This window comes from Superficieibacter sp. 1612_C1, assembly GCF_015234305.1.
Taxonomy (GTDB): Bacteria; Pseudomonadota; Gammaproteobacteria; order Enterobacterales; family Enterobacteriaceae; genus Superficieibacter.
Window position 1 is genome coordinate 402998 of record NZ_JADGMI010000004.1, and the last position, 57671, is coordinate 460668.

The window sequence follows — 57671 nt, forward strand, 5'->3', positions numbered from 1 at the left end:
TTTCGCACACCACGCGCGCGCCGCGTCCGGGTGAAGCGCACGGTGAACACTACTTCTTTGTGAATCATGATGAGTTCAGAACCATGATTAGCAATAATGCCTTTCTTGAGCATGCAGAGGTTTTTGGCAATTACTACGGCACGTCACGCGAAGCCATTGAGCAAGTGCTGGCGACGGGCGTAGATGTTTTTCTGGATATTGACTGGCAGGGCGCGCAGCAAATTCGAGAGAAAATGCCGCAGGCACGCAGTATATTTGTCCTGCCGCCGTCGAAGCTTGAGCTGGATCGCCGTTTGCGCGGTCGCGGTCAGGATAGCGAAGAGGTTATTGCAAAACGCATGGCCCAGGCAGTTGCAGAAATGAGCCATTACGCCGAATATGATTATCTTATTGTGAATGATGATTTCGACACCGCTATCGGCGATCTGAAGACCATCATTCGCGCTGAACGTCTGCGGATGAGCCGCCAGAAACAGCGACATGACGCTTTAATCACCAAACTGTTGGCAGACTGAACTCACTTTCAGTATCATGCCCAGTCCTTTCTTCATCTGTGGAGCATTTTAAGTATGGCACGCGTAACTGTTCAGGACGCTGTAGAGAAAATTGGTAACCGTTTTGACCTGGTACTGGTCGCCGCGCGTCGCGCTCGTCAGATGCAGGTAGGCGGAAAGGATCCGCTGGTACCGGAAGAAAACGATAAAACTACCGTTATCGCGCTGCGCGAAATCGAAGAAGGTCTGATCAACAACCAGATCCTCGACGTGCGCGAGCGCCAGGAACAGCAAGAGCAGGAAGCCGCTGAAATACAAGCCGTTACCGCTATTGCTGAAGGTCGTCGTTAATCACAAAGCGGGTCGCCCTTGTATCTGTTTGAAAGCCTGAATCAGCTGATTCAAAACTACCTGCCGGAAGACCAGATTAAGCGTCTTCGGCAGGCTTATCTCGTTGCACGTGACGCTCACGAGGGTCAGACACGTTCAAGCGGTGAACCCTATATCACGCACCCGGTAGCGGTGGCCTGCATTCTGGCCGAGATGAAACTCGACTATGAAACGCTGATGGCCGCGCTGCTGCATGATGTGATTGAAGATACCCCCGCCACCTATCAGGACATGGAACAGCTGTTTGGCAAAAGCGTTGCCGAACTGGTGGAAGGGGTCTCTAAGCTGGATAAGCTTAAATTTCGCGACAAGAAAGAGGCGCAGGCCGAAAACTTTCGCAAGATGATCATGGCGATGGTGCAGGATATCCGCGTCATTCTCATCAAACTCGCTGACCGCACTCACAATATGCGCACGCTGGGGGCTTTACGCCCGGACAAGCGTCGCCGCATCGCCCGTGAAACCCTCGAAATCTATAGTCCGCTGGCGCACCGTTTAGGTATCCATCACATCAAAACCGAGCTGGAAGAGCTGGGCTTTGAAGCGTTGCACCCGAACCGCTATCGCGTGATTAAAGAGGTGGTGAAAGCCGCGCGCGGCAATCGTAAAGAGATGATCCAGAAAATCCTCTCTGAAATCGAAGGGCGTTTGCAGGAAGCCGGTATCCCCTGTCGCGTCAGCGGTCGCGAGAAACATCTTTACTCGATTTACTGCAAAATGGTGCTCAAAGAGCAGCGTTTTCACTCGATCATGGACATTTACGCGTTCCGCGTCATTGTTCAGGATGCCGACACCTGTTACCGCGTGCTGGGCCAGATGCACAGCCTGTACAAACCGCGTCCGGGCCGCATGAAAGACTATATCGCCATTCCGAAAGCGAACGGCTATCAGTCCCTGCACACCTCCATGATCGGCCCGCACGGCGTACCGGTGGAAGTGCAGGTGCGCACCGAAGACATGGATCAGATGGCGGAAATGGGGGTCGCGGCGCACTGGGCTTATAAAGAGCATGGTGAAACCAGCACCACGGCGCAAATCCGCGCCCAGCGCTGGATGCAAAGCCTGCTTGAACTTCAGCAAAGCGCCGGTAGCTCCTTTGAATTTATCGAGAGCGTTAAATCCGATCTCTTCCCCGATGAGATTTACGTTTTCACGCCGGAAGGCCGTATTGTTGAACTTCCTGCTGGTGCGACGCCAGTCGACTTCGCCTACGCGGTACATACCGATATCGGTCACGCCTGCGTCGGTGCGCGCGTGGATCGCCAGCCGTATCCGCTGTCGCAGCCGCTCACCAGCGGTCAGACCATTGAGATTATTACCGCGCCGGGCGCACGTCCTAACGCGGCCTGGCTGAACTTTGTCGTCAGCTCGAAAGCACGCGCCAAAATTCGCCAGCTGCTGAAAAACCTCAAGCGCGACGACTCGGTGAGCCTTGGCCGACGTCTGCTCAATCACGCGCTGGGCGGTAGCCGCAAGCTGGCTGAGATCCCACAGGAAAGTATTCAGCGTGAGCTTGACCGCATGAAGCTTGCTTCGCTGGATGATTTACTGGCAGAAATTGGTCTGGGCAATGCAATGAGTGTGGTGGTGGCGAAAAATCTCCAGCAGGGTGATGCGACAACCCTTCAACCGAGCAGCGGGCATTTGCCGATCAAAGGCGCAGATGGCGTGCTGATCACGTTTGCCAAGTGCTGCCGTCCGATCCCCGGCGATCCGATCATCGCGCACGTCAGCCCCGGTAAAGGTCTGGTCATTCACCATGAATCCTGCCGAAATATTCGCGGCTACCAGAAAGAGCCGGAGAAGTTTATGGCGGTTGAGTGGGATAAAGAGACCGAGCAGGAGTTTATCACCGAGATCAAAGTGGATATGTTTAACCATCAGGGCGCGCTGGCGAACCTGACGGCGGCGATCAACACGGCGTCCTCAAATATCCAGAGCCTGAACACGGAAGAGAAAGATGGCCGCGTCTACAGCGCCTTTATTCGCCTGACCGCGCGCGACCGCGTGCAGCTGGCGAATATTATGCGCAAAATTCGCGTGATGCCGGACGTCATTAAAGTCACCCGTAACCGAAATTAGCGTATGAATCCACAACGTTATGCGCGTATACGCGAGATGCTCGCCAGACGTCAGCCCGATCTGACGGTGTGCATGGAGCAGGTGCATAAACCTCATAACGTCTCGGCGATTATCCGTACCGCTGACGCCATCGGCGTGCATGAAGTTCACGCCGTCTGGCCGGGCAACCGGATGCGCACGATGGCTTCCGCTGCGGCGGGAAGCAACAGCTGGGTTGAGGTCAAAACTCACCGCACCATCGGCGATGCCGTTACGCATCTGAAAGGCTGCGGTATGCAGATTTTAGCGACCAACCTTTCCGACAAGGCCGTCGATTTTCGCGAAATCGACTATACCCGGCCCACCTGCATCCTGATGGGGCAGGAAAAAACCGGTATTACTCAGGAAGCGTTAGCCCTCGCGGACCAGGATATCATCATTCCAATGGTCGGCATGGTGCAGTCGCTTAACGTCTCCGTCGCCTCCGCATTGATCCTCTATGAAGCGCAGCGCCAGCGGCAAAACGCGGGCATGTACCTGCGTGAAAACAGCACCCTGCCGGAAGAAGAACAGCAGCGCCTGCTGTTTGAAGGCGGCTATCCGGTACTGGCACGCGTCGCAAAGCGCAAGGGCCTGCACTATCCGCGCGTCAACGAGCAGGGCGAGCTTGATGCAGACGCCGCATGGTGGTCAACCATGCAGGCCGCAGGCTAAATCATGCAGGGCCGGTTGCTGGACGCCATCCCGCTTAGCTCCCTGACCGGCGTCGGCGCGGCGCAGAGCAGCAAGCTGGCAAAGATTGGCCTGCATACCGTGCAGGATCTGCTTTTACATCTCCCGCTGCGCTACGAAGACCGCACTCAGCTTTATCCCATCGGTGAGTTGCTGCCCGGTATTTACGCCACCGTGGAAGGCGAAGTGCTGAACAGCAATATCACCTTCGGCGGTCGCCGGATGATGACCTGTCAAATCAGCGACGGCTCCGGCATCCTGACCATGCGCTTCTTCAACTTCAACGCGGCGATGAAAAACAGCCTCGCCACCGGGCGACGCGTGCTGGCCTACGGGGAAGCAAAACGCGGGAAGTACGGCGCGGAGATGATCCATCCCGAGTATCGCGTACAGGGCGATCTCAGCACGCCGGAACTCCAGGAGACGCTGACGCCGGTCTATCCGACGACGGAAGGCGTGAAACAGGCGACGCTGCGTAAGCTGACCGATCAGGCGCTGGATCTGCTGGATACCTGTGCGATTACCGAGCTGTTACCACCGCAGCTGGCGCTGGGGATGATGACGCTGCCGGAAGCGCTGCGCACCCTGCACCGTCCACCGCCATCACTGCAACTGGCCGATCTGGAAACGGGCCAGCATCCCGCGCAACGGCGTCTTATTCTTGAAGAACTGCTGGCGCACAATCTCAGCATGCTTGCGCTACGTGCAGGTGCTCAGCGCTATCATGCGCAGCCGCTCAGCCCGCAGGATGAGTTAAAAAACCGTTTTCTCGCCTCCCTGCCCTTTAAACCGACCGGCGCACAGACGCGGGTAGTGGCGGAAATCGAACATGATATGGCGCTGGACTTTCCGATGATGCGCCTGGTGCAGGGCGATGTCGGCTCAGGCAAAACGCTGGTCGCCGCCCTCGCCGCGCTGCGCGCTATCGCGCACGGCAGGCAGGTGGCGCTGATGGCCCCGACTGAGCTGCTCGCCGAACAGCACGCCAACAACTTCCGTAGCTGGTTTGAACCGCTCGGTATTAACGTCGGCTGGCTGGCGGGCAAGCAAAAAGGCAAAGCGCGGCTTGCTCAGCAGGAGGCGATTGCCAGCGGACAGGTGCAGATGGTGGTGGGTACCCATGCCATCTTCCAGGAACAGGTGCAGTTTAACGGCCTGGCGCTGGTGATCATCGACGAACAGCACCGTTTCGGCGTCCATCAGCGGCTGGCGCTGTGGGAGAAAGGCCAGCAGCAGGGTTTTCATCCCCATCAGTTGATCATGACCGCCACGCCGATCCCGCGCACGCTGGCGATGACGGCTTACGCCGATCTGGATACTTCAGTCATTGACGAACTGCCGCCGGGCCGCACGCCCGTTACTACGGTTGCCATTCCGGACGCCCGGCGTAGCGATATCATTGACCGCGTGCGCAATGCCTGTACCACCGAAGGGCGGCAGGCGTACTGGGTTTGTACGCTCATTGAAGAGTCTGACCTGCTGGAAGCACAGGCCGCAGAAGCGACGTGGGAAGAGCTGAAGCTGGCGCTGCCGGAGCTTAATGTCGGCCTGGTGCACGGGCGGATGAAACCGGCTGAGAAACAAGCCGTCATGCAATCCTTTAAGCAGGGCGAACTGCACTTGCTGGTGGCGACGACGGTGATTGAAGTGGGCGTGGACGTGCCCAACGCCAGCCTGATGATTATCGAAAACCCGGAGCGTCTGGGACTGGCGCAGCTTCACCAGCTACGCGGACGCGTCGGGCGCGGCGCGGTGGCCTCCCACTGCGTGCTGCTTTACAAATCGCCGCTGTCCAAAACCGCGCAAAAACGGTTACAGGTCCTGCGCGACAGCACCGACGGTTTTATCATCGCGCAAAAAGACCTCGAAATTCGCGGACCGGGTGAACTGCTGGGTACGCGGCAGACCGGCAACGCCGAATTTAAAGTCGCCGACTTGCTGCGCGATCAGGCGATGATCCCCGAAGTTCAGCGCCTGGCACGCCATATTCACGAACGTTACCCGCAGCAGGCGGTCGCGCTGATTGAGCGCTGGATGCCGGAAACGGAACGCTATTCGAATGCCTGACGCTATGTGCCGCACGCCAGTTCCGTCAGCACATCCTCAATCTGAATCGTAATAATCTCGACCGCATTAAGCGCATCCTGGGCGATACGCGCCGCAATGTCCTCTTCCGGCTCGCCGCGCAATTTTTCTGCCGCCGCCTGCACACCCTCCAGTATTTTTCCTGGCGTTAATGCCCCGTACAGAAATACCCAGTTCTCTTGCGACCAGGCGTCGGAATAGCTTAAGGGATGGTACCAGCCAGCGCCGCCCCCGAGGATATTGTCATCGCAGGCATAGATGAGATGCGCGGCATATTGCAGGGCGCATACCGCTTTGCCGACGGAATCCAGCGACCACCAGCGGGACCAGATGATGCGCATCACCGGCGCGGTACCGCCAATATCATTGAATACAGACAGCCACGAGAGCGAAACGCCAAAACCACGCTCGTTATCCATTCGCGCCAGCATCGTGTCGATAATAAAAGCGCGCACCTGCCGACGCTGGCTGGCATCCATCATTTCCCGCCACAGATAAGGTCGCCGCAGCGCCTGGAGTAGTGATTCGTCAAAATGATCGCGGTCGGCATCTTCTAACAGCCTTTCACGCCATTTAGCCAGGCACAGAGGAAATAAATAGCGGAACAGTTCTGGCTGCATCGGTTCGTTGTAAACAAGGTTCAACACGTAATAGCAGCTCAACTGATGTTCGGTGATGTCTCGCCAGTCCGTCGCCGCCAGCGCCTGAAGTTCTTTGTCTGCATAGTCAAATTCAGGTTCCCATACGTACCGGACGGGCGGTTCATCGCCGAATATCGCCCGACAACGCTCCTCTACCGTTAACGCTACTTTCTTATTTTTTCGCGACATAGCGCCTCCCTGGCTGACTGTACGGAAGAGTACACCTTGTGCCGGTAGGGTTGTCTATCCTGCGTGTGCTAAACTGCGCGCAATTTTTCTGCTTAAACGAGTTGGTAATGAGACGGGAACTGGCAATCGAATTTTCGCGCGTCACCGAAGCGGCGGCGCTGGCAGGCTATAAATGGTTAGGACGCGGCGATAAAAACACCGCTGACGGCGCGGCGGTTAACGCCATGCGCATTATGCTTAATCAGGTCAATATTGACGGGACCATCGTGATTGGTGAAGGCGAAATCGACGAAGCACCGATGCTCTATATCGGCGAGCAGGTCGGTACCGGCCAGGGCGACGCGGTGGATATCGCGGTTGATCCCATTGAAGGCACCCGGATGACCGCTATGGGCCAGGCGAACGCGCTGGCGGTGCTGGCGGTCGGCGATAAAGGCAGCTTCCTGAACGCGCCGGACATGTATATGGAAAAGCTGATTGTCGGACCGGGCGCAAAAGGCGCTATCGACCTCAATTTGCCGCTGGCCGATAACCTGCGTAATATCGCCGCCGCGCTCCATAAACCGTTAAGCGAACTGACCGTCACTATTCTCGCCAAACCGCGCCATGACGAGACCATTGCCGAAATGCAGCAACTGGGCGTGCGCGTATTTGCCATTCCGGATGGTGACGTGGCGGCCTCTATACTGACCTGTATGCCGGACAGCGAAGTTGACGTGCTGTACGGCATCGGCGGCGCGCCGGAAGGTGTGGTCTCGGCGGCGGTGATCCGCGCGCTGGATGGCGATATGAACGGTCGCCTGCTGGCACGTCATCACGTTAAAGGCGACAGCGAAGAGAACCGTCGCATCGGCGAAAATGAGCTGGCGCGCTGTCAGGCGATGGGGATTGAGGCGGGCAACGTGCTGCGACTCGACGATATGGCGCGCAGCGACAACGTGATTTTCTCCGCCACCGGCATTACCAAAGGTGATTTGCTGGAAGGGATTGGCCGCAAGGGAAATATCGCCACCACCGAAACGCTGCTGATCCGCGGAAAATCCCGCACCATTCGCCGCATCAAATCGATTCACTATCTGGATCGCAAAGATCCTGATGTTCAGCGTCACATCCTCTGAAAATATTTGTCCTGGAGAGCTTTCCAGCCTTGCGGGGCTGGAAATGTTAACGCCGAGCGACGAAGATAAGGTAACGAAACCAAGAGGAGATCACCATGGCGGACTGGGTAACAGGCAAAGTAACCAAAGTAGAATACTGGACCGATGCGCTGTTTAGCCTCACCGTTCATGCTCCCGTTCAGCCTTTCACCGCCGGGCAGTTCACCAAGCTGGGACTGGAAATCGACGGCGAGCGCGTGCAGCGCGCTTATTCTTACGTCAACGCCCCGCATAATCCCGATCTTGAGTTTTATCTGGTCACCGTACCGGAAGGAAAGCTCAGCCCCCGACTGGCTGCGCTGAAGCCTGGCGATGAGGTTCAGCTTGTCAGCGAGGCGGCTGGTTTCTTCGTGCTGGAAGAAGTGCCTGATTGCCAGACGCTGTGGATGCTGGCGACGGGGACGGCGCTTGGTCCTTACCTTTCCATTTTGCAGGAGGGTAAAGATCTGGAGCGTTTCGAGAATCTGGTGCTGGTGCACGCCGTGCGCTACGCGGCGGATCTCAGCTATCTGCCGCTGATGCTGGAGTTACAGCGGCGTTATGAAGGTAAACTCCGTATTCAGACAGTGGTCAGTCGTGAAACCGTCGCTGGTTCGCTGACCGGGCGCGTTCCGGCGCTGATAGAAAGCGGCGCGCTGGAAGAGGCTACCGGATTACCGCTGACGCCTGAGACCAGCCACGTCATGCTGTGCGGCAACCCGCAGATGGTGCGCGATACCCAGCAAATGCTGAAAGATACCCGGCAGATGGCCAAACATTTGCGCCGTCGTCCGGGCCATATGACCGCTGAACATTACTGGTGATCAGCGGAATTTAACGTCCTGCGTATCCTTGCCATACTTATTCTCGCCCTGGGTGCCGATAAACGCGCCCAGTTCGATTAACATCATTACCATCACCAGCGTGGGAATAAAACGCCCCACCATCCACTGCCAGATGCCGGGTAATATTGCCCAGTTACCCGCTAACAGCATCCACGCCAGAATAAACAACAGCGCCCACAGACCCGATTTACCGCGGTCATGCAGACGTTTTACCACCACGGTCGCGGTAGGCCATTGCAGACAAACCAGCGCAAACGCGGCGATTTGCATATCGATCAGGTTGCTGCCCGCGAGGGTAAAAAGGCAAAACATCGCCACCAGCCAGATGACGATCCAAATCCAGAAATCACGGCGTCCAGTGCGCCCTTTAATCGAAAATAACCACTGCTGTAGGGTCATGCATTCTTCCTTATTATGTTATTGCGCATAGTTTACCCTGAAGTCGTCAGTTTTTGACAAGTACGACGGTTATCGTTTTAATCGAAGCAGATTGGTAAAAAGGCGATAGTAATGAAGAGATGGGGAACACTGTTTTTACTCTGGCTGGCGGGCTTCACCGTGAGCGCATTCGCGTTGGCTGAGGAGACCGCCAGCGTGACCGCGCCCTATTTGCTGGCCGGTTCCCCCACGTTCGAACAATCCATCAGCCAGTTTCGGGAAAAATTTAACGCAGACAACCCCGACCTGCCGCTCAATGAGTTTCGCGCGATTTCGGGCGTGAAGGATCGCGTCAATTTGACCCGCGCCGCCAGTAAGATCAACGAGAATCTTTACGCCTCTACCGCGCTCGAACGCGGCACGCTGAAGATCAAATCCATGCAGATCACCTGGCTTCCCATTCAGGGGCCGGAGCAAAAATCGGCCAGAGCCAAAGCTCACGAGTATATGAGCGCCATATTGCGCGTGTTTATCCCGACGATGACCAAAGCGCAAAGCCAGCAAAAGCTGCAAAAACTGCTTACTGCGGGAAAAGGTCAGCTTTACTACGCCGAAACCGATGGTGCCATTCGCTATGTTGTGGCAGATAACGGCGAAAAGGGGCTGACCTTCGCTGTTGAACCGATTAAGCTGACGTTATCGGATAGCAACGAAGGCGACAATAAATGACGAAAAGCAAAGCCTTTGGGGTGATCAATCTCTATACTGACTCACAGACCATGCTGCCCTGAGGGGCGGCAATATTCCCTAACTCGCTTACAGCGTGGAGAATTAAAATGCGACATCCTTTAGTGATGGGTAACTGGAAACTGAACGGCAACCGCCACATGGTAAACGAACTGGTAGCTAACCTGCGTAAAGAGCTGGCTGGCGTGACCGGTTGTGGCGTTGCGATTGCGCCGCCGGAAATGTACATCGACCTGGCAAAACAGGCCGCAGCGGGCAGCCACATTGTGCTGGGCGCGCAGAACGTCGACCTGAACCTGTCCGGCGCATTCACCGGTGAAACCTCTGCCGAAATGCTGAAAGATATCGGCGCAAAATACATCATCATCGGTCACTCAGAGCGTCGTACTTATCATAAAGAATCCGACGAGCTGATCGCGAAGAAATTCGCCGTGCTGAAAGAGCAGGGTCTGACTCCGGTTCTGTGCATCGGTGAAACCGAAGCGGAAAACGAAGCGGGCAAAACGGAAGAAGTTTGTGCTCGTCAAATCGACGCGGTCCTGAAAACCCAGGGCGCAGCGGCATTCGAAGGCGTGGTTATCGCTTACGAACCTGTATGGGCGATCGGTACCGGCAAATCTGCAACGCCTGCGCAGGCGCAGGCGGTTCACAAATTTATCCGTGACCACATCGCCAAAGCCGACGCGAAAGTGGCAGAGCAGGTTATTATTCAGTACGGCGGTTCCGTAAACGCCTCTAACGCTGCCGAACTGTTCACCCAGCCGGACATCGACGGCGCGCTGGTTGGCGGCGCTTCCCTGAAAGCTGACGCTTTTGCGGTGATTGTTAAAGCAGCCGAAGCCGCTAAACAGGCGTAACCGCGGTTGCCGTGAGTGCCGGGTGGCGGCTTTGCCTTACCCGGCCTACGGTCGGTGGTAGACCTGCCGGGTGGCGATGCTGGCGCATCTTACCTGGCCTACGGTGGGTGCGCGTAATCGTACCCCTGTAGGCCCGGTAAGCGCAGCGCCACCGGGCATCACATCTACAGTTTCCCCAGCAGGTTAAACCACACGTAATCCAGCGGCACCAGCAGCAGATACGTCACCACCGCCAGCGCCAGGCACAGCAGCATTCCTGCGCGAGCCGGGACCTTGCCGAGCGCCATCGCTACCACAATCGGCGACGCCTGGTACGGCAGCAGCGGCGTCGAATAGCCCGCCACCTGAATCATAATCACGCTGAGCAGCGGGAACCCCGTCGCATCAGAAAAGCTCTGCGCCAGCGTGGTATACAGCGCCGGCACGCCGTTGGCGGTCATAATAAAATTGAGCGCGGTGGTGATCCCGGTCAGGGCGAGGAAGCTGGTGAAAGGCCGCGCCGGATCCAGCGGCATCACGTGCAGTAACGCATCGCCCACCGCGCCGCCAATCCCCGTTTCCGTCACGGTCAGCGCCAGCCCCAGAATGCCGCCGACGTAAAAGCAGGTGCGCATATTGACGCCGGAGGCGAACTCTTCGCCGCTGATAAAGCCCACGCGCGGCAGCAGCGTTACGCAGGCCGCTGCCAGCCCAACCCAGGCGGGGCCGATACCGTGCCAGCTCTCAGTCACCCATAAAATCAGCACCACCGCCAGCAGCCAGGCGAGGCGTTTTTCCTCGCCGCTCATTGGCGCAGACGGCATCAGTTCACGCGGCGGCTGCGGCTTACCGGGGAACAGCCAGCAGATCAGGCCGATCAGGATAAGCCCCTTAAGAATTCCTAATACCGGCGTGTGCAGCAGCAGGTAGGGCACGTAGTTCAGATGGATACCGTACGCGCCTTCTGCCGCGCCGCTCATCACCAGATTCGGTACGTTGGCGGGCAGAATGGTCGCGGAAAGCTGGAAGGTGCCAAAGCCGACCGCCAGCGCCAGACCACACCACGCGCGGCTGCCGTCCTGAATGCCCGCGCGGGCCGCCATCGCCGCCACAATCGGCATCAGCAGCGCGATACGTCCCATATTGGACGGCATCACAAACGCCAGCGCATAGCTGAGCAGCACCACGCTCGCCACCATCAGTAGCCAGGAATCGGTCAGCTTCGCTGATAGCGCCCGTGCAGCCCTGTCCGCCAGCCCCGTTTTGCGGATCGCCACGCCCAGCACAAAACCGCTGAACACCAGCCAGAAGGCCGACGAGGCAAAGCCGCCGAAAATCACCTCCGGCGGGGCAATTTTGGCGATCATCGCGACGGCAAAAAACAGCAGCGCGGTGATGAACTCCGGCAGCAGCGACGTCGCCCAGAGTAAAATGGTAATGCCAACGACCACGGACGGAAGGAACAGCGGGTGGGTAAGCCAGAGCGACATGCCTGTCTCCTGATGTTTTTTTCAACAAGGATACGGGGACCGGCAGCGTGAGTAAACGCCAGAGTTGGTGGGGCTATCTACGTAACGGACGTTTATTACAGGGATTAATGATAGTGAATTTCGCCGAAGTACTCTGATAATACGTAGTATCGGCAGTACTCAAAAGGCCGGTCGGCCCCGGCCATAAAGGTCTGTCTGGCCACGGATAAGATCGGTTTATTGGCAGCTATCTGTAATTTCTCACACAGATCCGCAGACGGTAAAATGGCCTCGACTTTTTCAATCGCCGAGTCGCTGGTGACCTGCAACAGGGAATAGAGCGAAGTACGCTCCAGCGCATCGGCGGTTAAGGTGAGATCGGGGAAAAAGCTGAGATCGAGATAAATTTTTTCGTGGTTAAACGGACGATTGTTCAGATAACGAATGCGCGAGATATAAAAATAGTGATGATGCGCAGGGAGACTCAAACCATCCGCCTGGGCATCGCGCGCGCGGCGCGGGGCAATCTCCAGAATGCGGTTTTCGACAGCGACGCTGGCATCCTGCAAATCGCTGGTGATGCCGCGAAACGTATGGCCGTAGCTCACCCCTTCTGGCACGGCGCAGACTATTGAACCGCTGCCGCGCTGCGAGGTAATAATCCCCGCGTTAATCAGTTCACTCCAGGCCTGTTTAACGACAATCAACGAGACGTTGTAAGTTCTGGCAACCTCTTTTTGCGTCGGCAACTGGCTACCTAACGGCAACGCGCCGTTCTGGATCTGCTGGCAGATGATAAAAAACAACTGCTTGTAAAGCGGAGTGAAACTTGTCTTATCAACCTGCAAGCGGCCTACCTCACATTCTCAGCCGACAGGGGACGGCTTTCCGCCCCCGGCAGGATGAATACGCTACCCTGCGATTTGTCTGGCCAGTTCTGCCAAATCGAAATGATTCATACGATCTACGGTGGTTAAATAATCGGCAGGAAAGGCGTTCACACCGTGGAATGCGCCGGATAGCGCCCCGACCATGGTGGCGACAGTGTCAGTGTCATTGCCGATATTAACGCCGGAGATAATAGCATCAACGGCGGAATCCGGACAACATGCGAACAGGCCGAAGGCGGCTGGCACAGCCTCGCTGACGTGTAACCCGGAGCCGATAATATTGGCAACGTCCACAATCGCGGTTTCCCAGTGACGATGCCGCTTACCAATATCAACGGCCAGTTCAATACGTCGCGCGACCGAAGGTCCGGCAACCATCATCGCGCCCTGCTCCTGCGCAAGCAGGTATCCGCGTTGCGCACCATACACGCCCGCCGCAATGATGCTGTCGGCACTGGTCTGCGCTCTTAGCGCTTCGCTTGTCGCTGCCGCCATTGCCGCTGCACCTGACATTGCCAGTACGTTGTTGTGCGTAAAACGGCAAATCTGTAACGCGCACTGGATCGCCGCGTCAATATCACCGGGATGCAGCACCGCCGCAGGCCAGATTTTCATTGCCGCCCCGTTGGTTGCTTCGGCGTTGCCTTTATTAATAATTTGTACCGACTGCTTTTCCCCTTCCAGCTCGCCCTGCAACGACGCGCGATTGTCGTTAAAAATGGCCTTCATCGCCGCACGCGTCGTCGGGCCGGTAAAATTAGCGTAGTAGGGATAATCCAGCCATTGCTGGAAAGCCTCGCGCATGGCCTCGTCGCTGACCTCGCGCTGATGACGCAATAGCGCGTCCATGATGTACTTCGCCTGAATAAAGTCATCGGTACACATTCCCGCGTCGTTGCAACGTCCGAAGGTGTCCGCCGGGGGTTTCTGGAACGTCGTCACCCACCCGCCAAAATAGTCCTTAATCTGCTGCTGAGTTCTGACTTCCGTTGCGGCACCCATAGCGTCCGCCGCGGCGGCACCCACCAGACATCCCAGTATTTTATTGCGATCAACGTGCATGGTGACTCCTTATTTCATGGTATTAACTTGCGCCAGCGAACTGCTGGACAAAAAAGTGTTGAGCTGGTCAGGAAACGGCAGCGCGGTCATTGCCCCTTTTGCCGTTACCGCCATTGCGCCGCAGGCGTTGGCGGTGCCGATCGCCTCAGCCAGTAAGGCATGATCCCAGCGGTCAGCCTGAGAGAGGGTAAAAAGCAGGCCGCCGACAAACGCGTCGCCCGCCCCGGTGGTGTCCACCACCTCAACGTGCGGCGCGGGAAAGCGGTATTCCCCCTCAGGGCTGATTAACAATGCGCCGTCATCCCCCAAGGAGATGATGGTGGTCTCACACCCCAGTTCACGCAGAAAATAACGGGCATCCTGCCAGCGGTTAGCTCCGCTTAACTGGCACAGCTCATCAGCAGAGACTTTGCAGATAGACGCCAGCGCGGCGGACTGGGCGATTAGCGCGGGGATCTCACTGCTGTCCCGCCACATGGTGGTCCGTAAATTGACGTCAAACAGAACGTGGCCACCGGCCTCGCGCATCCTTCTGGCCCCTTCCAGGCAGGCTTCACGCGCGGGATGGTCCGTTAAGCCAATCGAGCTGAAGTAGAACCACTGGTTCTTGCAAAAGGGCGGCAGGTCCTGCGGCGAAACATAGGTGTCGGCCCCTGGGTGGACCAGATAGGTAAAGCTGCGCTCCCCGTTGTCCGCCAGATTGACGATCAGCACCGCGCTGGTCAGCGCCGCATCCAGTCTGAGGAAAGCGACATCCACGCCGTTATCCTCAAAAACCTGACGCAGAAAACGGCCGGCATCGTCGTCGCCAAGGCAACCGATAAAACCGCACGCGCCTCCTAAACGGGCCACGCAGACGGCAACGTTCGCCGACGCGCCGCCGGGACATTTCAGATAACTATTTTGCGTCTCCGGGACGAGATCAACAGACGCATCGCCAATTACCCAAATCTTATTCATGTGCGCCTCCTTATGCCTGACGCTGCGCCAGATCGCGCTGAATATCGCGGTAATAGTGGTTATTAATCAGATACTTTTTCATCAGCAGTCCAACCAGCAGATGAAATAGCGCCGGAATAAGCGTCATCATCAGCGCGATACCGGTTAATGAGCGTGCGCTCTGCTCAACGTCGGCCTGATAACCAAAATGGCTCAGCAGGAAGCCCAGCACGCCGCCCGCGACGCCCATACCAAATTTCTGGAAAAAGAGGATGCCGCCAAACGCGAGGCCGGAAACGCGCAGGCCGGTTTTCTTCTCGCCATAATCCACCGCTTCGGCAATGGAGGACCAGAACACCGGCATTTGCATATCACAGAAAAAATTGATGAGGAAATAGAACGCGAATGCCAGCACGAGGTTTTCCCGTCCGACGAAGAAATACATCAGCGCGCTCAGAATAAAGGTGATTAATTGGGTGTAGCGGAACATTTTTATTTTGTCCCAGAACTTCGTCACCCAGGTAGTCGCGATCATCGCCAGAATTGACGCCACCACGCCAGCGGTCAGGAACGGTGAAATCAGGCTATCGCCACCGTTCAGATAATACTTAGCGTAATACGCTGCGACGGAGCCACGAATAACATAGCCGCACATCAGTAACAGAATAACCACCCCCAGAATGATCCACTGATCGTTACGCAGCAGATATTTGAACTGCTTGCCGACGGAGAGTGAGGTAATTTCCGGCTCGCTGCGCTCGCGAGTGGTCAGAAAACAGAAGATAAATAACACTGCGCCCATTGCGCCCATCAATCCCATTGAGAGTTGATAACCGAGCGCTTTATTACCCTGCCCCAGCCAGACGGCCAGCATGGGCACAACGATGGTCACCAGAAAAGCGGCGATCTTGGTCATCACGAAGCGATAGCCGTTGGCGCTCAAACGCTCAACGGGATCGCTGGTAATCACGCCAATCATGGAAATATAGGGGATGGTGATAGCGGTATACACCAGGGTCATCAAAATATAGGTGCCATACGCCCAGGCCAGCTTAGCCATATAGGCCATGTCAGGTGTGATGAACATCAGGTAGACGGCAAAACCAAACGGCAGGGCAAACCACAGCAGCCACGGGCGATAGCGTCCCCAACGCGTATTCAGCTTATCAGTGAGAATGCCCATCGCCGGATCGATAATGGCGTCAATCATGCGCACCACCACCAGCAGCACGCCAACATCTGCGGCCTTCAGGCCATAAATGTCAGTGTAAAAATAAGCCAGCAGCAGCTGCATAGCGATAATCACGACATTTATCGCCATATCCCCCGCGCCGAAGCCGATTTTTTCCACGATAGAAAGTTTCATGTCGATATTCCTTCAGGTGTAAAGGCGAAAACATCTCGAAGAACCCGCAATTTAACATCATGAAATAAAAACGTTTTTATATAGAAACTATCGTATTCACTGTTTACGATGGTTTCAGAGCGAGTATAGCTATCGCCTAAAAGATATAAAGGTATACCTTTATATCTTTTGATCACGCTCACATAATTTTGTATAAATAACCGTCAATGGCGGAGGGATCTCCAGCCAGCAAAGGGCCAATGGGATGGAAAGATCAAGAAGGGATAAAACACAGGAAAATGCCTGTCACTTAACGATAAAGAGACAGGCACTATAGGTAAATTCCAGCGAAGACAGAGGGTTATAACGACGTGGCGTCCCGTCCGCGATTGCCAAACATTGCGCGCCAGTCGCGCACATTTTCCGTTAGTCGATCGTCACGGAACAGCGCGCTACCAGAAACGACCCGGTCAATGCCCTGCGCAATCAGCGGCGGCACCTGTTCACGCGCCAGCGAGCCATCGACGGCGATGATTTTACTTTCCCGCCTGTCGTCCAGCAGTGCCAGCAACCGGGCCAGGCGATCGTGTAAAGCCTCCGCGCTGACTTTGCTACCGTAGCCCGGATTCACCGCCAGCAGTTGAATGACCTCCACCTCGTTGAGCACAGGCACAATCACCTCCAGCGGCGTTGCCAGACACAGGCTGATACCGCGGATCACTGGCATCTCACCGCCGGTCACCGGTACGGTCTGCTGGCCGAGCCAGCTTAGCGTATGATGCAGGTGAATATCGCCTTCCGCCTGGAGCGTGATACAGTGCGCCCCCGCCTTTACGCAGGCCTGCGCCGTAGTCCATTGATCCGCCACCATCAGATGCACATCTTTAAGAAACGCCTGCGGCAGTTGTCCCACTGCCCAGGGGCCGACGGTGAACTGCGGGCAAAAATGGCCGTCCATCAGATCCAGATGCAGCAGCGGCGAGGCCAGGTCTTCAAGCTGTTGCAGATAATGGTGAAGCGAGAGCCACTGCCCGGCAAGGATACCGACGCTGAGCGGATAAGACTTCAGCATCGCCACGCACTGTTCACGGCTGAGTCCGGCAAACTCGCGGTTCATGGGCGCTCCTCAGGGCATCAGGCCGATAAAAACCGTTTTCTTGCGCGGGCCGCTCATCAGTGGTTCGAGCTGCTCTACGCAGGCTTTGTAATGCGGCGTGGTTTTATGCAGCGCGACGGCCTGTTCATCAACGTAAGCTTCATAGATGTAGAACCGCGTCGGTGTATCCGGGTCCTGAAGAACATCAAAACGCAGGTTGCCCTCCTCCTGCACAGAACCGAGATGATTCTGGCGAAAGACATCAAGAAATTGTCCGATTTTGTCCTCATGAACGTTAATTTCCACCAGTGTGACGTGCATTATTCTCCTCCTGTATGCCTGTCTGGACGGTTTACTGCCTGGCCTTTTTCACTAAGAAACAGCTCATAAGCCCGTTCTGCCGTCTCATTTTTATGCACAACGGCATGGACCGCTTTGATCATCGCCACCGGATCCTCCGACTGGAAAATATTACGTCCCATATCCACGCCGCTGGCTCCCTGGTCGATGGCCCGCCAGCACATCTCCAGCGCTTCACGCTCGGGCAGTTTTTTCCCGCCAGCGATCACAATCGGCACCGGGCAGCCTGCCGCAATCCGCTCAAAGCCTTTATCGACGTAATAGGTTTTGATGATTTGCGCACCAATCTCCGCCGCAATACGCGTCGCCAGCGAGAAATAGCGCTGATCGCGGGCCATGTCTTTGCCGACGCCGGTCACCGCCATCGTTGGCATCCCTACCCGCAGTCCCGCGTCGATTAACTGAATAATGTTTTTAATCGACTGGTGTTCATACTCGGTGCCGATATAGACCTGGGCGGCGACGGCGCAGCTATTCAGCCGTACCGCATCGTCCATCGCCACCGCCACCGCTTCATTACTCAGTTCGGTTAAAATCGAATTCGCTCCCGAGGCGCGTAAGACCACCGGTTTATTGGTGGCGGGTGGCACCACGCTGCGCAATATGCCACGGGTACACATCAGGACATCCGTATGTTCAAACAGCGGCGCAATATTAATATCAATCCGCTCCAGCCCGGTGGTCGGCCCCTGAAAATACCCGTGGTCAAAGGCTAACATCACCGTTTTACCAGTACGTGGATTAAAAATGCGCGACAGGCGGGACTGCATGCCCCAGTCCAGCGCGCCACAGCCTTTTAAGGTAAAGGGGGTATTGGTTTGCGGTTTATCGGTATGGAAATCTTTACCGTCTTTGATGTCATCTAAATCAGCCATTATTTACTCCCCAGCGAGATCAAAAATCGTATTTATCGATATTGTCTTTGTTGAACACCACGCGCTCCGGTAGCAGCACGATGCCGTTGCCTTTCGCTTCATAGCTGTAGCCCTGCACGCTGTTTGGCGAGACTTCCACCTGGCCGACGCCCGGGATATCCAGCTTGTCTCCGGTATTCATCGGCTTGTTTTTCAGCAATGCGTTAGCGACGTGAACCGAGATTTTGCCCTGCTGCACCACATCCCACAGGCCGAACTCTTTGACGGTGCCACGCTTCACATACGGACGCATGACGTTCGGCGTACTGAAGCCGACGATGGCGATATTGTCGCGCTTCAGGTTTTCAGCAGCCTGCGCTGCGGCAGGCAGGGCGTTGGCATCAGGGGCGATAATGGCGTCCAGATCGCCGTACGCTTTGATGATCCCTTCCGCCGTTTGCAGGGATTTAGTGGCATCGTTATAACCAAATTGGGTGGTGACGATTTCCCAGCCCGGATGATCTTTGGCGATTTTTGCTTTCGCCTCATTCACCCACTGGTTCTGGTCAGTGACCGTCGGACTGGAGTAGAAGAACGCTACTTTCGCCTTCTCTTTGGTCACCTGATGCGCGGCCATATCCACCAGCATGCCGCCGAGCTGTTTCGGCGTGCCCTGATCGATGTAGTACGAGCGACATTCCGGTTTGGTATCGGAATCCCAGGTCAGCACTTTCACACCGCGCTGCATGGCGCGTTTTAACGCCGGACACAGGCCGTCAGGCGACACCGCAGAAACAATAATTGCGTCATAACCCTGGTTAACGAAGTTATTCACCAGCTGGACCTGGCCGGAAACGCTCGGCTCGGTCGGACCATCGTAAGTCACATCAATACCCAACTCTTTCCCGGCTTCCTTCGCGCCATTGCCGCCGCTGGTGAAAAAGCCGACGCCCACCAGTTTCGGGATAAACGCGATGCGCTCTGCCGCCTGCACCGTGATGGTCGTGGAGGCGAGGCCGAGTGCGACGAGTAAGGTAAGCGTCTTCATGTTTTGTCTTGCCATTTTTCTCTCCATAATTTCAACACGACGTCACGCCTGCCGCGCAGTGCGGCGACGTGAGATCCACTCAACGATTTGATGACGGTGCAGGCTGACGGAACGACCCACGACAACAACAATCAATAACGCGCCGGACAGCGCGCTGGAAATCTGGTTGGGCACGCCAGCCATTTGCAGCCCCTGCTGTAGAAAGCCCACCAGTAATACTGCTACGGCAGTGCCGATAATCGACCCCGAACCGCCGTAGATATTCGCCCCACCCAGCACCACCGCCGTGATAGCTGGCATCAGGAACGACGCGCCCAGATCGGAGCGGGCAGAGCCAAAATAAGAGACCAGCAGCACGGCGGCGACGGCGGAAGCAACACCGGTCATGGCATAGATGGTATACAGCGTGCGATCCACCGGCAGGGCGCTGTACTGCGCTACCCGCGCGCTCTGGCCGATCAGAAAAATATTGCGCCCGACGTGGGTTCGGTGCATCAGCAGCCAGAAAAAGACGCCGCACACCAGGAAGAAGATCAGCGGAACAGGCACGCCGAACGGCGCGAGGTTGGCGAAATCGGTAAACGCGGCGGGGAAGCCGCCGATCCCTTCATAACCGGTCGCGCCTGACATCCCGGACAGCAGCAGCGCGCTGCCGCCAAACAGATACATGGTGCCGAGGGTGATCACCAGCGGGTTAATGCCGGTATAGATAATCAATCCGGCGTTGATCAGCCCGCACAGCGCGCCAAGCAGCAGCGTCAGGATGATGGCCAGCGGTAACGGCACGCCAGCCTGGAATAAGAAGCCCAGCGCGATGGCGCACAAGCCAATGGTCGATCCAAACGAGATGTCCATCCCGCCGCTGACAATCACCATCGTCAGTGGCAAAGCGACAATCCCGACACAAATAAAATCGCTGGTGCTGAACAGCAGGACATTCACGTCCAGCAGCCGCGGGTTAATGAAGCCGAAGGCCAGGATTTCCAGCACCAGTAACACGGCCAGAGCCAGTTCCCAGCTATAGCGTCGCCAGAGGTTCATTGTGCCATCTCCCGTTTTTTATTCTGATGAGCGGATTTACGCACGGGTTTGCGTTGCGGCGGCGCGGACGGCATAAAGCGGGCGTATTTTTGACGACGCAGGTTTTTTTGCAGCGCGCGACGCAGGCGACCGTCGAATACCAGCACGCCCAGCAGCACCAGACCGGCGATAAAGTCATTCCACCAGGCCGGAATACGCAATAGCACCAGCACGCTGTCGATTTGCGTGAGGAAGTAGGCACCGAGAATGGCCCCGATCACAGAGCCTGAGCCGCCAAGTAAGCTAATTCCGCCCAGCACGCAGGCGGCAATGGCTTTCATCTCCAGCCCGGTGCCGGTCTGATTGGGAATAAAACCAATCTGCGAGGCGAACACGATCCCGGCCAGCGCCGCCATACAGCCATTCAGGGAAAAGGCAATAATCCGTACCATTTCGGTACGCACGCCGAGCTGACGCGCCCCCTGCAAATTATCGCCAGTGGCGTAGAAATGGCGGCCAAACGGGGTTTTTGCCAGCAGCCAGCCCATCGCCAGCAGCAGCACCAGCGTGAACCAACCGATAGCGGAAATGCCGAGGAAAGCAGGCGCGGAGAGCTGTTTCAGGCTGGCAGGTAAGCCTTCGATCCACTTGCCGCCGGTCCACAGCAGCATGATGCCGCGATAGAGTCCCAGCGTGCCGAGCGTGGCGACAATCGCCGGGATTTTCAGCCACGCCACCAGCACGCCGTTAAAGAATCCCGCCGCCATGCCGAGTAACAGCGTGGCAAAACAGGCGACCGGCAGGCTATATCCGTCATTCAGCATTAGCCCGAGGAGTACCGCGCACATCCCGGTGGTCGATCCCACCGACACGTCGATATTGCGCGTCAGCATGACCATCGTGGCTCCCATCGCCAGCAGCATTAAAATCTGCGCGCTGCTGAAAATCATGGTCAGCGTCTGCATGCTCAAATAGTTGCTGTCCAGCGCGCCGGGGAAAACGAACAGGCAGACAATCGCCAGTAGCGCGGTGGCCTCCCGATTATTTTGAATAAATTTCAACATGTTGCCTCCTTCGCGTGATGCTCGCCAAAAGCAACGTGCATAATGGTATCGACGTTAATATCGTCGCCGGACAGCGGCGGACCGCCCAGTTCGCCCTGATGCATGACGTACACGCGATCGGCCATCTGCTCGATTTCTTCCAGATCGGAGGAGATAAACAGCACCGCCACGTTCTGCTCGGCAATGCTGCGCAGGAGTTGATAAATATCGCTGCGGGCCGCGACGTCCACGCCGCGGGTGGGTTCATCGACAATCAGCAGCTGTGGAGAGGCTTCCAGACATTTGGCGATCAGCACCTTCTGCTGATTGCCGCCGGACAGCGTGCGGGCCGCCTGTTCTGCATCGTTGAGTTTGATATTGAGCGCCCGGTGATAACGCTCAAGAATGGCGTTATCACGCCGGGAATTGGCCCACAGGCCGCGCTGATTATGGGTCAGCGAACCGACATTCCAGGCCAGCGAGGCATCAAGGTGTAATCCTGAAGACTGGCGGTCTTCCGGCAAATACACCAGCCCGTGTTGTAAACGCTGGCGCACAGACAACCCGCTGATCTCTTTACCGTTCAGCGTTATCTGTCCCGCCCGTAGCGGGCGGATGCCGTAGAGCGTTTCAGCCAGCTCGGTGCGGCCCGCGCCCACCAGCCCGGCCAGTCCAAGGATTTCCCCGGCGCGAACCTCCAGGCTGATATGCATAAAGCCTTCGCCGGTCAGATCGTCCAGCGTCAGCACCGTCGCACCCCGCTCGTTCCGTGGCTGGCTGCCGGGAAGTTCGAGCCAGAGCTTCTGGCTGGCGGAAAGGTTTACGCCGGTAGACGCGGGCGTGATAGCCTGAATAATCGCGTCGGTCGTCAGATCCTGCGTTTTCCCGGCCAGTGCGATTTTGCCATCGCGCATGACGCTGACGCGATCGGCGAGCTGGCGGATCTCAGGCAGTTTATGGGAGATAAACACGATGCCGACGCCCTTTTTCAGTAAATCGCGCAGGCGGACAAACAGCCGATCGGTTTCGGCCGGGGTCAGCGAGGCGGTCGGTTCATCGAGGATTAAAATTTGCGAATTGCGCATCAACCCGCGCATGATTTCGACAATTTGCCGATCCGCCACGTCGAGCGTCCCGGCGATACTGGCGGGATCAAGCTGGCAGCCTAACGCCGTCAGGAACTGCTGCATTTTGTCGACCGACGCCTGACGCCCCCGCAGGCCAAACAGAATATTTTCCTGCACCGACAGACTGGGGAATAACAGCGGCTCCTGCGGCACCAGGTAAATGCCCATCTGATGCGCTTTGAGCGGCGATAAATGCTGGCACCGCACGCCCGCGATATCGATGGTGCCGCCGTCGGGCGGTACAATACCGGCAATGATTTTCATCAGGGTCGATTTTCCGGCACCGTTGCCGCCAAGCAGCGCATGCACCTCTCCGGCGTGGAGCGTAAAGTCGATGCCCTTCAGGACATCAACGCCGGAATAGTGCTTGCGGATGTCCTGCACGCAAAGCAGTGGGGGTGCAGAAAGATGACTGGGTTGCATTTTGCCTCCGCTCGCTCAATGATGAGTGCTGGATTGAACAAATGTTTTTTAGAAAATGAATTGTTCAAAACAGTAGTAGCAAATTGTTTACAAAAACATCACCAGGATCACATTTCATGAATAAATGAACTTTAATGTGCAAAAAGTTCAGCCACTGTTAAATATTGTGGCGTACGTCACAGCGAATAATTGTGGATGACTGAACAATTGTGTTAATGAATTATAAATGTTCAAAGTGAAGCGCTATTATGACGACCAATGACAGCACCTTGATATCGGAATACGGAATGTGTGAAGAGGAGCAGGTCGCACGCATTGCATGGTTTTATTACCACGACGGCCTGACGCAAAGTGAAATCAGCGAACGCCTGGGGCTTACGCGGCTGAAAGTGTCGCGACTGCTGGAGAAAGGCCACCAGTCGGGCATTATCCGCGTCCAGATCAACTCGCGCTTTGAAGGGTGTCTGGAGTATGAAGACGCGCTGCGCAGCCGGTTTTCGCTGCGTAACATCCGCGTCCTGCCCGCACTGCCTGACGCCAATATTGGCATGCGGCTGGGGATTGGCGCATCGCACATGCTGATGGAGTCCCTGCAACCGCAGCAGCTGCTGGCGGTGGGTTTCGGCGAAGCAACCATGACCACGCTGAAGCGGCTGAGCGGGTTTATTTCCGCGCAGCGTATCCGGCTGGTCACGCTATCCGGCGGCGTCGGACCCTATATGACCGGCATCGGCCAGCTGGATGCCGCCTGTAGCGTGAGCATTATGCCCGCGCCGCTGCGCGCCTCATCGGCGGAGATTGCCCGGACGCTGCGTAACGAAAACAGCGTCCGGGACGTGATGCTGACGGCGCAGGCGGCAGATGTCGCGGTGGTCGGCATTGGCGCTATCAGCCAAAAAGAAGAGGCGACGATTTTGCGCTCCGGCTATATCACCACTGGCGAACAACTGATGATTGGCCGCAAAGGCGCGGTGGGCGATATTCTCGGTTACTTTTTTGATGCCAACGGCGAGGTTATCCCGGAGATCAAAATTCATCAGGAGTTAATTGGCCTGAGCTTAAGCTCACTCTCCACAATCCCAACCATTATCGGCGTCGCGGGTGGCGAAGAGAAAGCAGAATCAATCATCGCCGCCATGAAAGGCAACTATATCAACGCGCTGGTCACCGATCAGGCCACCGCCGCGCGAATGCTTCAACTGATTGAAAAATAATAAACAAATGAACACTTACCCCTACAAGATGGAGCAGCAACTGACAGGAGTCCAGGTGACGAATAAATAGCCGAGGACAAACACATGGCTCGACTCTGTACCCACGCTGAATCAGGGCATTACCTGATGGCTCTGGATGCCGGTACCGGCAGCGTCAGAGCGGTGATTTTCGATCTACAAGGCAATCAAATCGCTGTTGGACAGGCGGAATGGCAGCATCTGGCGGTGCCGGACGTGCCGGGCTCGATGGAGTTTGACCTGACAAAAAACTGGCAGCTGGCCTGTCAGTGCATCCGTCAGGCGTTACATAACGCGGACGTTTCACCCGCCGCGATTGTCGCCGTTTCCGCCTGCTCCATGCGCGAAGGGATCGTGATTTACGATGGCGACGGCGAGCCGATCTGGGCCTGCGCCAACGTGGATGCGCGTGCGGCGCATGAGGTCAGCGAGTTGAAAGAGCTGTACGACAATACCTTCGAAGAGAATGTTTACCGCTGCTCCGGGCAGACGCTGGCGCTGAGCGCCATCCCCCGGCTGCTCTGGCTGGCACATCACCGCCCGGATATTTACCGTCGGGCGTCGACGGTGACGATGATCAGCGACTGGATGGCGTATATGCTCAGCGGCGAGCTGGCGGTCGATCCTTCCAACGCCGGAACCACCGGCCTGCTGGATTTAGTCACCCGCGACTGGAAACGCAGCCTGCTGCAAATGGCGGGCCTGCGCGCCGATATTCTGTCGCCGGTGAAAGAGACCGGTACGCCGCTGGGGAAAATAACCCAACGCGCCGCGGAACAGAGCGGGCTGATCGCGGGGACGCCGGTCATTGTCGGCGGCGGCGATGTGCAGCTGGGATGCCTCGGCCTCGGCGTTGTTCAGCCTGCGCAAACGGCTGTGCTGGGCGGCACCTTCTGGCAGCAGGTGGTCAATCTCCCCTCTCCGGCGACCGATCCGAATATGAACGTGCGCATCAACCCGCATGTCATTCCGGGAATGGTGCAGACCGAATCGATCAGTTTCTTTACCGGCCTGACGATGCGCTGGTTCCGCGACGCCTTCTGCGCGGAAGAGAAGCTGATTGCCGAACGGCTGGGCGTTGATGCCTACACGCTGCTTGAAGAGATGGCCAGCCGGGTGCCGCCGGGCGCGCACGGCGTGATGCCCATCTTCTCCGACGTGATGCGTTTTAAGCGCTGGTACCACGCCGCGCCGTCGTTTATCAATCTCTCTATCGATCCTGAAAAATGTAATAAAGCGACGCTGTTTCGCGCGCTGGAAGAGAACGCCGCGATTGTCTCCGCCTGTAATTTACAACAGATCGCTGATTTCTCGGGCGTACAGGCCGATTCGCTGGTATTCGCTGGCGGCGGCGCGAAAGGCAAATTATGGAGTCAGATCCTGGCTGACGTGACTGGCTTAACGGTGCGGGTGCCGGTAGTGAAAGAGGCGACGGCGTTAGGCTGCGCCATCGCAGCGGGCGTCGGCGCAGATATCTGGCCCTCGCTGGCGCTGACTGGCGAAAGCCTGGTGCGCTGGGATCGGGAGCATAAACCCGATACCAAAAATCATGAGGTTTATCAGCAGGCGCGGGAGAAATGGCAGGCCGTCTATCTGGATCAGCGCGGCCTGGTGGATGACGGGCTGACGACGTCGTTGTGGAAAGCGCCGGGGCTTTAAACGGCACCTGTGTAACCATTCACTATCGCCCGCTGTCTGGCCGGGACGACTTCAGGATCGCGCAATTATGATCCTGAAGTTCCTCGGCTGACGCCAGGTTAAACATCAGCACATTACGCTCGGTCGCCAGCAGCACCAGCGAGCCGTCACTTTGCTGCGCCATTGCCAGCGCATAACGTCCCATATGCTCCCGCGCGCCGGGCACCTCTTCCGCCAGCATCATAAACGGGCTGCGCTGCGCCAGCTCATTTTTCGTTACCCGGCGCGCCAGATAATCGTGGCCGCGCAGACCACCTGCCAGCGGCAGCCAGCGGGCGCTGATGGTGGTCAGGTTGCCGTTCAGATGCGCCCGCACATCGCGGCGCAGGCAGGAGATATGAATGTGGAAGTGGTTTTGCGTGCGCCCGAGACGGGAATTGATGGCCAGCGAGACTGCCGAATCCGGCACGGGAGACCCATTCTGTTCGCTCAGCACATCGCGCTTCTGCCACGCCAGCCAGACGTAATCCGGCGTCTTTGGCTGGAGCAGCAGCGGACTCTCAATACCGTTGATCCGCTGAGTGGGCATCAGCAGGTATTGCAGCGGGCCGTTTTTATCTTTTAACAGCACGTAGCCTGCCCGCAGATCCGCTTCTTTACAGGGGGCGGGATTATGGTGCTGCCGTTGGCCGGGAATGCATTGCGCGAAAGTGATATGCCTGAGCGCGTCAGGATTGCCGGAGTGCAACCAGTAAAAACCGCCTGCCGCAAGCCCAACCACCGCAATAAGCAGCACGACGATGACACGTTTAACGTTTTTCATTACCCGATCCCTTGATGCTTTTTGCCAAAGGGTACCGCATATTGATGACCAATTAAAAACGGCCCGCAAGGGCCGTTGAGCTCGGTGGAAAGTTATGCCGGGCGGCGCTGCGCTTGCGCCGGCCTACAGGATGGTGTCAGGCGTTAACATCGGGGACGTTATGCCGGGCGGCGCTGCGCTTGCGCCGGCCTACGGGATGGTGTCAGGCGTTAACCCTGGTAACGTTATGCCGGGCGGCGCTGCGCTTACCGGGCAGGTAAGGTCACCCGCGCTTAACGCTTGCTAATCTGGTCAAACGTGCCGCCGTTAGAGAAATGCGCTTTCTGCGCTTTCGTCCAGCCGCCGAACTCTTCATCAATCGTGAACAGCTTCAGTTTCGGGAATGCGCTGTCATATTTCTTCGCCACTTCAGGATTACGCGGACGATAGAAGTTTTTCGCCGCGATTTCCTGGCCTTCCGGCGAGTACAGGTATTTCAGATAGGCTTCCGCCACCGCCTGAGTGCCTTTCTTCTCAACCACTTTATCAACTACGGAAACGGTCGGTTCGGCCAGAATAGACTCGCTCGGGGTCACGATTTCAAACTTATCTTTACCCAGCTCATTGGTCGCCAGCAGCGCTTCGTTTTCCCACGCAATCAGCACGTCGCCGATACCGCGTTCAACAAAGGTATTGGTCGACCCACGCGCGCCGGAATCCAGCACTTCGACGTTTTTGAACAGTGACTTCACGAACTCCTGCGCTTTAGCCTGATCGCCATTGTTATGGTGCAGGGCGTAGCCCCAGGCGGCCAGATAGTTCCAGCGTGCGCCGCCGGAGCTTTTCGGGTTCGGGGTGATCACCGAAACGCCCGGTTTAATCAGGTCGTTCCAGTCATGAATTTGTTTTGGATTGCCTTTTCGCACCAGGAACACAATGGTCGAGGTGTACGGCGCAGAGTTGTCCGGCAGGCGCTTGATCCAGTTTTTATCAATGCGTCCGCGCTCAGCGATGGCATCAACGTCATAGGCCAGCGCCAGCGTTACCACATCGGCTTCAATCCCGTTAATCACGGATGTCGCCTGTTTTCCGGAGCCGCCGTGCGACTGACGGATCACTACATTATCGCCGGTCTCTTTTTTCCAGTGGGCGCTAAAAGCTTTGTTGTACTCATCGTACAGCTCGCGCGTTGGATCATAAGACACGTTTAATAGCTGAACATCCTTAGCCAGAACGCTGGTTGACGCCAGCAAAAGAGTTAATCCCACGCCCCACTTATTCATCGCCCACTCTCTGTATGTTGTGTTGTGATGAAGTTAGCGTGCCAGAAAGACGATCAATGATTAAAGAATAAAAAAAGATTGGCTATAACCGGGAGGAATATAAAAAGGGGAAAACCCTCCCTCCGCAGAGAGAGGGCCGTAAATCAGACTTCTTCCATGCGGCCCAGCAGCGCTTGCAGACGATCCTGCCAGCCCTGCTGCTGCTCACGCAGATGATGATTTTCACGCTCCAGATCTTCACGGTTCTGCTGTGCAGAGTGAACTTCCTGAGACAGGTTGTTGTTCTTCTCTTTCAGCTCTTCGATTTCCATCTGTAACAGAGTGATGGTATCAATCGCCTGCTGTACTTTTGCTTCCAGTTTCTCAAACACTTCTAATGACATCGTCCTACCTCTCCTGAATTGCAAGGCGTTGATGGATATAAATCCTCGTCCCGAACACCGGCGACGCCTTAATGAATTAGCACACTACCATAGCTTCGATTGTATGAAGCCCCGCCCTTACTGTCCAGCGCCAACCCGCGCTGTTTGCGGATTGCGGCAATTTTCAGCCAAAACCTGATGCGTTCGTCGCAAATACCACTTAATTGTTAACCTCTGCGTTAATGAAATGATTCAGCTCTCATTATTTTTCTGGCGGAAAAATACACTACATAGCGCGAAAACGCTCATTTTGTTGACGCAACACACACTTTTTGAGTTCGATATTTCTCGTTTGTGTTCGTTAACGATAAATTAACATTAAACATACAATGCTGTATGGTCGTCTTCGACCGTTACGCACATAGTGCTTCTCACCTTGCTTTAGGATCGGATTATGAGCCAAACAACAACTCTGAAAGGTCAGTGCATTGCAGAATTCTTAGGCACCGGGCTGCTGATTTTTTTTGGCGTCGGCTGCGTTGCGGCGCTGAAAGTCGCGGGCGCGAGCTTCGGACAGTGGGAAATCAGCATCATCTGGGGGCTGGGCGTCGCGATGGCGATCTACCTGACCGCCGGTGTCTCCGGTGCGCATCTGAACCCGGCAGTAACCATCGCTTTGTGGCTGTTCGCCTGTTTTGACGGTCGCAAAGTGGCACCGTTTATCATCGCCCAGTTTGCCGGGGCCTTCTGCTCGGCGGCGCTGGTCTACGGGCTTTACTACAACCTGTTCGCCGATTACGAACTGACGCACCATATGGTGCGCGGCAGCGTCGAAAGCCTTGATCTGGCGGGGATATTTTCGACTTATCCCAATCCACATCTCAATTTTGTGCAGGCCTTCGCAGTTGAAATGGTGATTACCGCTATCCTGATGGGCGTGATTATGGCGCTGGGCGATGACGGTAACGGCATTCCGCGCGGGCCGCTGGCCCCGCTGCTGATTGGTCTGCTGATTGCGGTTATCGGCGCATCGATGGGGCCGCTCACCGGCTTCGCCATGAACCCGGCGCGTGATTTAGGCCCGAAAACCTTCGCCTGGTTTGCTGGCTGGGGTGATGTTGCCTTCACCGGCGGGAAAGATATTCCCTATTTCCTGGTGCCGCTTTTCGGACCGATTGTAGGCGCGGCGCTGGGGGCGTTCGGCTATCGTAAGCTGATTGGCCTGCACCTGCCGTGTGATATTCCGGTGGCAAAAGAAGAGAAAGACGCCGCTGCTGCCACGCAAAAAGCTTCGCTGTAATACGACTACGGGACTTATGACTATGACTGACAAAAAATATATCGTTGCGCTCGATCAGGGCACTACCAGCTCCCGCGCCGTCGTGATGGATCACGACGCCAACATCATTAGCGTGTCGCAGCGCGAGTTTGAACAAATTTATCCGAAGCCAGGCTGGGTTGAGCATGACCCGATGGAAATCTGGGCCACCCAAAGCTCCACGCTGGTCGAAGTGCTGGCGAAAGCCGATATCAATTCCGATCAGATCGCGGCCATTGGCATTACCAACCAGCGTGAAACCGCTATCGTCTGGGATCGGGAAACCGGGAAGCCAATCCATAATGCTATCGTCTGGCAGTGCCGCCGTACCTCTGAAATCTGCGAGCAGTTGAAGCGTGACGGCCTGGAAGACTATATCCGTAAAACCACCGGGCTGGTCATCGACCCATACTTCTCCGGCACCAAAGTAAAATGGATCCTCGACCACGTTGAAGGTTCCCGCGAGCGGGCGAAGCGCGGCGAACTGCTGTTCGGCACCGTTGACACCTGGCTTATCTGGAAGATGACCCAGGGGCGCGTTCATGTCACCGACTACACCAACGCCTCACGTACCATGCTATTCAATATTCATGAGCTGGACTGGGATGACAAAATGCTGGAGGTGCTGGACATTCCGCGCGCCATGCTGCCGCAGGTCCACAAATCATCTGAAGTGTACGGCCAGACCAATATCGGTGGTAAAGGCGGCACGCGTATTCCGATCGCCGGGATCGCCGGCGATCAGCAGGCGGCGCTGTTCGGCCAGCTCTGTGTGAAGGAAGGGATGGCGAAAAACACCTACGGTACCGGCTGCTTTATGCTGATGAACACCGGTGAAAAAGCGGTCGCCTCTGAGCATGGCCTGCTGACCACCATCGCCTGCGGTCCGCGCGGCGAGGTCAACTATGCGCTGGAAGGCGCGGTGTTTATGGCAGGCGCATCTATTCAATGGCTGCGCGATGAAATGAAACTGATCAGCGATGCCTTTGACTCCGAATACTTCGCCACCAAAGTGCAGAACACTAACGGCGTCTATGTGGTTCCCGCCTTTACCGGTCTGGGCGCGCCTTACTGGGACCCGTATGCCCGCGGCGCGATCTTCGGCCTGACTCGTGGCGTAAACTCGAATCACATTATCCGCGCGACCCTTGAATCCATCGCCTTCCAGACCCGCGACGTGCTGGAAGCGATGCAGGCGGACTCCGGCATTCGTCTTCACGCGCTGCGCGTGGACGGCGGCGCGGTTGCCAATAACTTCCTGATGCAGTTCCAGTCCGACATTCTGGGCACCCGCGTGGAGCGTCCGGAAGTGCGTGAAGTGACCGCGCTGGGCGCGGCCTATCTGGCCGGTCTGGCAGTCGGCTTCTGGCAGAATCTGGATGAGCTACAGGAAAAAGCGGTGATTGAACGCGAGTTCCGCCCGGGCATCGAAACCACCGAGCGTAACTACCGTTACAGCGGCTGGCGAAAAGCGGTGAAACGCGCGATGGCGTGGGAAGAGCACGACGAAGGATAAGATTTTCAAAAGTAGCCCCGGTAAGCGTAGCGCCACCGGGGAGAATTTCCGGGTAACGGCTAACGCCTTACCCGGTTACCTGAACTGTCAGCTAAACATCGGCATCATCAGGAACAATTTAATCACTAATGCGTTGACGATATCGATAAAAAACGCGCCAACCATCGGCACCACCAGAAATGCCATATGCGACGGCCCAAAACGTTCGGTGATGGCCTGCATGTTGGCGATGGCAGTCGGTGTCGCGCCAAGACCAAAACCGCAGTGCCCGGCAGCCAGCACGGCGGCATCATAGTTTTTCCCCATCATTCGCCAGGTCACAAACACCGCAAAAAGCGCCATTGCCAGCGTTTGTACCGCCAGGATGGCGAGCATCGGCAGCGCCAGTGACGCCAGTTCCCAGAGCTTCAGGCTCATCAACGCCATTGCCAGAAACAGCGACAGACAGACGTTGCCCAGCACCGAAACCGCGCGTTCAAACACCCGATAAAAACCCATTAACGCCAGGCCGTTGCTGAGCAGCACGCCAATAAACAGCACGCAAACAAAGGTCGGAAGCTCCAGCGCGGTTCCCGCTAACAGTTTCGCAATCACTTTCCCCACCGTCAGACAAATCGCGATCAGGGCGATGGATTCGATTAACACCAGCGAGGTGATCATCCGCCCGACATCGGGCTTTTCAAAGGCGGTCGGGGTGGCTAAATCGTCAGGCGTGCCGTCCGGCGTGGGCGAGTGTTTGACCAGAAAACGCGCCACCGGCCCGCCAATCAGCCCGCCCAGCACCAGACCGAAGGTGGCACAGGCCATCGCCACTTCGGTCGCGCTGGTGAAACCGTAGCGCTCGGAGAAGAGTTTGCCCCACGCTGCCCCGGTACCATGCCCGCCGGAAAGCGTGATCGACCCGGCAAGCAGCCCCATCAGCGGGTCCAGACCCAGCGCTTTTGCCATACCGATGCCGATGGCGTTTTGCACCACCAGCAGCCCCACCACGACGATCAGAAAGATGGCCACCACTTTGCCGCCCGCCCGCAGGCTGGCAATATTAGCGTTGAGGCCAATGGTGGCAAAAAAGGCCAGCATGAGCGGATCTTTCAGGCTCATATCAAAGTCGATTTCCCAGCCCATGCTTTTTTTCAGCACCAGCAACGCCAGCGCTACCAGCAGGCCGCCCGCGACCGGTTCAGGAATGGTGTATTTTTCAAAGAAGGGGACCGTATGGACCAGTTTACGCCCTAACAGCAGCACCAGGGTGGCGGCCACCAGCGTCGATAATGTATCAAGGTAGAACATAGCTTAAGCTCCTTACTCAACGCATGATCCATTCATACGCGACAAATTTCCCATGTCGTAACGGCCTCATCATGAGGCTGAGGGTCGATTGTAAGCAATAATGTGACCAAAGTGACAAAAAAAGTGAGGATGAAGCCCTTACGGCTGTCTGTTAGTACAAAAAGTTATGACGCCGTATAGTGCATAACTTTTTATAGCCGCCCTGCAAGCAACCGTTTGCTTTTGCCTGTCAGTCGGCTAAAATCCCCCCTTTTCCACCGCGGGATTGCCTCTGATGTCTGCTCACACCGTCGAATCTGAACACGCGCAACCGATTGCTCCTGTGCAGAATAGCGAATTGATTTACCGCCTCGAAGATCGTCCTCCCCTGCCCCAGACCCTGTTTGCCGCCTGCCAGCACCTGCTGGCGATGTTCGTTGCGGTCATCACCCCTGCGCTGCTGATTTGTCAGGCGCTGGGATTACCGGCAGAGGATACCCAGCACATCATCAGCATGTCGCTGTTCGCGTCCGGTGTGGCTTCCATCATTCAGATTAAAGCCTGGGGGCCGGTCGGCTCCGGGCTGCTTTCGATTCAGGGTACCAGCTTCAACTTTGTCGCCCCGCTGATCATGGGCGGCACGGCATTAAAAACAGGCGGTGCGGACGTTCCGACCATGATGGCGGCACTGTTTGGCACCCTGATGCTGGCGAGCTGTACTGAAATGGTTATCTCGCGCATCCTGCACCTGGCGCGCCGCATCATCACCCCGCTGGTCTCCGGCGTGGTGGTGATGATTATCGGGCTGTCGCTGATCCAGGTTGGACTGACCTCCATCGGCGGTGGCTTTGCCGCGATGAACGATCACACGTTCGGCGCGCCGAAAAACCTGCTGCTGGCGGGCGTGGTGCTGGCGGTCATCATTCTGCTAAACCGTCAGCGCAACCCGTATCTGCGCGTCGCCTCGCTGGTGATTGCGATGGCCGCGGGCTATCTGCTGGCCTGGTTTATGGGGATGCTGCCGGAAGGTAACGCGCCAACCAACAGTCCGCTGATCATGGTGCCGACCCCGCTCTACTATGGTCTGGGTATTGACTGGAACCTGCTGCTGCCGCTGATGCTGGTGTTTATGATCACCTCGCTGGAAACTATCGGCGATATTACCGCCACCTCTGACGTCTCCGAGCAGCCGGTCTCCGGCCCGCTGTATATGAAGCGTCTGAAAGGCGGCGTACTGGCGAACGGCCTGAACTCGTTTGTCTCCGCCGTCTTTAATACCTTTCCCAACTCCTGCTTTGGGCAGAACAACGGCGTGATCCAGTTGACCGGCGTTGCCAGCCGCTATGTCGGTTTTGTGGTCGCGCTGATGCTGATCGTGCTCGGCCTGTTCCCGGCGGTGAGTGGTTTTGTACAGCACATCCCGGAACCGGTGCTGGGCGGCGCAACGCTGGTAATGTTTGGCACTATCGCCGCCTCCGGCGTGCGTATTGTCTCCCGCGAGCCGCTGAACCGCCGCGCCATCATGATTATCGCCCTGTCGCTGGCCGTCGGTCTTGGCGTCTCTCAGCAGCCGCTGATCCTGCAATTTGCCCCGGACTGGGTGAAAAACCTGCTCTCCTCCGGCATCGCCGCAGGCGGTATTACCGCGATTGTGCTGAACCTGCTTTTCCCGCCAGAGAAAAATTGATCTGCCGCAGCAGCGGGCCTGACCCGCTGCCGCTGTAACGCACTTTCACTATTCCTTCCTTGAGGATTTCCGGTAATTCGGGCATAACTCCCTTATGTTTATTTCTCGGGAAGGATGACCATGAAATTTCTCGGAAAACTGATCGCCTGGGTTCTGATCGCCGTGCTGGTGGTCATTATCGCGTTCTACTTCCTTGTTCAGACGCGCTGGGGAGCGAAACAGGTCAGCGGCTGGATCAGCGATAACAGCGACTACCAGCTGACGTTTGACGCCATCGATCACCGCTTCTCATCGCCTTCGCATATTTTATTAAAAAACGTGACGTTCGGCCGCGACGGCAAACCCGCCACGCTGGATGCCAAAACCGTGGATATCGGGCTGAGCAGCCGCCAGTTCACCGATCCGTTGCACGCGGACGCCATTATTTTGCAGGACGGCACCCTGAACCTGTCGCCCGCCACCGCGCCGCTGGCGATCCGCGCGGACCGTCTCCAGTTAATAAATATGGCGTTTAATAGCCCGGAGACCGGCTGGGATCTCAGCGCCCAGCGCGTCACCGGCGGCGTAAGCCCGTGGCTGCCGGAAGCGGGAAATGTCCTCGGGAGTAAAGCCGATATCATGATGAGCGCCGGGTCGCTGACCCTGAACGGCGTACCTGCCAGCAACGTGCTGATTCAGGGCAGTATCGATCACAATAACGTTAATCTGAGCACCATTGGCGCGGATCTGGCGCGCGGCTCGCTAACCGGCACCGCGCGGCGTAATGCCGACGGCGGCTGGATCGTCGATAGCCTGCAAATGAACGACATCCGCCTGCAAAGTGATAAAACTCTGGCGGACTTTTTTGCACCGCTAACGACCGTGCCTTCCCTGCAAATCAACCGTCTGGATGTAACGGACGCACAGCTTCAGGGGCCTGACTGGGCGATTATCGACCTCGACCTCAGCCTGCGCGATCTGACGCTAAGTAAACAGGACTGGCAAAGCCAGGGCGGTAAGCTGTCAATGAACGCCAGCGAGTTTATCTACGGCTCGCTGCATTTGAACGATCCCATCCTTAACGCCGAGTTTTCTCCGCAGGGCGTGGCGCTGCGCCAGTTCACTTCGCGCTGGGAAGGCGGCATGATCCGCACGTCAGGCAACTGGCTGCGCGACGGTAAAACGCTGGTGCTGGACGACTTTGCGCTCGCCGGGCTGGAATACACCCTGCCGCCTAACTGGAAACAGCTGTGGATGACCCAGCTCCCGCCGTGGTTACAGGGCGTGACGATTAACCGCCTGAATGCCAGCCGCAATCTGGTGATTGATATCGACCCGGCGTTTCCGTGGCAGCTTACGGCGCTCGACGGCTACGGCAGCTATTTGCAGGTGGCAAAAAATCGCCAGTGGGGGATCTGGGGCGGTGCGGGCGGACTGAACGCCGCCGCCGGGACGTTTAATCGGGTGGACGTTCGTCGGCCGTCTATCAAGCTTAACGCTAATGCCTCGACGGTGAATATCAGCGAACTGAGCGCCTTTACGGAAAAAGGGCTGCTGGAGGCCACCGCTACGGTGTCGCAGCTTCCACAGCGGCAGCTTAACGTCAGCCTCAACGGGCGCGGCGTGCCGCTGACTATCCTGCAACAGTGGGGATGGCCCGCGCTGCCGATTTCCGGCGACGGCAATGTGCAACTGACCGCCAGCGGGACTTTACAGGCCGATGCGCCGCTGAAACCGTCGGTGAACGGTCAACTGCGGGCGGTGAATATGAGTAAGCAGCAGGTGACGCAGACGATGCGCGGCGGTGTGGTGAGTGGCGGAAACGAGGGTTCGGTGCCGGTGGTTTCACCCTCCCCCCAGCCCTCTCCCTGAGGGAGAGGGAGAAACGCCACCATCGTAGTAGCGTTATAATTCAAACGACCAGACGCTGATACTCATTACACAGCAGCCACTTCACCGGCTCGTTTTCTTCAACGGTGGAGTAGCGTTCGCCTGCCTCAAGGAAATGGTTATCCTGCCTGTCGTCATTCACCATCGAAATTTCCCAGCCGAGCACCAGCGATTTTTCCGCCCAAAAACGGTGATAAAGCCGCTGGGGAAGGCAAACGCCCTGCCCCGGCTTTAGCACCAGCGTATCCGTGGGCCGGAGAGTGCGGCGATGCCCGTCCACGGCAACGTCGATAGTCCGCCGCAGGTCCCGTTGATTATCCTCCGTAGACCACGCCAACTGCATACATAAATCGCCACCGCCCCGGTTGAGAATATCTTCCATTTTATGCGTATGAAAATGCCAGGGCGTATGCTGGTCCTGCTGAATTTGCAGCATTTTTTCGGCGTAGGGTTTCGGATACCGCGCATTATGCAGCGCGCCGTTGCGTAAGGTCAGCAGCGTTAATCCGGTATCGGCAAAATTTCCCCGGCCAAAATCGGTAATATCCCAGCCAAGCTGTAAATCCAGCACTTCCTGCCATTCGTCCAGCGGCTGTTGCCGCCACGCCTCTGCGGTAAAGTAAGCGAAATCAGGTAAACACAGCCGAAAGCCTTCCGCGACCGCGTGCGCCTTATCTATCGCGTAATTTATTGATGAACGCTTCATGTTAGCCTCCTGTGCAGACGCCATCTGAGGCGGGCAAACCCGCCTCGCAGGACTTAATAGAGCGTCGCTTTACCGGTTGAACCAAACAGCTTCATTTTGTAGCGAATGACCTCACGCGCGGCGTTAATCGGTTCCGGGTAAATCACATTCGGATCCCACCAGGTCTCTTTACCCAGAATTTCGCGCACTTTCTGGAAGTAGGCATATTTCATATCGCTGGAGATATTGATTTTGCCGACGCCCAGGGTTACCGACTCGGCAATTTCCGCGTCCGGATTCGCGGAACCGCCGTGCAGTACCAGCGGGATGGACACGCGGCCAGCGATCTCACGCAGGATGTGCATCTGGAGTTTGGGCTGCATCCCTTTCGGGTAGATGCCATGAGCAGTACCAATCGCCACCGCCAGCGTATCGACGCCGGTCCGGGCGACAAAATCCTCCGCCTGCGCCGGATCGGTATACGTCACTTCAGAAACGCCGCCCTCCACGGATGTGCCGGTTTGCCCGATAGTACCCAGCTCCCCCTCCACGGAGACACCCACGGCATGCGCCAGTTTGACTACCTCACGGGTCAGCGCCACGTTCTCTTCGTAGGGCAACAGCGAGCCGTCGATCATCACCGACGTGAAACCGCACTGGATGGCGCGCAGCACGTGCTCTACTGATGCGCCGTGATCGAGGTGCAGCGTGAACGGGACCGGGCTGCGGCGGGTGATTTCGCGGACGTAGCCGAAAAAGCTGTCGCCGAGGAAGTCATGCTCGCTGGGATGAACAGAGATAATCGCCGGGGTGTTGGTCGCTTCAGCTTCTTCAACCACGGCACGGATAAAGCAGCTATCCGCCACGTTAAATGCGCCAATGGCAAAACCGTGCTGGCGGGTGGGTTTCAGCAGTTCTTTCATCGAAACTAACATCATCATTCTCCAGTTTCAGAGTGTAGTAAGCCCTGCCAGGGCGTTGACGCGCTGACATATAAGGCGTTACAGGAATGAAATCAGGCTTTGCCGATCGCGCCGGATGCCTGAAGGTAAGGGGTTATGGCCTCTTCACTGGCCCGCTCCATAACGACCATCACGTCGGCCAGTTCAGCGGCGCTGTCATGGCACAGCGTATGTAGCAATGCGGCTTTCCCGGCCTCAAAGATTGCCGCGCCGACGTTAATTTTCGCCACGCCCAGCGCCGGACAACGTGCGAGCTGATCGAACGGAGTACCGCTACCGCCGTGAAGCGCCAGAGGGACGCTCGACAGGCGGGCGATCTCCGCCAGCCGATCAAAATCGAGGTTCGGCGTCACGCCGGGCGCATACATGCCGTGCGCGGTGCCGACGGAGACCGCCAGCAGGTCAATCCCGGTCTGGCGGATAAACGGCTCCACGTCGCCGGGCTGCGTCATCAAATCGACATTGGCGGCATGGTCATAGCGCGGCGCATCCGCCAGATGACCAAGTTCGCCTTCCACGCATACTCCTGCACTGGCGGCCAGCTCGACCACCGCCCGCGTCTGGCGGATATTCTCCGCCAGCGGAAATGCCGAGGCATCAATCATCAACCCGTTAAAACCGGCGCGAAACGCCTGATAAATCAACGCAGGCTCTTTTCCATGATCCAGACTCAGCGCCACCGGCACCGCGGCCTCGTCCGCCAGCGCTTTTACCACGGAGGCGGCGACGCTGGCCGGGAAGTGGGAAAGATGCCCCTGATAAAGATTGAGGATAATGGGCGCGCGATGGGTTTCCGCCGCGCGGATCGCCGCCCGGGCGCTTTCCAGATTCATACAGTTAATCGCCAGCAGCGCATAATGCTCACGCCAGGCTTTTGTCACCATACTTTTCATATCGGCAAACATACGGCCTCCGGTTATTCCAGGGTAAAGGTGATCTCTTCGTCTTTCACTTTCTGATCGCTTAACTCGTCAAACTCCTCATCCCGCTCGGTCACCGGTTTCTTCCACAGCGACAGCATGACGCCGCAAATCACGGTGCCGATACCCAGCGCCAGGCAGAACAGCAGTGGATGGGTAAACAGCGGTACCACAAACATGCCGCCGTGTGGCACCGGGCTTTCCACGCCCCATACCATAATCAACCCGCCAGCCACCGCCGAGGCCACCACGCAGGAGCCAACAACCCGCAGCAAATCGCGGGCGGCAATAGGGATCACGCCTTCGGTAATCATGCAAATGCCCATCGGGAAAGCAGCTTTCAGCGCTTCACGCTCGGCGCGGGTATATTTATGGCGGGTCAGCAGAAACGACAGCGTAATGCCGAACGGCGGAATGATAGAGCCAACAAACTTGACGGCCTCCGGCCCGTACACTCCGCTGACGAGCAGGCCATCGGCAAACAGCGACATGGTTTTATTCACCGGACCGCCGAAATCGAACGTCGCCATCGCGCCGAGGATGGCCCCCATCAGAAAACGTGATCCGCCCTGCATCGATTCGAGCATGTGGATCAGCGCATCCTGCAACCAGGCGATTGGCTTACCAATGAGCGTCATCATCAGCAGACCGCCGATAATCGTGCTCAGTACCGGCAGTACCATTATCGGCATCAGCCCCTGCATCGACTGCGGCAACCGGATATAGCGTTTCAGCAGCAGCACGGTATAGCCCACTAAAAATCCGCCGAGCATGCCGCCGATAAAACCGGTATGAATTTCACCACACACAAACCCGACAATCAGGCCGGGGGCGAAACCGGGACGGTCAGCGATGGAATAGGCAATGGCGGCGCTGATCAGCGGAACAATAAGCCCCATACCCCAGCCGCCGATTTGATTCAGCATCCACGGAACCGATCCTGTCTTCTCGCCAACGTTGGTACCGCCTAATATCTGCCCAAGGGCAATGCATATACCCGCCGCGACAATCAACGGGATCATCCAGGAAATTCCCGTCAAAAGATGTTTTTTAATTTCCTGCGACACCGGAATTTTATGTTCACTCATGTGAGATCCCTCCAGAATAAGGATCATGCATTAGCAATTGATTTTTCCACCTTTTCAAGAAATTGAATTGGCGATTTAATAACAACTTCCGTTTTAACGCGAACTATCCTTTTATTTTTGAATCTTTCCTCTCCTTTTATTTTTACATCCACGGCCAGAATCACGACATCAGCGGCTGCAATATCCTCCGCGGGTAATTCATTTTCTGTGCCGATAGTTCCCTGCGTTTCTACTTTGATATTATGGCCCAGCGCTTTCGCGCCTTTAATCAGTTTTTCGCGGGCAATATAGGTATGCGCAATGCCCGCAGTACAGGCGGCGACACAAACAATATTCATGACATGCTCCCGTTAAAATAGTTAGCAAACATCCGATTCAGCGTACTGGCTAAAAAGATCGATAATCCGTTGCGGGCTTTTCTCTTCGAGCAGTTGGTTAATAATGTCATCGTCCGCAAGCGCCCCGGCGACCTGTGACAATAAGCGAATATGGGTGGTATTTTGATCTTCGAGGCGGACGGCAAACAGAATAATGCACCGCACGCTGCTACCATCCAGCGTCTCCCAGGGAATGTCATGCCGCGTGCGACCAATGGCCAGCGTCGTGTTGACCACCGCGGAGGACTTACCATGCGGGATCGCAATATGGTTTTCAAAACCGGTCGACCCTTCCGCTTCGCGCTGCCAGACATCCTGAATAAACGTATCACGGCAGGTAATAGCGCCATCTCGCTGTAAGAGATCGGTTAATTCCTCTATCGCCTCCTCTTTATTTTTCGCCTTCATATCTAAAAGAACACGATTCGTATTCAGAATTTTACTTATGTCCATAGTCCTACCTCATGGAGATAAAATTAATTTCCGACGACAACACTTGTCGCATGGTGTAATTTTTCGGTAATGACAGCTTCGGTAACGCGTTTAATATCGGCATCATTAAAAAAGGCGGTGACATACACCACCGGCAGATCGACCGCCGGTAAATTGATGGTGGAGATCACCAGTTCAATATCGTCTTTAGCATGAAACGTCTGCAAACCGCTGGCAGAGACCACGCCGACAATCGTCCAGTCCGGAAAGGCGCGTAATATACGGCTTTTCAGCAGATGCGACGTTCCGATACCGGTAGAACACACCAGTAGAATACGTTTATGTGCGATCTGCCGCTCCATCGCCGCCTGAAAATGCACGGTCAGATAACCGATTTCATCTTCCGACACCGCCGCCTCGCCCCAGGCGCTAAATACCTGATTCACCGCACGCTGCGTCAGTTTCCAGACGTCCTGTAGCTCGCCTTTAATATCTTCCAGAAGCGGGTTACGAATAAAAATGTGATAATTCAGCCGGTTAATTAACGGCTTTATGTGGATCAGCAAACCATCATACAGCGCGGCGTCATCACGGAAATCGCTATCCACCATGGCGGAGAACGTCGCGATGAGCTGCCCGGTAATCAGCCGCGCTTCATCGCTGGAATGCATATTGCCAGGGTTACGGATATCGCCCCGCTCCTCGACCACCACGCCGGAGGAAATAATATATTGATAGATAAACCAGACTTCATCTTCAGGCAGCGGATGGGCGATATGTTTCTCTATACGCCGCAGCATCCCTCGGGCAATGGTAAACACGTTTTCATCGAACGGCGGGGTGCTCTCCTCTTTTTTAGGCAGCGCGTTGCCCCGCGTAATGCGGTACATCATAATCAGGATATGGGTAAAGATATTCACGTAATAGGGCTCGCCCAGCGACCAGCAGAGCTTCTTTTCCATATCCTGTAACAGCGTCTGAACGAAAAGCACATCCTCTTCACCAAAATAGCGCACCAGCGCCTTATAACTGCCCGGATCAAGCCGTGAATGAATAATCGTTCCGGTCTCATTATGATTAATAATGCCATTAATCAGCGAGGCCATCGCCTGACGGACGCTATTTTCACTGCCCTCAATATGCGTTCCGCTTTGACTGCGAATCAGTGATAATCCCAGCGGGGCGATCCATGATTCAATAATTTTTAAATCGTTAACAATGGACGCGCTGCTGATAAAATAACGTTCGGATAATTTACTGATGGATGTCTCATGTGGCGTTTCATTCAATAACTGCGAGGCTATTTTTACCCGCCGGGAATTATTTAACATCACATCGGCATCATCGCCTTCGCCACTCACTGGCAGATCCAGTTGCAAAAAATCGGTAACGTTTTCTGCTAATAACATCACGCCGGAACCTGCGCGTTTATCGATAGTGATTTTACGTTCGGCAAGCCACTGCTCCAGCTCCCGGAGATCGCGCTGAATGGTCTTCTCGGATACATTAAGATATTCCGCAATTTTTAGCAGCGTGACATATTCTCGTCGTTGCAGGAGAAACTTTAATAATCTGTTTTGTCGAGAGGTAATTGTTTGCATTTTTTTACCCTTATTACATACCAGATTAACCCCACGGAATGCTTTTTTTACGACTTAAGCTCCATAAATATTCTGTAAGCATAAATATAAAAGTCAGTTGATTAAATCACAATACTAAATCGTGTCCGGAATTCCGGACAAAAACAGGAACAGAAGTCAATAAGGAATTAATTTCAGGACAGATCACATTTTCGCGATAAATATGAGTGATAGCGATCACAAATATGAATTATTGTAAAAGGAGAAAAGCGTGAGGGTGATGATAAATAATCTGCCGCCGCCGGGTGGTCAGCAATCAAAAACATCCTCTCTCCCTAACAGAGAGAGGATGGCCGTTTTACAGGGTAATCGTCAGGTCATTGCCGGTGGCGGTCACTACCACGCCCCGATCGCTGGCGCTCTGCGCGCCGCCCTGCACGCCGGCGATCTGCGCCACGTTGCGCAGGCATAGCGTCCAGCCGCTCGCCTTGCCGTCGCCTTTGACAATAATGGCGCGACCTTCACGCTTCGCCGTCAGCGTAAAGATCACGGAACCGTCCTGCGCCGGAACCTCGCAGGTCGCCGTATGTCCGTCCTCCAGCGCAAATAGCTGGAAAGCGGTCCCGTCATTCCACGCGTAATCCGGCTTCTGGTCGTTATTGCCGAGCGCCAGCAGCGTGTTCTCGCGCACGTAAACCGGCAGACTGAGCACGTCGTGGGTCTGTTTATGCCAGCGGCTGCCTGCGAGTTTATCATTGCGCCACAGGTGCGTCCAGCGCCCTTCCGGCAGATAAAACTGTACCTCGCCCGCCTCGCTGAACACCGGAGCCACCATTATGGCGTCGCCGAGCATATATTGCCGATCGAGGTAATCGCACGCCGGATCGTCCGGGAACTCCAGCATCATGGCGCGCATCATCGGCGTACCCTGCGCATTCGCCGTCGCCGCCTGGCGATACAGGTACGGCATCAGGCGGCATTTAAGCTGAGTAAAGTGGCGCACCACGTCGCAGGATTCGTCGTCATAGGCCCACGGCACGCGGTAGGACTTACTGCCGTGCAGGCGGCTGTGGCTGGAGAGCAGCCCGAACGCGCACCAGCGTTTGTAGACGTGTGCCGGAGCAGTATTTTCAAAGCCGCCGATATCGTGGCTCCAGAACCCGAACCCGGACAGACCAATTGACAGCCCGCCGCGCAGGCTTTCCGCCATTGACTCATAGTTGGCGTAGCAGTCGCCGCCCCAGTGAACCGGGAACTGCTGCGCACCGACGGAGGCCGAGCGCGCAAACAATACCGCCTCTTTCTCGCCGACGGTCTCTTTCAGCACGTTCCACACCAGTTCGTTATAAATGTAGGCGTAATGGTTATGCATTTTCTGCGGATCGGCACCGTCATGCCAGACAACATCGGTCGGGATGCGCTCGCCAAAGTCGGTCTTGAAGCAGTCAACGCCCATCGCGATCAGCCCTTTCAGCTTATCGGCGTACCACTGGCAGGCGTCCGGATTGGTGAAGTCATAAATCGCCAGCCCCGGCTGCCATTTGTCCCACTGCCACAGCGAGCCATCCGGACGCTTCAGCAGGTAGCCCTTCTCTTTCAGCTCCTTGAAAACCGGCGATTTCTGGCCGATATAGGGGTTGATCCATACGCAGATTTTCAGCCCTTTCGCCTTCAGGCGGCGGATCATCCCTTCCGGGTCCGGGAAGGTCGCCGGGTCCCACTCAAAATCACACCACTGGAAGGCTTTCATCCAGAAGCAGTCGAAGTGGAAGACATGCAGCGGCAGATTACGCTCCGCCATGCCGTCGATAAAGCTGTTAACCGTCGCTTCGTCATAGTTAGTGGTGAACGAGGTGGTCAGCCACAGCCCGAACGACCACGCAGGCGGCAGCGCCGGACGACCGGTAAACTGCGTATAGCGGTTGAGTACCTCTTTCGGCGTCGGGCCGTCGATCACAAAATATTCCAGATATTCGCCTTCGACGCTGAACTGCACTTTCGAGACTTTCTCGGAACCCACTTCAAACGAGACGCACTGCGGATGATTGACCAGCACGCCATAGCCGCGGTTGGTCAGGTAAAACGGGATGTTCTTATACGACTGCTCGGTGCTGGTACCGCCGTCACGGTTCCAGGTCTCCACCGTCTGACCGTTTTTCACCAGTGCGGTAAAGCGCTCGCCGAGGCCATAGACCGTCTCGCCGACGCCCAGATCCAGGCGCTCGAACATGTAGTTGCGCGCGTCATTGCTGTCCTGGACGTAGCCGTTATTTTTCACCTGGCTGCCGGTAATGCGCACACCGTCACGCAAAAAATCCAGCGCCCAGTTTTCGCCTTTGGTGACGCGCACGCTCAGGCTGCCGCTTTTCAGTTCGGCGAACGCCTCCGTGTTGCGCATTTCTACCTGCACATCCTTCATTACGTTCAGCGGATAGTGCGGACCGTTATCCAGCGCCCCCTGAAAGTGTTCGATGCGCACGCCGACCACGCCTTCCTGCGGCGAGAAAAAGCGCAGGGTGAACAGCGGCGTATCGAGTTGCCAGGCGCGTTCGCGCACGTCGCGCGGCGCGGCATGGATCACCATCTCGTTGCCCTGCTGCTCGACGTCAAACACCTGGATCGGGTGAATAAGATTCAGCCCCGGTTGAATTAGCCAGTTTCCATCACTGATTTTCATAACATGCTCCTTTAGTGCTGCAATGCTTTGCCCACTGGCGACTGCGTATCGCGACGCTTGCCCTGCGCGACCTGTTCAAGAATATGATTCATCAACGGCGTTTTCAGGAGGTAGAAGCGTTTGGCGATAATGGCGCTCAGCAGATAACAAAAGGCCGGTACAAGGGTGAACAGGGCGATGATAATAGAGAGCGTGGCGCTGTTCTGGGTTTTGGCCGCGGCATCGTAACCGCCGCCAGCCAGCATCCAGCCAATCATCGCGCCACCCAGTGCCAGGCCCAGCTTCAGCACGAACAGCGTCCCGGCAAAGCTGATCCCGGTCAGGCGTTTGCCGTTGCACCACTCGCCGTAATCGACGGTATCGGACATCATCACCCACTGGATAGGCGTGACCAGCTGATGCAGCACGCCGATAATGGCGATAAAGCCGAACATCACGATATTGGCGCTCAGCGGCACAAAGAACATCGCCACGCTAAACACGGCCAGCAGCGCGTTAGTGCCCCAGAAGACGCTGACCTTGCACAGGCGGTCGGTGATGGGCTTCGCAAGCGCCGAACCAACCAGGTTGCCCACGCAGTAGGTGGTCAGGAACCAGGTGAACAACCCCGGCGCGCCCATAATCCAGGTGACGTAGTACATCATGGCACCGCCGCGCACGCATACCGCCAGAATGTTGAGGATGGTCAGCAGGCCGACGATGCGCCATTGATCGTTTTTCAGGATATCGCGCAGGTCTTCGCTCATCGCGGTTGTGGATGGCGGCGCGACCACACGCTCTTTGGTGGTAAAGAAGCAGAACGCCAGCATCAGGAACGCCACCACCGACAGCACCGCGATCCCGCTCTGAAAACCAAATGCTTTATCGCCGCGACCAAGCAGCTCGACCAGCGGCATCATCAGCACGGTTGAGAGCATCCCGCCCGCCGTCGCCAGTACGAAGCGCCAGGATTGCAGCGAGATGCGCTGCGTCGGGTCGTTAGTAATCACGCCGCCCAGCGCGCAGTAGGGGATATTGACGATGGTATACAGCAGCGTCAGCAGGGTATACGTTACCGCCGCATAAATCATTTTGCCGGTCATGCTGAGATCCGGCGTGCTGTAGGTCAACACGCAGACGATACCGAAGGGCAGCGCGCCGAACAGCACCCACGGGCGGAACTTGCCCCAGCGGCTGCGGGTACGGTCGGCAATCAGCCCCATGCAGGGGTCGGAGATGGCATCCAGCGCGCGGGCGAGCAAAAACATCGTGCCGACAAACCCCGCCGGGATGCCGAAAATATCCGTATAAAAAAACATCATAAACATCATGACGTTATCAAAAACGATATGGCTGGCGGCGTCACCCATGCCGTAGCCAATCTTCTCTTTTACAGAAAGTATCTGACTTTTCATTGTTCATTCCTTGATGCGGTAAGGTACGTGGTACTGCTGAAGAGCTTTTTAAATCATCCTGGCGGGCGGGAGTATTCCGTTTTCTGGTTATCAGATTATGTTTCTTGTTTTCTGTGATCGCGGTAGGGAAAAATCGTAACGTGTGGATTTGTTGAGGATTTATGTCAGATTAGGGATGTTTTGGTAGTAAGGGAGTGAAAAAAGTCACATGGGGGATGTGGAAACCGCAGGAAGTAGCTATAATGCGCCCGCCTCCATGTAGCAATCGAGGCGCGGAAGATCGTCATCTCCGGTGAGGTGGCTGGACTTCAAATCCAGTTGGGACCGCCAGCGGCCCCGGGCAGGTTCGACTCCTGTGATCTTCCGCCAAAATTCCTTTCCTATATAACACCTTTTTAATCCCAGAATGACCTGTTAAAAATCCCCATCACTGATGTAAAACTGACTAGTGAAGTGTGGAAAAGTACTCGGATCAGGCAACCATCAAGTAAATGTAAGTAACTGGCGCAGAACGGTATAAAACGCCAGGGAATGATATCTATTGTTTCAGATAATGGGGTATTTTAGATAGAATTCATTAGCACATCTAAAGGATGAGAAAATTATAATATGTATTGGTTCAGATTTGACGTGATACAGTTTTGGCAGATGGCTAAACCTAATCTGGCTGACCGCTCTGTGCCAGTAGCAGACATTGCAACCACCATGATATATATAGAGTGAAGAAAAATTGAAATGATAAGGTCATCATGGACACTTCAGAACATTGTAAAGAGGTCTACGCATACTTTGGTCTTGCAATGTATAGAGCACAGTGTGTAGAGCAGTCTATAGTTCAACTGCTGATTTTCTTCGATTTCTTTATAAAAAATGTACCTACTTTCTCTACCCGTGATACGTGGGAAGAAGGCTTTGATAGATTTGATAAAGAGTTGTCTGAGAAAACGATGGGGCAGCTTATAAAGCTAATCAGGAAACTAGACATATTGGATAAGGATATCGAAGATATACTTTCTACCGTCTTAAAAAAAAGGAACTGGTTAGCCCATTCTTTTTTTGTTGAACATGCACTTGATTTCATAAGTGAAAATGGACGCAATGATATGATCAAGGAGCTTAATAATTCGATTGCTTTGTTTAACTCCATTGAAGATATTCTAAACCCAATATCACATAATGCTGCGCTTAAATACGGCTTAACAGAAGAGGTTTTAAATGAGATTGAACGCGAAATGCATGATTCCGCAAAGACTAATCGCTAGGTAACTTTCAATTCCAAATCGAGGCGACTTATTAAATATCTCAGCACTCAATGCTAGCTATTAGCTAGTCCTTAACATCTAGAAATTTTCCGCCTTGTGCTAATTGCATAATTATAACAACTCTAGCCTTATCTTGGATTGTAATTATACTTTAGGCAAAACTTATGGATCGGTAGGGTTCTCTTTAACAAGAGTTGTATTTAATAGCATTTCGTGCAACCATTATGTTTACTCATTAAAATTTGAGTTGGGTGAAATTTAAACATGTTAATTTCGCACTGAAAAGGATTAAACATGGACTGGAAAGATCTGGCATCAACCGCTGTGTATACAGATATGGCTAATGAAAACAAAAGTATATGGGAGCGTGTTGATGGGGTTGACGTTGAGTTCATAGGGGCGTTTCTTACTGCGCACTTGAGCATTGAAAAGTATATCACTGATTATCTTAGGTTAAGATATCCTTCGCTATCTTGGGAGGATGCAAAACTCACTTTTTCACAAAAAATAGCTTTAATACAACATGAACCTGCAAAAGTTCCATATAATGAAATATTCTTAAGAATAAAAGACTTTAATAGTATAAGAAATAAAATTAGCCATCAATTAAATTATCAAATCACGGATAAAGAAAAAAGTAAATTTGTTGACTTCTACATGAAAATCACCAAAGAAAGCAAAACTAAACCGAATATTGATATTGATAACATTGCAGACTTGTTGGATTTTTTCTTGATAATAACAAAATCCTATTTTGCTAGTGCAATCTCTTATTATCACTACAATAAAACAGGCCGCAAACAATAGGGTTATGTTATTTGACGAAACGGGAATGCGGGATAATTAATATACGGATTTTGTATCATTTTCAGAGTGTTCAGTTATCTCCATACTCCATACAGGTGTCCACTTCTCGCTCTTAACGGACATGCCAGCCCACTCCCTGGCTGCTGTGTACAGCTAAGACGAATATTTATAGGATGGCTCGTTAGTTTTAACTAGATTTAGTTATTAAAAAAGGCACTCCGCCAAACGTTTGGAGTGCCTTTTAATGTTACATGTCTAAATCGTACCCATCATCGTTAACATTAGAAGTAACTGAGGTTAATTCGAGACTGTCTTCCACGAAACTCCATTCATTATCGCGAAGCAACAACTCCATTTTCGCAACAATTTCAAAGGACGAACCAGAGAAAGGGCGTTCAGGATCTTGTTCACCCTGATAATCAAATATGGCTTGGACGGTCAGAATCCCCCGTTTGGAGTCGTAATTTAACTTTGTCGCTTCCAAATTCTCAATACTGAAACCATAGGCATTCGTTTCCGCTATATCGCTGGAAAGCATGTCTTCTACTTCGCGATCGATAGCGTTGAAAACTTCACCACGATAAATCACTTCCTCTGGAGTATCTTCGCCCATTGCGGCGAGAACAAGCCGTTGTTCCAGCGGGTCACGCTTTGCAACTTCGGTTAGTTCATGGTAGCTGTTGAATTTCGCATCACGAGCAACGACTTCGAGTGCCTCGGATAGCTTAATTTTCTGAATGCGAACTAATTTTTTTGCGCGGGTTTTGAGAATGCTTAGGCATGAGTAGTCAGACATGACTGTACCTCCAATATTATAACGCTATGGATACCGATAGCCTGCTAACCGGGCAGCGTTACAATGTATGGCGGCCAAGTGTTTGGGGATCTACTGAACGATGGGCTATTGCTTTGCGAAACAGGCGCCAGGTGACCATCACCACCTAACTTAATATTAACTAGGTAATATTTTCGCGTCAAATTTACATTCACTTTTCTCTTCGACCTATGAGTATCTGACATTTCACTTTCACACCTAAGCCATTTACATTTGAGAAGTTAATCGGCTCTGACGTGATTCAGACTCTCCCCGCGCCAAACGCATTTACACTTTATCTGACGGAAGTACTCACCGAGACCGAAATCGGCCTTGGGACCTGTCTGCAATGTGCCAAAGGCGGAAGACTGTAACTTTGAGATAAGTTTGAAAAATCAGAGTGATTGTCTTAAGTTTCTATTATTACAAGGCTTGGTTACAAGCTCAAGATAATTGATCATTGCATGTCAATATTTAACTATAAATATAGAGGGGAGTTATGAGGTTCTTTATAAAAGAAAATTAAGCCATGATATAGCCGAAACCCAATCTCATTAGCTCAATTAATACTTTTCGAAATAAGGTCTGTTAGAATTAAATAAATGGCAAGGGGATCAGTTACTTGCCATTTATTAATTTAAGGGCGATTATTTTTTTCGGCTTTCATAGAAGCTAATCAATTCATTGACTTCTTCTTTACGGGGGAGGAGTTCTATTAATGGAGTGTTTTTAAGATATTGTATTGCATATCTAAAGCCACCATCATTTTTATCCATCATTTTATTTATGTGCCTAGAGTTGTTATCATAATTTCGGATGGATTCTAGGCTACTTTCAAAGAAGCTCAACGCATGTATTTTATCATTACTTATAGACAGAGCCCTTGCAGACAACTGAGCTAATACTAATGTGGCACTGTAATAAGTTTGATTTTTAAGCTCGGCACTATCAAGTCTAACTTTACTTGCATAACTCATTCCCTCGAGGAGGTCATCAATTGTGTGTGCAGATATTAGTTCTGACTTAGCTCTTTGTAACCAGTAGTGCATGTCTTCACGATAAGTATGTGCAATTTCCTTATATATGTCTCTGATAAATTTATGGACGTTTTTCCCATTCCCAAGTTCATTTAGTTTATCAAAGCTTATAAGGTTCCTTGATGCTGCAAGGAATCCTTTTGACGCAAGAGATATTATTAATTTAGATACTGTTTTATAAGATGCAGGATCTTTAACAATATAATCACTGATGACTCTTAAAAGCCAGGATGGTGAATTGCAGATTATAACTCCATTTGGCTCTGCGTGAGTTGACTCCAATTCAAATAACCTATCATTTTGTGTAATAAAATTCTGAATATCAAAGTATTTATTGTGACTATTAATATGGCCATATGTGGCTTTATTAAAAGCTGCAATTAAAATTAAAACAAATATAGAATCTTCATCAAATTGCTTATCAAAAAAATTAGAATTGCCTAGTCTATTTTTATACTCGCTATAGTATCGATAAGCAAAATTCAACAGTGTTTCTGAAGTTTTATAAAGTGGTAGCCCCTCAAAAGAAAGCTTATCATTGAGATACTTTTCTTCTTCACTAATTAAGTTGTTTTTTATCTGAATTTCGGAATGTACTATCTTTCTGTCCTTTAACTTAAATCTATATAACTCTGCGTCACCAAAACTAGAGCATAAAATAATTTTGTTACTAGGATGTACCTTTATAGTTAAAATCTCATCAATGCTTTGTGCGTTGAAGAAATTAGAGTCAAAAATGAATATATGATTCTCGAATTTTATCAATGAGTTTTTAATGGAAGGATCGAATGTATCAGTCGAAGAGTAATAAGAGGCATTATATTCTTTCTTTGCCTCAATAATTTGAAATAAAAGTACTGATTTTCCGCTAAAACGTCGACCTGTAATTAGGATATAGTCATGATTCCGTAATGCCTTGATTGCATCATCACAAACATTTCGTTGAGAAAAAGTTATAGAATTTCGCAAGATTCTTTTATTATCCACTATTTTAGTTACAGGGCCTCCATTAGCAAATAAATTTATAGCTTCTTCTTTCGTTAACTTGGAGTCATCTAGTTCGAAACTTCTTGTGGGGGATTCTCGCTCAACATTCTGAAGGGTGTTATTTAACCATTGATATATCTGATCGTAAGTATCAAAGATAATTACTTTTTCAATGCCATACTCCGAAAGAGCTATTTTTTCCTCTAAATTTAAATGTCCTTTCTTCAAATAAATTGATTTCTTAAATGGCGTACTTCTTGATAGATGCATTAAATCAAGCTCTCCATCAAGACTGCAACCTATGAAGAGGAAAGCTGAATTTTTGGCTTCCTCAGATAAAAAGGATAACATGGATTTATTTTCTTCTATACTGTGTGCATATTCGCGCCAAGTGAATATCAGATTTTGATCTTCGTACTTAATAAATTCAGTAATGTCGCCATGAATTTTGAATAAACATTTATGAGCAGATATAAATTCTCGCTGAACCACTCGGTTTGGATGTAGAATTTTGTATTTTCTGTTAATGTTCTCTATGGCATCGTCGATATTAAACGTGAAAATATGAGGCCAATCTAAATTTATTAGTTTTGTTTTTTCGTGATCAGAGAGTTTACACTCTGAAAAAATGTTACCTAATAATGCCTTCGATTTTCGTTTGGGTATGTATTCCTCCATGTTTAGAAGTCCAAATGCTTTTTTTAGATGGCTGATTCTTAAGATTTCATCTACTTCTGCTTTTGTTAATCCTTCTTTTTCGGCCGCTATATTTCTAACCAACTCCGTAAGTTTAATAGCATCTGGAACTTTACCATTTTTTGCTCTAATATCTCTAGTGAATCCACTGCCAAAAAAAGGTATCAATTGCGAAGCCTTAAATAAAGCCACAATCTCATGCTTCAAGTTTGGTTCAGTATGATGTTGTATTTGCATTTTACCCTCGGTTAAATTTGAATTGTTAATTTAGCTCAGTAAAGTTATTTACTCTGCTTGTTCGCTAGCGGTCATTCGGATACTGTAAAAAATTCTGATCATTTTATCAACTCTTGGCTTAACTAATTTTACTTTGGGTGTGATTAATAATCTGGTTTAGATCAGGAACTAACACTTCAGTTATAAACCTAAGTTGTAGTATATCTTTTATTGCCAAGATGAAACATGATTTAACCCAGTGCTCATCAAAAGCTAGAACATTGAAAAAGAACTCATGAGGGCTTTATCCATTTCCGCTTCTCGCTCAAACCAGACTGTCAGATTTAGCTGTGTTCTACCAATAGACTCTGTCACCTCAAGCCTGAACTAATACATATAATTAACCGATTTCATTCAGCTCTATATCCTAATCTCTCTAACTCTTTCCTTCCCAGGGTTTTAAGCCAGTTCCCCAGACTCATCCCTTCCGCCTTCGCCGCCGCTTCAAACTGAGCTTTTAGTTCTGGTGTTATGCGAATCTGAAAAGTCGGAGCTTTTCCGGATTTGGACTGGTTTGGATCACGTTTAGCGGTTGACATACACGTACCTACAAGCGGAAGATAACTCCATTCAGGTACGTACCTTAACATATGGCGACCTGACTTATAAACGCCCTCATCCAGTATTCGCAGTACCGGACGAGAGCTAACCTCACCAACTATCAAGGAGTTGATTATGGCTGCCCCGCATTCTACCTCAGACGTCCCCGCAACCAAACCCGAGCGCACGTTTATTGTGGGCTATCGTCCAAAATGTCTTGATACCAGCACGCCGAGCATCACGTTGTCCGGCAAATGGCTGCGCGAGGCGGGCTTTGAGACCGGCAACCACTATACGCTGAAGGTGATGCCCGGCTGCCTCGTGCTGGTCGGTTTGACGGACAGAGAAGAAACGCTCACTAAGGAACTGGCGAAGACTAAGCATACGCTGGAGGAGATGAAAGGGATGCTGCAAGGCGCTTAAGTTTTACTCAGGCCGGAGGCATCCTTGCCAGACCGGCCTTACCGGAACGGATGAGACGGTTATCATCAGCCGCCCTTCCTGCATCGGAAAAGTGGAAAGCCGAACACGTCAACATGGCAGTGATAAATTACTGCATCGTCACCCAGTCAGATGCCTGAGCTTAACCCTCAATCTCTGGCATAATAAGCAAACTACAGCGTCGTGAGTAAGTTGAAATGGAGGCGGCATGTCAGATAAACACTTATCCCAGTCCCCCGCAGGTGAATTCATTATGTTTGCCAGTGATGACGGCGAAGTGCGCGTTGAATGTCGCTTTGAGCAAGAGACGCTGTGGCTATCTCAGGCAACCATTGCCAGCCTGTATCAGATCACCCCCCAGGCCGTGACGCAACACATTAAAGCGATCTACGATGAAGGCGAACTTGAACAAAACGCAACCTGTAAGTCTTACTTACAGGTTCAAATGGAAGGCCATCGTCAGGTAAGCCGCAACAGGCTTCATTACAGCCTGCCCGTTATACTCGCCGTTGGCTATCGCGTCCGCTCCCAACGAGGCACTCAGTTCCGTCAGTGGGCAACCCAGACGCTCCAGGAATACCTGATCAAAGGGTTTGTGATGGACGATGAGCGGCTAAAAAATCCGCCTGTCGGCTCATCTGCCGTGCCTGACTATTTCGACGAGATGCTTGAACGCATCCGCGATATTCGTGCCAGTGAGCGCCGGGTTTATCTCAGAGTAAGAGAAATCTTTGCATTAGCCGCCGACTATCAACCCTCACTAAAAGAAACCACACAGTTTTTTCAAACCATCCAGAACAAGCTGCATTTCGCCTGTACCGGTCATACCGCTGCGGAACTCATCCACAAACGTGCTGATGCCAGCAAACCACATATGGGCTTAACCAGCTATAAGGGCGAAGAGGTACGGAAGTGTGATGTGACGGTGGCAAAAAATTACCTTAACCGGGATGAAGTTAGCGAGCTTAACCGCGTGGTTAATATGTGGCTGGATTTTGCCGAAGATCAGGCTCGTCGTCGTCAGCAGGTCTTTCTGCATGACTGGCAGGTTAAGTTGGATCAGTTCCTGCAATTCAACGACCGAGAGGTTCTGCAAGGCGCGGGGACCGTCAGTAAGAAAATGGCAGATGAAAAAGCGCAGGCGCAATATGTTAATTTTGCCGAACAACAGCGGCGCTTAAAAGAAGCTGAAGGTGAGAAAGATATTGCCGCTTTGCTACAGTGGGACAAAGAAAAGAAAAGCTAACGCTGGCTACTGACGAATGCAAAAGCGGGTTAATGGCCGCAAGCTATTCCTTTGGTTCCACGCCCTTCTTACGTAAAGCCTCACGGCCAGAGTTTTTAAGCCAGTTTCCCAGACTCACACCTTCCTCTGCCGCCGCCGCCTCAAACTGCGCCTTTAACTCTGGCGTTATACGAATTTGAAAGGTTGGAGATAAACCTCTTCCCTTTGGACTCTTATCTCGTCTGGTTTTTTCTGTTGACATGTACGTATGCGAAGTTTAGATTATGTGCATTAAGTACGTACTTAATAGTACGCCATCCAGACAACGCTCCGATGTGCGCCAACACAACCGGAGCGTCTAACCTCACCAACTATCAAGGAGTTGATTATGGCTACCCCGCATTCTACCTCAGACCTTACCGCAACCAAACCCGAGCGCACGTTTATTGTGGGCTATCGTCCAAAATGTCTTGATACCAGCACGCCGAGCATCACGCTGTCCGGCAAATGGCTGCGCGAGGCGGGCTTTGAAACCGGCAATCACTACATGCTTAAGGTGATGCACGGTTGTCTCGTGCTGGTAGCTTTGTCGGATAAAGAAGAAAGCCTGACGAAAGAGCTGGGGCAGACCAAACAAACGCTGAACGATCTGAGAAAAATGCTTCTGCCCGCTGAAACCAGCCCGGTCAGCTAAAACTACTTTTTTACATAACGCCACCAGCGTAAAACGCAGTTGTTCGGTTTTACCGAACAACTGCTGATAGTTCCCGGCTAAATCGCCAGTTGAACACTCCCTACAGCCTCTCAATAAACCCCTTCAGCTCGCGGTTAAAACGTTCGCTTTCTTCCATAAACGGCGCATGACCGGAGTTGTCGAATATCGCTGACTGAATGCGCGGATTTACGTCCTTCGCCCGCGCCAGCGAGGTCTGCGGATTGACCAGCGCGTCATGCTTGCCGTAAATAAACAGTAAAGGCACACGGGCAGGCTTGAGTGATTTTTCAAGAGAAACGCTTATCGACGGCACGGCGCGCTGCATCGGCCATGCGGCAAGAGCGGCGTTTGCCAGCAGCCGCCCGAATGTCTCATTGTCCGGCTGTTGATAGAAACAGAGCCGCAGGAAAGCGCGCTCACCATCAAGGTGGGTTTTTAAATCACTGGCGGTCATGTCGCGGTAAACCTCCGGATGCGCCGTTATTTGCTCAGGAACAAGTTCCACCACGCCGTCGACGTAGACCGCGCCGCTGATGCGGGCATCGCCATAAGCTTCCAGATAGCGCGTGATCACCACGCCTCCCAGTGACCAGCCAACCAATAACGGCTTATCAGCATGACTACCCTCAATGACCGCCGCCAGGTCATCGCCCCAGCGCTTGCCGTCGCGGTAAGCGCTATCCTGCTGCGGCTTACCTGAGAGTCCGTGACCACGCAGATCAAAAGTAATCAGCCGGTAGCGTTGCAGTTGTACGTCTTCGGTCTGTTTTTCCCAGTTCAGGTGACTGCCCAGCAGACCATGAATAAAAATAACCGGCCTGCCGTTCGGGTTGCCGCTCTCCTGGACGGCCAGCGTGACGCCGTCAGGCGCGGTAACCGTATAGTTTTTTACCTGCGCAAACAGGGCCGCAGAAAACAGCAGCAGGAACAGCGGAACGACCGTACGACGGAAAATAAATACCAACATAAAAAGCTCCTCTGGTGAGTGATCCCGCGCTATGCTGAACCCTGACATTAATGTCAGAGTCAAGCGACATTCACAGAGGCAGGTCATGCAGTTAACCATTGGCGAGCTGGCAACAAAGACGGGCGTCAGCGTGCGTTCGATTCGGCATTACGATAGTCACGGTCTGCTGACATCGACCCGCGCCTGTAACGGCTACCGTTATTTTCCGCAGGAGGCCATTGCGCAGGTGCGGCAGATCCAGCGGCTGATTGGCACCGGGTTCAGCATCGCGGAAATCCGCAGTTTTCCTGACTGTATGCGGCTGATTGAAGGCGCGGCGTTTTGCCCGGAAACCCAGGCTATTCAGCATAAACGGCTGGCGGAGATCGAACGGCAGATTAGTGACCTGGAATGTCGGCGGGCGCGATTAATGGAAACGTTGCAACAGGGCAAAAACGACTAACCGGCGATGGCCTCTCCGGTTGAATTTTCAGGTTCTGGCGTTTAGATGGGTTCGTCTCTCGCCTGCCCCCTTTCCCGCCGAAACCGCGCAGGTGTACACCCCGCCCACTTCTGAAACGCCTTACTGAATGACGCCTCAGAACGGTAGCCCGCCAGTTCTGCGATGCTGGCGAGACGGCTGCCGGAGATCAACAGACGGCGGGCCGCCTGACGCATCCGCCAGTCCGTGACGTAGGTCAGCGGCGGCATTCCCATCACGGTGCGAAAATGCTCAGCAAAGCGCGAGCGCGATTGCCCTGCGGTGGCGGCCATGGCGTCAAGGGACCAGTGGGCTTCCGGACGCTGATGCACTTCCTGAAGAACGCTGGCGATATAGCGGTCGGCCAGCCCCCGCAGCAGTCCTGGCGCGCCGGATCGGGCATCGGTCGCCAGCCATGCGCGCAACGCATAGACAAACAGAATATCGGTCAGATGGGCAGATACCGTTCCCCTGCCCCTGTGGTCGCTGCTGATTTCACGGTCAAGCAGGGAGACAATTTGTGCAAGGGCGTGTTGTTCAGGGCCGGCATTGTTCTGGCGCAGCAGCAGCACCTTCGGCAGGCCGGATAACAGCGGCGTATAGCTGCGATCGCCGAAGTGAAACACGCCGGAAATGATGACCGTTCCGGCGGCATCGCTCTCCTGACCATAATGAAAGGCGCACGTCTCAAAATGATGACCGGGCTGCCACGGCGGCACGCCAATAGTGTTCAGGACGTCGCTGAACGGCACGCGGCGAGCGTGTTCGTGATGCAGCAGTTCGTGGGCATCGCCGCCGGGCAGAATGGCGATATCACCCTGCGCCATGCGATACGTTTCCCCGACCGTCCCGCCGGAAATGACGGCCTGTCCGGAAATCACGATATGAAAAGGCACGCCCGCCAGCGGATCTTTGCTGAAGCCCCATCCGGCGGCAAGCGCCATGCGGCAAAAGACCGAACTTCTCAGGTGCAGGTTGCCGAGTACATCCTCGATAACGTCCATCGGGTTGGGACTATTGGTGTGATTTTAGGGATGGTTGAATATAGATCATCCCGGCTGTCTTCACCATACTTCTTCCACGGCCCGCTCCGGGCGCAACGCAACTCCTGATGAGGTTAGCCATGAATCTGAAGAACAATAC

Annotated in this window: 55 protein-coding genes and 1 tRNA gene (2 of these 56 running past the window's edge); 23 read left to right on the top strand and 33 right to left on the bottom strand. The window is 54.0% G+C overall.

Annotated elements, in window-relative coordinates:
* The 5 genes in view from gmk to recG are tightly spaced (at most 54 nt apart) and all read left to right on the top strand, a layout consistent with a single transcriptional unit that may run on beyond the window.
* A protein-coding gene (gmk, locus tag INT84_RS15970) for a guanylate kinase (protein ID WP_176920006.1) crosses the window boundary here: on the top strand, positions 1-515 show its 3' portion. The gene continues 109 nt to the left of window position 1, outside the view; only the last 515 of its 624 coding nucleotides appear in the window; the start codon falls outside the window, past its left edge; it ends in the stop codon at positions 513-515.
* Positions 516-569: 54 nt separating this feature from the next.
* Positions 570-845, top strand: coding sequence for a DNA-directed RNA polymerase subunit omega (gene rpoZ / locus INT84_RS15975; RefSeq protein ID WP_000135057.1), 276 nt, complete (start codon positions 570-572; stop codon positions 843-845).
* A gap of 18 nt (positions 846-863) precedes the next feature.
* A complete protein-coding gene (gene spoT, locus INT84_RS15980) occupies positions 864-2966 on the top strand; it encodes a bifunctional GTP diphosphokinase/guanosine-3',5'-bis pyrophosphate 3'-pyrophosphohydrolase (RefSeq protein ID WP_194207586.1) in 2103 nt (700 codons plus the stop codon).
* 3 nt (positions 2967-2969) lie between these two features.
* Positions 2970-3659, top strand: a complete 690-nt coding sequence (gene trmH, locus INT84_RS15985) for a tRNA (guanosine(18)-2'-O)-methyltransferase TrmH (protein ID WP_194207587.1) — start codon at positions 2970-2972, stop codon at positions 3657-3659.
* Positions 3660-3662: 3 nt separating this feature from the next.
* Positions 3663-5744: an ATP-dependent DNA helicase RecG gene (gene recG / locus INT84_RS15990; RefSeq protein WP_194207588.1), complete on the top strand. Its 2082-nt coding sequence runs from the start codon at positions 3663-3665 to the stop codon at positions 5742-5744.
* A 2-nt stretch (positions 5745-5746) separates the two neighbouring features.
* Here recG and INT84_RS15995 read toward each other — a convergent pair whose 3' ends face one another.
* Positions 5747-6592: a hypothetical protein gene (locus INT84_RS15995; RefSeq protein WP_194207589.1), complete on the bottom strand. Its 846-nt coding sequence runs from the start codon at positions 6590-6592 to the stop codon at positions 5747-5749.
* 107 nt (positions 6593-6699) lie between these two features.
* Between INT84_RS15995 and glpX the strand changes: the two genes are divergently transcribed.
* Positions 6700-7710 (top strand): class II fructose-bisphosphatase, encoded by a 1011-nt coding sequence (glpX, locus tag INT84_RS16000; RefSeq protein ID WP_194207590.1) that lies wholly within the window; start codon positions 6700-6702, stop codon positions 7708-7710.
* 95 nt (positions 7711-7805) lie between these two features.
* A complete protein-coding gene (gene fpr, locus INT84_RS16005) occupies positions 7806-8552 on the top strand; it encodes a ferredoxin--NADP(+) reductase (RefSeq protein ID WP_176917062.1) in 747 nt (248 codons plus the stop codon).
* Here fpr and INT84_RS16010 read toward each other — a convergent pair whose 3' ends face one another.
* The gene (locus tag INT84_RS16010) at positions 8553-8972 is read right to left on the bottom strand and encodes a DUF805 domain-containing protein (RefSeq protein ID WP_194207591.1); all 420 of its coding nucleotides are present in this window, start codon (positions 8970-8972) and stop codon (positions 8553-8555) included.
* A gap of 111 nt (positions 8973-9083) precedes the next feature.
* On the opposite strand from INT84_RS16010, the gene INT84_RS16015 reads away from it, so the two are divergent.
* Together INT84_RS16015 and tpiA are read left to right on the top strand one after the other, a co-directional pair.
* Positions 9084-9680, top strand: a complete 597-nt coding sequence (locus tag INT84_RS16015) for a DUF1454 family protein (protein ID WP_176917060.1) — start codon at positions 9084-9086, stop codon at positions 9678-9680.
* Between the two features lie 107 nt (positions 9681-9787).
* Positions 9788-10555, top strand: coding sequence for a triose-phosphate isomerase (gene tpiA, locus INT84_RS16020; RefSeq protein ID WP_176917059.1), 768 nt, complete (start codon positions 9788-9790; stop codon positions 10553-10555).
* Between the two features lie 164 nt (positions 10556-10719).
* On the opposite strand, the gene INT84_RS16025 is transcribed toward tpiA, so the two are convergent.
* From INT84_RS16025 to lsrA, 12 genes are all read right to left on the bottom strand, one after another.
* Complete coding sequence (locus INT84_RS16025; RefSeq protein ID WP_194207592.1) at positions 10720-12024, bottom strand: SLC13 family permease; 1305 nt, start codon at positions 12022-12024, stop codon at positions 10720-10722.
* A 104-nt stretch (positions 12025-12128) separates the two neighbouring features.
* On the bottom strand, positions 12129-12851 hold the full coding sequence (locus INT84_RS16030) for a GntR family transcriptional regulator (protein WP_176917057.1): 723 nt from the start codon (positions 12849-12851) through the stop codon (positions 12129-12131).
* Between the two features lie 63 nt (positions 12852-12914).
* Positions 12915-13955, bottom strand: coding sequence for an ADP-ribosylglycohydrolase family protein (locus tag INT84_RS16035; RefSeq protein ID WP_194207593.1), 1041 nt, complete (start codon positions 13953-13955; stop codon positions 12915-12917).
* A gap of 9 nt (positions 13956-13964) precedes the next feature.
* Positions 13965-14915 (bottom strand): aminoimidazole riboside kinase, encoded by a 951-nt coding sequence (locus INT84_RS16040; RefSeq protein WP_194207594.1) that lies wholly within the window; start codon positions 14913-14915, stop codon positions 13965-13967.
* A 10-nt stretch (positions 14916-14925) separates the two neighbouring features.
* Complete coding sequence (locus tag INT84_RS16045; RefSeq protein ID WP_194207595.1) at positions 14926-16260, bottom strand: MFS transporter; 1335 nt, start codon at positions 16258-16260, stop codon at positions 14926-14928.
* 340 nt (positions 16261-16600) lie between these two features.
* Entirely contained in the window at positions 16601-17356 is a 756-nt protein-coding gene (locus tag INT84_RS16050; RefSeq protein WP_194207596.1) for an epimerase, read from the bottom strand.
* Positions 17357-17365: 9 nt separating this feature from the next.
* The gene (lsrG, locus tag INT84_RS16055) at positions 17366-17656 is read right to left on the bottom strand and encodes a (4S)-4-hydroxy-5-phosphonooxypentane-2,3-dione isomerase (protein ID WP_194207597.1); all 291 of its coding nucleotides are present in this window, start codon (positions 17654-17656) and stop codon (positions 17366-17368) included.
* Positions 17656-18570: a 3-hydroxy-5-phosphonooxypentane-2,4-dione thiolase gene (gene lsrF / locus INT84_RS16060; protein WP_194207598.1), complete on the bottom strand. Its 915-nt coding sequence runs from the start codon at positions 18568-18570 to the stop codon at positions 17656-17658. The genes lsrG and lsrF overlap by 1 nt, the downstream gene beginning before the upstream one ends.
* A gap of 19 nt (positions 18571-18589) precedes the next feature.
* Complete coding sequence (gene lsrB / locus INT84_RS16065) at positions 18590-19612, bottom strand: autoinducer 2 ABC transporter substrate-binding protein LsrB (protein ID WP_194207599.1); 1023 nt, start codon at positions 19610-19612, stop codon at positions 18590-18592.
* A gap of 27 nt (positions 19613-19639) precedes the next feature.
* A complete protein-coding gene (gene lsrD, locus INT84_RS16070; protein ID WP_194207600.1) occupies positions 19640-20638 on the bottom strand; it encodes an autoinducer 2 ABC transporter permease LsrD in 999 nt (332 codons plus the stop codon).
* On the bottom strand, positions 20635-21681 hold the full coding sequence (gene lsrC / locus INT84_RS16075) for an autoinducer 2 ABC transporter permease LsrC (protein ID WP_194207601.1): 1047 nt from the start codon (positions 21679-21681) through the stop codon (positions 20635-20637). Before lsrC ends, lsrD begins: the two co-directional genes overlap by 4 nt.
* A complete protein-coding gene (lsrA, locus tag INT84_RS16080; protein WP_194207602.1) occupies positions 21675-23210 on the bottom strand; it encodes an autoinducer 2 ABC transporter ATP-binding protein LsrA in 1536 nt (511 codons plus the stop codon). The genes lsrC and lsrA overlap by 7 nt, the downstream gene beginning before the upstream one ends.
* 248 nt (positions 23211-23458) lie before the next feature.
* Between lsrA and lsrR the strand changes: the two genes are divergently transcribed.
* Together lsrR and lsrK are read left to right on the top strand one after the other, a co-directional pair.
* A complete protein-coding gene (lsrR, locus tag INT84_RS16085; protein WP_194207603.1) occupies positions 23459-24424 on the top strand; it encodes a transcriptional regulator LsrR in 966 nt (321 codons plus the stop codon).
* Positions 24425-24508: 84 nt separating this feature from the next.
* Positions 24509-26101 carry an autoinducer-2 kinase gene (lsrK, locus tag INT84_RS16090; RefSeq protein ID WP_194207604.1) on the top strand — a complete coding sequence of 531 codons (1593 nt, stop codon included), beginning with the start codon at positions 24509-24511 and terminating at the stop codon, positions 26099-26101.
* A gap of 22 nt (positions 26102-26123) precedes the next feature.
* Here the strand turns inward: lsrK and INT84_RS16095 are convergent, their stop codons facing one another.
* The 3 genes from INT84_RS16095 to zapB form a co-directional block, all read right to left on the bottom strand.
* Complete coding sequence (locus INT84_RS16095) at positions 26124-26903, bottom strand: CDP-diacylglycerol diphosphatase (RefSeq protein WP_194207605.1); 780 nt, start codon at positions 26901-26903, stop codon at positions 26124-26126.
* A gap of 272 nt (positions 26904-27175) precedes the next feature.
* Positions 27176-28165 (bottom strand): sulfate ABC transporter substrate-binding protein, encoded by a 990-nt coding sequence (locus tag INT84_RS16100; RefSeq protein WP_194207606.1) that lies wholly within the window; start codon positions 28163-28165, stop codon positions 27176-27178.
* A gap of 143 nt (positions 28166-28308) precedes the next feature.
* The gene (gene zapB, locus INT84_RS16105; RefSeq protein ID WP_103676369.1) at positions 28309-28548 is read right to left on the bottom strand and encodes a septal ring assembly protein ZapB; all 240 of its coding nucleotides are present in this window, start codon (positions 28546-28548) and stop codon (positions 28309-28311) included.
* 433 nt (positions 28549-28981) lie between these two features.
* Between zapB and INT84_RS16110 the strand changes: the two genes are divergently transcribed.
* The gene (locus INT84_RS16110) at positions 28982-29827 is read left to right on the top strand and encodes an MIP/aquaporin family protein (RefSeq protein WP_194207607.1); all 846 of its coding nucleotides are present in this window, start codon (positions 28982-28984) and stop codon (positions 29825-29827) included.
* A 22-nt stretch (positions 29828-29849) separates the two neighbouring features.
* The gene (gene glpK, locus INT84_RS16115; RefSeq protein ID WP_194207608.1) at positions 29850-31361 is read left to right on the top strand and encodes a glycerol kinase GlpK; all 1512 of its coding nucleotides are present in this window, start codon (positions 29850-29852) and stop codon (positions 31359-31361) included.
* 87 nt (positions 31362-31448) lie between these two features.
* On the opposite strand, the gene gltS is transcribed toward glpK, so the two are convergent.
* A complete protein-coding gene (gltS, locus tag INT84_RS16120) occupies positions 31449-32651 on the bottom strand; it encodes a sodium/glutamate symporter (protein WP_194207609.1) in 1203 nt (400 codons plus the stop codon).
* A 274-nt stretch (positions 32652-32925) separates the two neighbouring features.
* Between gltS and xanP the strand changes: the two genes are divergently transcribed.
* Both xanP and INT84_RS16130 read left to right on the top strand, forming a co-directional pair.
* Positions 32926-34317 carry a xanthine/proton symporter XanP gene (gene xanP, locus INT84_RS16125; protein ID WP_194207610.1) on the top strand — a complete coding sequence of 464 codons (1392 nt, stop codon included), beginning with the start codon at positions 32926-32928 and terminating at the stop codon, positions 34315-34317.
* A 120-nt stretch (positions 34318-34437) separates the two neighbouring features.
* Positions 34438-36168 (top strand): AsmA family protein, encoded by a 1731-nt coding sequence (locus tag INT84_RS16130; protein WP_194207611.1) that lies wholly within the window; start codon positions 34438-34440, stop codon positions 36166-36168.
* Positions 36169-36208: 40 nt separating this feature from the next.
* On the opposite strand, the gene INT84_RS16135 is transcribed toward INT84_RS16130, so the two are convergent.
* The 9 genes from INT84_RS16135 to INT84_RS16175 all read right to left on the bottom strand — a co-directional run bounded on the left by INT84_RS16135 (position 36209) and on the right by INT84_RS16175 (position 46301).
* Positions 36209-36892 (bottom strand): D-lyxose/D-mannose family sugar isomerase, encoded by a 684-nt coding sequence (locus INT84_RS16135; protein WP_194207612.1) that lies wholly within the window; start codon positions 36890-36892, stop codon positions 36209-36211.
* A gap of 53 nt (positions 36893-36945) precedes the next feature.
* Positions 36946-37806, bottom strand: coding sequence for a ketose-bisphosphate aldolase (locus INT84_RS16140; RefSeq protein ID WP_194207722.1), 861 nt, complete (start codon positions 37804-37806; stop codon positions 36946-36948).
* Between the two features lie 80 nt (positions 37807-37886).
* On the bottom strand, positions 37887-38738 hold the full coding sequence (locus INT84_RS16145) for a class II fructose-bisphosphate aldolase (protein WP_194207613.1): 852 nt from the start codon (positions 38736-38738) through the stop codon (positions 37887-37889).
* 11 nt (positions 38739-38749) lie between these two features.
* Positions 38750-39841: a PTS fructose transporter subunit IIC gene (locus tag INT84_RS16150; protein WP_176917034.1), complete on the bottom strand. Its 1092-nt coding sequence runs from the start codon at positions 39839-39841 to the stop codon at positions 38750-38752.
* A gap of 23 nt (positions 39842-39864) precedes the next feature.
* Positions 39865-40179, bottom strand: a complete 315-nt coding sequence (locus INT84_RS16155) for a PTS fructose transporter subunit IIB (protein ID WP_176917033.1) — start codon at positions 40177-40179, stop codon at positions 39865-39867.
* Between the two features lie 21 nt (positions 40180-40200).
* Positions 40201-40671: a PTS sugar transporter subunit IIA gene (locus tag INT84_RS16160; protein ID WP_176917032.1), complete on the bottom strand. Its 471-nt coding sequence runs from the start codon at positions 40669-40671 to the stop codon at positions 40201-40203.
* A 23-nt stretch (positions 40672-40694) separates the two neighbouring features.
* Complete coding sequence (locus INT84_RS16165; RefSeq protein ID WP_176917031.1) at positions 40695-42251, bottom strand: transcription antiterminator; 1557 nt, start codon at positions 42249-42251, stop codon at positions 40695-40697.
* Positions 42252-42588: 337 nt separating this feature from the next.
* The gene (gene yicI, locus INT84_RS16170) at positions 42589-44907 is read right to left on the bottom strand and encodes an alpha-xylosidase (RefSeq protein WP_194207614.1); all 2319 of its coding nucleotides are present in this window, start codon (positions 44905-44907) and stop codon (positions 42589-42591) included.
* Positions 44908-44918: 11 nt separating this feature from the next.
* Positions 44919-46301, bottom strand: coding sequence for a glycoside-pentoside-hexuronide family transporter (locus INT84_RS16175; protein ID WP_194207615.1), 1383 nt, complete (start codon positions 46299-46301; stop codon positions 44919-44921).
* Positions 46302-46575: 274 nt separating this feature from the next.
* On the opposite strand from INT84_RS16175, the gene INT84_RS16180 reads away from it, so the two are divergent.
* The 3 genes from INT84_RS16180 (at position 46576) to INT84_RS16190 (ending at position 48370) form a co-directional block, all read left to right on the top strand.
* Positions 46576-46670: transfer RNA gene (locus tag INT84_RS16180), tRNA-Sec, on the top strand.
* Between the two features lie 380 nt (positions 46671-47050).
* Entirely contained in the window at positions 47051-47563 is a 513-nt protein-coding gene (locus INT84_RS16185) for a hypothetical protein (RefSeq protein ID WP_194207616.1), read from the top strand.
* Between the two features lie 294 nt (positions 47564-47857).
* Positions 47858-48370: a hypothetical protein gene (locus tag INT84_RS16190; RefSeq protein WP_194207617.1), complete on the top strand. Its 513-nt coding sequence runs from the start codon at positions 47858-47860 to the stop codon at positions 48368-48370.
* A gap of 247 nt (positions 48371-48617) precedes the next feature.
* Here the strand turns inward: INT84_RS16190 and INT84_RS16195 are convergent, their stop codons facing one another.
* From INT84_RS16195 to INT84_RS16205, 3 genes are all read right to left on the bottom strand, one after another.
* Positions 48618-49166, bottom strand: coding sequence for a hypothetical protein (locus tag INT84_RS16195; RefSeq protein WP_194207618.1), 549 nt, complete (start codon positions 49164-49166; stop codon positions 48618-48620).
* Between the two features lie 665 nt (positions 49167-49831).
* Positions 49832-52141, bottom strand: a complete 2310-nt coding sequence (gene avs5, locus INT84_RS16200) for an AVAST type 5 anti-phage protein Avs5 (protein WP_194207619.1) — start codon at positions 52139-52141, stop codon at positions 49832-49834.
* A gap of 389 nt (positions 52142-52530) precedes the next feature.
* Entirely contained in the window at positions 52531-52719 is a 189-nt protein-coding gene (locus tag INT84_RS16205) for a toxin-antitoxin system HicB family antitoxin (protein WP_176917026.1), read from the bottom strand.
* A 136-nt stretch (positions 52720-52855) separates the two neighbouring features.
* Between INT84_RS16205 and INT84_RS16210 the strand changes: the two genes are divergently transcribed.
* Positions 52856-53143 carry a SymE family type I addiction module toxin gene (locus INT84_RS16210; protein ID WP_194207620.1) on the top strand — a complete coding sequence of 96 codons (288 nt, stop codon included), beginning with the start codon at positions 52856-52858 and terminating at the stop codon, positions 53141-53143.
* Positions 53144-53369: 226 nt separating this feature from the next.
* Positions 53370-54407 carry a virulence RhuM family protein gene (locus INT84_RS16215; protein ID WP_194207621.1) on the top strand — a complete coding sequence of 346 codons (1038 nt, stop codon included), beginning with the start codon at positions 53370-53372 and terminating at the stop codon, positions 54405-54407.
* Between the two features lie 43 nt (positions 54408-54450).
* On the opposite strand, the gene INT84_RS16220 is transcribed toward INT84_RS16215, so the two are convergent.
* On the bottom strand, positions 54451-54648 hold the full coding sequence (locus tag INT84_RS16220; protein ID WP_194207622.1) for a toxin-antitoxin system HicB family antitoxin: 198 nt from the start codon (positions 54646-54648) through the stop codon (positions 54451-54453).
* A gap of 126 nt (positions 54649-54774) precedes the next feature.
* Here INT84_RS16220 and INT84_RS16225 point away from each other — a divergent pair, with 126 nt between their 5' ends.
* Positions 54775-55080 carry a SymE family type I addiction module toxin gene (locus INT84_RS16225; RefSeq protein WP_194207623.1) on the top strand — a complete coding sequence of 102 codons (306 nt, stop codon included), beginning with the start codon at positions 54775-54777 and terminating at the stop codon, positions 55078-55080.
* Positions 55081-55180: 100 nt separating this feature from the next.
* Here the strand turns inward: INT84_RS16225 and INT84_RS16230 are convergent, their stop codons facing one another.
* Positions 55181-56068 carry an alpha/beta fold hydrolase gene (locus INT84_RS16230; protein WP_194207624.1) on the bottom strand — a complete coding sequence of 296 codons (888 nt, stop codon included), beginning with the start codon at positions 56066-56068 and terminating at the stop codon, positions 55181-55183.
* 85 nt (positions 56069-56153) lie between these two features.
* Here INT84_RS16230 and INT84_RS16235 point away from each other — a divergent pair, with 85 nt between their 5' ends.
* Positions 56154-56510, top strand: a complete 357-nt coding sequence (locus INT84_RS16235) for a MerR family transcriptional regulator (RefSeq protein ID WP_194207625.1) — start codon at positions 56154-56156, stop codon at positions 56508-56510.
* 41 nt (positions 56511-56551) lie between these two features.
* Here the strand turns inward: INT84_RS16235 and INT84_RS16240 are convergent, their stop codons facing one another.
* A complete protein-coding gene (locus INT84_RS16240) occupies positions 56552-57532 on the bottom strand; it encodes an AraC family transcriptional regulator (protein WP_194207626.1) in 981 nt (326 codons plus the stop codon).
* A 119-nt stretch (positions 57533-57651) separates the two neighbouring features.
* On the opposite strand from INT84_RS16240, the gene INT84_RS16245 reads away from it, so the two are divergent.
* Positions 57652-57671, top strand: partial view of an SDR family oxidoreductase gene (locus INT84_RS16245; RefSeq protein WP_194207627.1) — the start only. The gene runs 763 nt beyond the window's last position; 20 of the gene's 783 nt are visible here — the first part of the coding sequence; the start codon lies at positions 57652-57654; the stop codon falls past the right edge of the window.

What these genes read in the sequence shown, in the direction of transcription:
- rpoZ (WP_000135057.1), top strand. Translation starts at nt 570, where the DNA reads ATGGCACGCGTAACTGTTCAGGACGCTGTAGAGAAAATTGGTAACCGT.
- trmH (WP_194207587.1), top strand. Translation starts at nt 2,970, where the DNA reads ATGAATCCACAACGTTATGCGCGTATACGCGAGATGCTCGCCAGACGT.
- recG (WP_194207588.1), top strand. Translation starts at nt 3,663, where the DNA reads ATGCAGGGCCGGTTGCTGGACGCCATCCCGCTTAGCTCCCTGACCGGC.
- INT84_RS15995 (WP_194207589.1), bottom strand. Translation starts at nt 6,592, where the DNA reads ATGTCGCGAAAAAATAAGAAAGTAGCGTTAACGGTAGAGGAGCGTTGT.
- glpX (WP_194207590.1), top strand. Translation starts at nt 6,700, where the DNA reads ATGAGACGGGAACTGGCAATCGAATTTTCGCGCGTCACCGAAGCGGCG.
- fpr (WP_176917062.1), top strand. Translation starts at nt 7,806, where the DNA reads ATGGCGGACTGGGTAACAGGCAAAGTAACCAAAGTAGAATACTGGACC.
- INT84_RS16010 (WP_194207591.1), bottom strand. Translation starts at nt 8,972, where the DNA reads ATGACCCTACAGCAGTGGTTATTTTCGATTAAAGGGCGCACTGGACGC.
- INT84_RS16015 (WP_176917060.1), top strand. Translation starts at nt 9,084, where the DNA reads ATGAAGAGATGGGGAACACTGTTTTTACTCTGGCTGGCGGGCTTCACC.
- tpiA (WP_176917059.1), top strand. Translation starts at nt 9,788, where the DNA reads ATGCGACATCCTTTAGTGATGGGTAACTGGAAACTGAACGGCAACCGC.
- INT84_RS16025 (WP_194207592.1), bottom strand. Translation starts at nt 12,024, where the DNA reads ATGTCGCTCTGGCTTACCCACCCGCTGTTCCTTCCGTCCGTGGTCGTT.
- INT84_RS16035 (WP_194207593.1), bottom strand. Translation starts at nt 13,955, where the DNA reads ATGCACGTTGATCGCAATAAAATACTGGGATGTCTGGTGGGTGCCGCC.
- INT84_RS16040 (WP_194207594.1), bottom strand. Translation starts at nt 14,915, where the DNA reads ATGAATAAGATTTGGGTAATTGGCGATGCGTCTGTTGATCTCGTCCCG.
- INT84_RS16045 (WP_194207595.1), bottom strand. Translation starts at nt 16,260, where the DNA reads ATGAAACTTTCTATCGTGGAAAAAATCGGCTTCGGCGCGGGGGATATG.
- INT84_RS16050 (WP_194207596.1), bottom strand. Translation starts at nt 17,356, where the DNA reads ATGAACCGCGAGTTTGCCGGACTCAGCCGTGAACAGTGCGTGGCGATG.
- lsrG (WP_194207597.1), bottom strand. Translation starts at nt 17,656, where the DNA reads ATGCACGTCACACTGGTGGAAATTAACGTTCATGAGGACAAAATCGGA.
- lsrF (WP_194207598.1), bottom strand. Translation starts at nt 18,570, where the DNA reads ATGGCTGATTTAGATGACATCAAAGACGGTAAAGATTTCCATACCGAT.
- lsrB (WP_194207599.1), bottom strand. Translation starts at nt 19,612, where the DNA reads ATGGCAAGACAAAACATGAAGACGCTTACCTTACTCGTCGCACTCGGC.
- lsrD (WP_194207600.1), bottom strand. Translation starts at nt 20,638, where the DNA reads ATGAACCTCTGGCGACGCTATAGCTGGGAACTGGCTCTGGCCGTGTTA.
- lsrC (WP_194207601.1), bottom strand. Translation starts at nt 21,681, where the DNA reads ATGTTGAAATTTATTCAAAATAATCGGGAGGCCACCGCGCTACTGGCG.
- lsrA (WP_194207602.1), bottom strand. Translation starts at nt 23,210, where the DNA reads ATGCAACCCAGTCATCTTTCTGCACCCCCACTGCTTTGCGTGCAGGAC.
- lsrR (WP_194207603.1), top strand. Translation starts at nt 23,459, where the DNA reads ATGACGACCAATGACAGCACCTTGATATCGGAATACGGAATGTGTGAA.
- lsrK (WP_194207604.1), top strand. Translation starts at nt 24,509, where the DNA reads ATGGCTCGACTCTGTACCCACGCTGAATCAGGGCATTACCTGATGGCT.
- INT84_RS16095 (WP_194207605.1), bottom strand. Translation starts at nt 26,903, where the DNA reads ATGAAAAACGTTAAACGTGTCATCGTCGTGCTGCTTATTGCGGTGGTT.
- INT84_RS16100 (WP_194207606.1), bottom strand. Translation starts at nt 28,165, where the DNA reads ATGAATAAGTGGGGCGTGGGATTAACTCTTTTGCTGGCGTCAACCAGC.
- zapB (WP_103676369.1), bottom strand. Translation starts at nt 28,548, where the DNA reads ATGTCATTAGAAGTGTTTGAGAAACTGGAAGCAAAAGTACAGCAGGCG.
- INT84_RS16110 (WP_194207607.1), top strand. Translation starts at nt 28,982, where the DNA reads ATGAGCCAAACAACAACTCTGAAAGGTCAGTGCATTGCAGAATTCTTA.
- glpK (WP_194207608.1), top strand. Translation starts at nt 29,850, where the DNA reads ATGACTGACAAAAAATATATCGTTGCGCTCGATCAGGGCACTACCAGC.
- gltS (WP_194207609.1), bottom strand. Translation starts at nt 32,651, where the DNA reads ATGTTCTACCTTGATACATTATCGACGCTGGTGGCCGCCACCCTGGTG.
- xanP (WP_194207610.1), top strand. Translation starts at nt 32,926, where the DNA reads ATGTCTGCTCACACCGTCGAATCTGAACACGCGCAACCGATTGCTCCT.
- INT84_RS16130 (WP_194207611.1), top strand. Translation starts at nt 34,438, where the DNA reads ATGAAATTTCTCGGAAAACTGATCGCCTGGGTTCTGATCGCCGTGCTG.
- INT84_RS16135 (WP_194207612.1), bottom strand. Translation starts at nt 36,892, where the DNA reads ATGAAGCGTTCATCAATAAATTACGCGATAGATAAGGCGCACGCGGTC.
- INT84_RS16140 (WP_194207722.1), bottom strand. Translation starts at nt 37,806, where the DNA reads ATGTTAGTTTCGATGAAAGAACTGCTGAAACCCACCCGCCAGCACGGT.
- INT84_RS16145 (WP_194207613.1), bottom strand. Translation starts at nt 38,738, where the DNA reads ATGTTTGCCGATATGAAAAGTATGGTGACAAAAGCCTGGCGTGAGCAT.
- INT84_RS16150 (WP_176917034.1), bottom strand. Translation starts at nt 39,841, where the DNA reads ATGAGTGAACATAAAATTCCGGTGTCGCAGGAAATTAAAAAACATCTT.
- INT84_RS16155 (WP_176917033.1), bottom strand. Translation starts at nt 40,179, where the DNA reads ATGAATATTGTTTGTGTCGCCGCCTGTACTGCGGGCATTGCGCATACC.
- INT84_RS16160 (WP_176917032.1), bottom strand. Translation starts at nt 40,671, where the DNA reads ATGGACATAAGTAAAATTCTGAATACGAATCGTGTTCTTTTAGATATG.
- INT84_RS16165 (WP_176917031.1), bottom strand. Translation starts at nt 42,251, where the DNA reads ATGCAAACAATTACCTCTCGACAAAACAGATTATTAAAGTTTCTCCTG.
- yicI (WP_194207614.1), bottom strand. Translation starts at nt 44,907, where the DNA reads ATGAAAATCAGTGATGGAAACTGGCTAATTCAACCGGGGCTGAATCTT.
- INT84_RS16175 (WP_194207615.1), bottom strand. Translation starts at nt 46,301, where the DNA reads ATGAAAAGTCAGATACTTTCTGTAAAAGAGAAGATTGGCTACGGCATG.
- INT84_RS16185 (WP_194207616.1), top strand. Translation starts at nt 47,051, where the DNA reads ATGGACACTTCAGAACATTGTAAAGAGGTCTACGCATACTTTGGTCTT.
- INT84_RS16190 (WP_194207617.1), top strand. Translation starts at nt 47,858, where the DNA reads ATGGACTGGAAAGATCTGGCATCAACCGCTGTGTATACAGATATGGCT.
- INT84_RS16195 (WP_194207618.1), bottom strand. Translation starts at nt 49,166, where the DNA reads ATGTCTGACTACTCATGCCTAAGCATTCTCAAAACCCGCGCAAAAAAA.
- avs5 (WP_194207619.1), bottom strand. Translation starts at nt 52,141, where the DNA reads ATGCAAATACAACATCATACTGAACCAAACTTGAAGCATGAGATTGTG.
- INT84_RS16205 (WP_176917026.1), bottom strand. Translation starts at nt 52,719, where the DNA reads ATGTCAACCGCTAAACGTGATCCAAACCAGTCCAAATCCGGAAAAGCT.
- INT84_RS16210 (WP_194207620.1), top strand. Translation starts at nt 52,856, where the DNA reads ATGGCTGCCCCGCATTCTACCTCAGACGTCCCCGCAACCAAACCCGAG.
- INT84_RS16215 (WP_194207621.1), top strand. Translation starts at nt 53,370, where the DNA reads ATGTCAGATAAACACTTATCCCAGTCCCCCGCAGGTGAATTCATTATG.
- INT84_RS16220 (WP_194207622.1), bottom strand. Translation starts at nt 54,648, where the DNA reads ATGTCAACAGAAAAAACCAGACGAGATAAGAGTCCAAAGGGAAGAGGT.
- INT84_RS16225 (WP_194207623.1), top strand. Translation starts at nt 54,775, where the DNA reads ATGGCTACCCCGCATTCTACCTCAGACCTTACCGCAACCAAACCCGAG.
- INT84_RS16230 (WP_194207624.1), bottom strand. Translation starts at nt 56,068, where the DNA reads ATGTTGGTATTTATTTTCCGTCGTACGGTCGTTCCGCTGTTCCTGCTG.
- INT84_RS16235 (WP_194207625.1), top strand. Translation starts at nt 56,154, where the DNA reads ATGCAGTTAACCATTGGCGAGCTGGCAACAAAGACGGGCGTCAGCGTG.
- INT84_RS16240 (WP_194207626.1), bottom strand. Translation starts at nt 57,532, where the DNA reads ATGGACGTTATCGAGGATGTACTCGGCAACCTGCACCTGAGAAGTTCG.